The organism is uncultured Nocardioides sp., from assembly GCF_947488025.1.
In the GTDB taxonomy this organism is placed as follows: domain Bacteria; phylum Actinomycetota; class Actinomycetes; order Propionibacteriales; family Nocardioidaceae; genus Nocardioides.
In genome coordinates, this window is record NZ_CANKYS010000003.1 from 394861 (window position 1) to 449283 (window position 54423).

Consider the following 54423-nt stretch of genomic DNA (forward strand, 5'->3'; position numbering starts at 1 on the left):
GGCGCTGGAAGACGGCCTCCAGCACCTCGGAGCCGGCGGTCTCGGCGAGCAGCGCGAGCTCGGCCATCGAGTTCTCCGCGTCGGTGACGGACCCGTCGGTCCACACGCCGACGAGCACGACCTTCTCCAGGCGGAGCTGGCGGTACTCGACCTCGGTGATGTCCTCGAGCTCGGTGCGCAGGCTGGCGACCCGGCGCAGGGCGTGCCGCTCGGCGAGCTCCTGCGCGCCGACGGTCAGCTCCTCGGGGTCGTCCTCGTCGTAGTCGTCGTACGCCGCGTCATCGGCGTAGCCGGACTCGAAGTCGTCCTCGGTCTCGGCATCCTCGAGGAGCTCGTCGTCGAGCTCGATCGTGTCGTCGTCCCAGGCGCGGGTGGCGTCGAGGGCGTCACGGAGGTTGAAGTCAGGTGCGTTCGTCATATGTCGACAAGGGTAGGTCGCCCGGTCCCACCTGCGCGAACGGTTTCGCGCAGGGCGGACGGCGCCCGACCCGCAGGCCCGGGGCGCCGAGCTCAGGCGTGGGCTCAGGCGCAGGGCTCAGGCGCGGTGCCGACCGGCGGGGACCACCGGCTCCCCGACCAGGGAGCCCTCGTCGACGAACTCGTCGCACGCCGCTCGTACGTCGTGGGGCGTGTGGCCCGGGCCGACCACCACGACGCGTACGCCGGCCGCGTGCAGGCGGTGCAGCAGCGGGAGCATCGAGGTCATGTCGCCGGCCAGGACGACCTCGTCGACCGCCGCCTCGCGTGCGATGTCGACGGCGTCGATGGCCAGCGCGACCCGCGCCTGCTCGTCGTCGTCGGCGAACTGGTGGAAGGAGTGCAGGCCCTGCCGCCGCAGGTGCTCGACCCACGAGCCGAGGTCCGAGCGGCTCCAGTCGGCGTAGGCACGGCACACGGTCACCGAGCCGCGTCCGGGGAGCCGGTCGAGCAGCCCGGCGGCGGCGTCCGCGGTGATGCGCCGGGCGTCGATCAGCACCGCCACCCGCCTCGCCTGGTCCGGCTCGTCCGCGACCGGCCGGCGGGGCAGGGCGCGAGCGGTGGGCACCGGTCCGGGTGCCGGCCGCTCGGTCACGGCCTTCGCGTCCGGTGCCTTCGCTTGTGGTGCCTTCGCGTCCGACGTCTTCGCAGGCGGTGGCTTCGGCGTCGGTGCGGCGCGCAGGGCACCGCCGCGGCGCGCGCCCACCCATCGTCGTACGAGCGTGGCCAGCTCGTTGTCGTCCCCGTCAGCCGTCGCTGCGCGCGGCTCCACCACGTTGGTCATCGTGCCCCCCACAGGCGTTGATGCATGCTTCCCTCCAGCACCATCCACCCTTTCGGGCGTGCCGTGCCGGGGATCGCCCGAATCGTGGACGACGGTCTGGACCAGTCAGGAAGCGGGCAGCGAGGGGCGGACCCTCACTTGGGTGGCATCCGGATGCCCCCGTCGACGCGGATCGTCTCGCCGTTCATGTAGGAGTTGGTCAGGCACTCCACCACCATGCTGGCGAGCTCCTCCGCGTGACCGAGACGCTTGGGGAAGAGGACGTTCTGGCCGAGGTTGGCCTTGAACTCGTCAGGGTTGGGGAACGCGTCGTAGATCGGGGTGTCGATCAGGCCGGGCGCGACGGTGTTGAGCCGGATGCCCGCGGCGGACAGGTCGCGTGCGACGGGCAGGGTCATGCCGACGACGCCGCCCTTCGACGCGGAGTACGACGCCTGGCCGATCTGGCCGTCGAAGGCGGCGACCGAGGCCAGGTTGACGATCGCGCCGCGCTGGCCGTCGGTGTCGGGCTCGTTGCGGCTCATCACGGTCGCGGCCTGGCGGGTCATGTCGAAGGTGCCGATCAGGTTGATCTCGACGACCTTCCGGAAGGCGTCGAGGTCGTGGGCCTGCTCGAGCAGCCCGTCGCGGCCGATGGTGCGCTGCGCCCAGCCGATGCCGGCCGAGTTCACGCACGCGCGCAGCGGGGCGATCTCCGCGGCCGCCTCGACGGCGGCGGCGACCTGCTCGGTCCTCGTCACGTCGACGGAGGCGAAGACGCCGCCGATCTCAGCGGCCAGCGCCTCGCCCTTCTCGGCGTTCAGGTCGGCGACGACGACCACGGCGCCCTTCGCTGCGAGGGCGCGCGCGACGGCGGCGCCGATGCCGCTCGCGCCGCCGGTGACGATGGCGGTGGATCCGGTGATGTCCATGATCCGGATCCTAGGAGGACTCCGTCCACAGATCGCGACGGCCCCCTGTCGCGTGGCACAGTGGCGACCTACATTCGAGGGCATGACGATGACGCCCACCAGACGCACCGGCACGCTCGCCGGGACAGATGACTACCTGGAAGAGATCCGTGGCGTCCTGGCCTCGACCTGGGCGACCCAACAGCGTCAAGGCAACCGGCTCGACGAGCTCGACCGACGGCTCGATGCCCTCGACGCCCGGGTCGCCGCGGTCGACGGCAAGCTCGACGAGGTCCTCACCCTGTTGCGCGAGCGCTGACCGGAGCACCGCTCAGAGGTCGGTGACGCCCTCGGCCACCAGCACGGCGGGGCCGGTCATCAGCACCCGGTCGTCCTCGGTCCACACCACGTGCAGCGTGCCGCCGGGCAGGTCCACGCGGTACGTCGTCCCGCGGGGCGCGTCGTCGGCCAGCGCCGTGGCGACCGCGACCGCACAGGCGCCGGTGCCGCAGGACCGGGTCTCACCCGAGCCGCGCTCGTGCACCCGCATCGCGACGTGGTGCTCACCGCGGCGCACCACGAACTCGACGTTGACCCCCTCCGGGTAGACCCCGTCGTCGTGCTCCGGGGGCTCGAGCAGCGGGCCCGGCTCGGCCAGGTTCTCGACGTACGCCACGGCGTGGGGGTTGCCCATCGAGACGTGCACAGCGGGCCACGTGCGGCCCATCACCGACACCTCGGTCTCGCCGAGCACCTCGGGCCTGCCCATGTCGGCGGTGTAGTCCTCGCCGGTCCGGTCGAGGACCTTCACCCCGGCGCGCGTCGAGATGCGCATCGGGAAGCCCTCGCCCTCGCGCTCATGGAGGTAGCGCGCGAAGACCCGGACCCCGTTGCCGCACATCTCGCTGACCGAGCCGTCGGCGTTGCGGTAGTCCATGAACCAGCCGCCGTCCTCGCGCACCGCCCGCAGCACCCCGTCGCCGCCGATGCCGGCGCGGCGATCACACAGCGCCCGCACCCGATCCGCGGGCAGGTCGCCGTGCACCGTGCCGTCGGGGTCGGGCAGCACCACGAAGTCGTTCTCGGTGCCGTGGCCCTTGAGGAAGGGGTAGCTCACGCCTCGATTGTGGCAGGCGCGCCCGCGATCAGCGCGGGTCGACCACCTTCGCCGAACCCTTCCCGCGGCGGCTGGGCTCGGCCACCGCGGTCAGCCGCTTGCGCGGACCGATCTCGATCGCCGTCGCCGCACCGATCTCGGCGGCACTGGTGAACGCATCGCCCGCCGGGACCAGGGTGTGACCGAGCGCCGTCAGCGCCGGACCGTACGCCGCGATGAACGCCGGCTCCGCGGTCACGTTGGTGGTGTTGCGCTGGGTGGCGCGCGGCGCCGCGATGGCCTCCTCGATCGTCATGCCGAGGTCGATGCGGTTGACCAGCATCTGCAGGACGGTCGTGATGATCGTCGAGCCGCCGGGCGAGCCGAGCGCGAGGAACGGCTTGCCGTCCTTGAGCACGATCGTCGGCGACATCGAGCTGCGCGGGCGCTTGCCGGGCTGGATGCGGTTGGGGTCGGCGGCGTCGTACACCGTCGAGAAGTCGGTGAGCTCGTTGTTGAGCAGGAAGCCGTGACCGGGCACGACCATGCCCGAACCGCCGGTCTGCTCGATCGTGAGGGTGTACTCCACGACGTTGCCCCACCGGTCGGCGACCGTGAGGTTGGTGGTGGAGATGTTCTCGGTGTCGGCGTCGGTCGTGCCCTTCGCCGACGACGGCGAGCACACGCCGTCGTAGGACGTGACGTCGCCGGCCGCGACCGGCTTGGTCGCCGCCTTCGCCGGGTTGAGCGAGCAGGCCCGCTCGGCGGCGAACCGGTCGTCGAGGAGCCGCTTGACCGGCACGTCGACGAAGGCCGGGTCGCCGAGGTACTTGCCGCGGTCGGCGAAGGCCAGGGCGCTGGCCTCGAGGTAGTGGTGGAGCGCCTGCTCGGCCGTCATCGCCGACAGGTCGTAGCGCTCGAGGATGTTGAGCGCCTCGCCGACAGTCGTTCCACCCGACGAGGAGGGGGCCATGCCGTAGACGTCGTGGCCGCGGTAGCTCGTCCTCGCCGCGCGCTGCGAGCGGACCCGGTAGTCGCGCAGGTCGCGCGGGGTGAGCCAGCCGGCGGGCACCGGGAGCTCGGTGTTCTTGGTCGTGCGCGGGTCGCGCACGACCTTCGACATCAGCTTGGCCAGCTTGCCGCGGTAGAACGCCTTGGTGCCGCGCTGCGCGATCATGTCGTAGGTGTCGGCGAGCTCGGGGTTGCGGAAGACGGAGCCGACCTTGGGTGCGTCGCCCTTCGGCAGGAAGAGCTTCTTGGAGTCCTTGAAGGCCGAGAATCGCACCTCGTTGTCGAGGGTCTGCTGGCGGAAGGTCTCGTCGACCTTGAAGCCGCGACGCGCGACCTTGGTGGCCGGCGCCAGGGCGTCAGCGAGCGACAGGGTGCCCCAGTTGGCGAGCGCCTTGTCCCAGGTGGCGAGGGTGCCGGGGGTGCCGACGCTCGCGCCGCTGGTGACGAGGTCGGGGGTGAACGTGTAGGGCTTGCCCGTCGCGGGGTCGATGAACGCGTCCTGCGGCATCTTCATCGGGGCGGTCTCGCGGCCGTCGAGGGTGCGGACCTTGCCGGACTTGGCGTTGTAGACGACGAAGTAGCCTCCGCCGCCGATGCCCGCGCTGTAGGGCTCAGTGACGCCGAGCGTCGCCGCGGCGGCCACCGCGGCGTCGACCGCGTTGCCGCCCGCCTTGAGGACCTTCAGCCCGGCCGCGCTCGCCTCGGGGTCGACCGTGCTGATCGCACCGCCCTTGCCCACCGCGGTCGGGTCCTTCACGGTCGGTCGGTCCGAGGTGGTCGACGGCGCCGGAGCGGCGGCCGCGGCCTGCGTCACGGACTGGGCGGGGACCGGGGTCGCGACGAGCGCGGCGGCAACGGCGATTCCGCTGGCGGCCGAGACGCCGGCGGTGACGCGGCGGGCGAGGTGGGACATGGGGGTTCCTCCCGAGAGTCGGTGGCTCCACCCTGCCCCCGCCCCTGCGGGTTGTCCAACACCCCCGCGGGTGCGTCGTCGTACGCGCCCTCCCGTCACCGGACGACCGAGTAGCGCCCGCACATGAAGTCGCGGTTGCGGGCGGTCTCCTCGAGCCGCAGCTCGACGTGGCGAGGCAGCACCGGTGCGCCGCTGCCGACGGTCACCGGGGCGTACTGGATCCACACCTCGTCGAGCAGCCCCGCGTCGTGGAACTGACCGACGAGCTCGCCCCCGCCCACGACCCACAGGTCCTTGCCGTCGGCGGCCTCGGACATCTCGGCGTGGACGCGGCGCACGTCGTCGCGGTCGAACCGCACGCTCGGCGGCGCGTCCGGGAAGGTGCGGTGGGTCAGCACCCAGGTCGGCAGCGGCCCCCACGGGTCGTCGTCGTGGTCGAGGATCCACTGCCAGGTGGTGGCGCCCATGACGCAGGCCCCGACCTGCTCCCGGAAGGACGGGTAGGCCATCGGCCCGTCCATGTCGATGTCGCGCGAGGTGAGCCAGTCGAGCGAGTGGTCGTCGGTCGCGATGAACCCGTCGAGCGTGCAGCCGGTGTAGTAGATCGTCGCCATCGGACCACCATGGCACCACCCACCGACACCGCGCTTGATCGAGCGTCTCGGCTCCGCACCCCTACCGCACGAGCGCGTCGAGGGCGGACTCCGCCGCCTCGGGCGGGAGGTGGCCGAGGGTGATCAGCTGGGCCATCCCGTGCACCGTCGACCAGAGCGCGGCCGACAGGGCCATCGGATCGCGCCCCTCCCAGCCCGGCTCCTGCACGAGCGCACCGACCAGCGACCCGAGCAGCTCCTCGTTGCGGGCGATCAAGGGGGCCATCTCCGCGCTGGGAGCACCGGCAGCGCAGTAGTCAGGGTCGAAGACCAGCGCGAACGCCTGCGGGTGGGCGGCGGCGTAGCCGACGTAGGCCAGACCGAGCGCACGCACCTGGGCGACCGTTCCCTCGGCTGCGCGCACCGCCTCCTCCTGGGCGGCCAGCAGCGCCGCCATGCCGCGTACGCCGAGCGCGCTGAGGAGCGCGGCCCGGTCGCCGAAGTGGTGGTAGGGCGCGTTGTGGCTGACCCCGGCGCGCCGGGCGACCTCGCGCAGGCTGATCTTCGCCGCCGACGTGGTCTCGAGCAGGTCGAGCGCGGCGTCCTCGAGCGCGGCCTGCAGGTTGCCGTGGTGATAGCCGGCCGCAGATCTTGACATGAGCAACATCCTACTCCAATGTGGACGTTGTCCAGATTCTTGTCACTGTCCAGATTGGAGCCCGCCATGGGCCACGTCCTCGTCATCGACGGCCACCCCGACCCCGCCTCGCTCACCGCGCGCCTCGCCACGGCGTACGCCGCCGGCGCCGGCGCCAGCGCGCTCGTGCTGCGCGACCTCGACTTCGACCTCACCCTCCGCACCGGCTACCGGCCCCCGCAGGACCTCGAGCCCGACCTGGCCCGCGCCCAGGAGCTCTTGGAGTGGGCCGACCACGTCGCCGTGTTCACGCCCCTGTGGTGGGGCTCGGTGCCTGCGCTCCTCAAGGGCTTCTTCGACCGCACACTGGAGCGCGGCTGGGCCTTCCGCTACAAGGACAACGGCATGCCCGAAGGCCTCCTCGCCGGGCGCACCGGCCGGCTCGCGGTCACCTCCGACTCGCCGCGGTGGTACCTCCCCCTCGTCGGCGACAGCACCGTCAAGCAGGTGCGCGGCCGCACGATGGAGTTCTGCGGGATCAAGCCGACGAGGCTCACCCGCTACGCCGACGTCCGCGGCCGGACCGCCGAGCAGATCGAGACGTGGATCCGGGAGGCGGCCGACCTCGGGGCCGCCGACGCCGCCCGGCCGGGCCGTCCCACGCGCCCCGACGTTGTACGTCCGGAGCGGACCGCTGCCTGAGTCAGCCGAGCCGCTCGACCACCCCGACCGCCTTGTCCACGCGGTCGGGGTCGTCGTACGCCACCCAGACGATGCGCGGGTCCTTGCGGAACCACGAGTCCTGGCGACGCGCGAAGCGGCGGGTGGCGACGATTGTCTGCTCGATCGCCTCGGCAAGGCTGCGGTCGCCGGCGAGGAAGCCCATCACCTCGCGGTAGCCGATGGCGCGTGACGCGGTGCGCGCGTCGGCGAGGCCGCGGTCGAGCAGTGCCTCGACCTCCTCGACGAATCCCCCGGCGAACATCTCCTCGACCCGCCGGGCGATCCGCGCGTCGAGCGTCGGCCGGTCGATGTCGACCCCGATCTGCACGGTCAGCGGGTCGACGTACTCCAGGCGCGGGAGGCTGGCGCTGTACGGCCGGCCGGTGAGCGCGACGACCTCCAGCGCGCGGACGACGCGGCGCCCGTTGTCGGGCAGGATCGACGCGGCCGCCTCGGGGTCCACCCCTGCCAGCCGCGCGTGCAGCGCGTGGCCGCCGATCCGCTCGAGCTCGACCTCCAGCTCGCGGCGCAGCGAGTCGTCCGTGCCGGGGAACTCGAAGCGGTCGAGGATCGCGCGGGTGTAGAGCGCGGAGCCGCCGACCAGCACCGGGGTGGCGTCGCGGCCCCGGATGTCGGCGATCGCGTCCCGCGCCCAGCCCTGGAACAGCGCGACGGTGGCCGGGGCAGTGACATCGTGGAGGTCGAGCAGGTGGTGCGGGATCCCCCGTCGCTCCGAGACCGGCAGCTTGGCCGTCCCGACGTCCATCCCGCGGTAGACCTGCATGGCATCGGTGTTGACCACCTCTCCCCCGAGCCGCTCGGCGAGGTCGAGGCTCAGCCCGGTCTTGCCCGACGCGGTGGCGCCGACGAGGGCGACGACCGGACGGGACATGCCCCGATTGTCGCAGCGTGGCTAGTCTCGGCCGTGCCGGAGTCCCCATCCGCCGGGGTGGGCCGGCCCCCGAGGAGGACGCATGGGTTTCCTGGACAAGGCCAAGGCCAAGCTCACCGACGCGGTCGACCAGCACGGCGACAAGATCGCGCAGGGCATCGACAAGGCCGGCGACATGGTCAACGAGAAGACCGGCGGCAAGCACGCCGACAAGGTCGACCAGGCCCGCGGGAAGGCACGCGACGCGCTCGACTCCCTCGACGGCAGGAACGACGACATCCCGCCCGCCCCGCCGACCTCCCGGGCGTGACCGTCCCGCCCTTCGCCCTCGTCCCGGCGTCCTACGTCTACCTGCTGCGCGACGGGGCCGCCGGCACGGAGGTCCTCCTCCAGCGGCGCGGCCCCGTCCCCTACATGCCCGACCACTGGGCCGCCGCGGCCGCCGGGCACGTCGAGCCGGGCGAGACGGCGTACGACGCCGCGCGCCGCGAGGCCGTCGAGGAGCTCGGCATCGCCGACGTGTCGCTGGAGTTCGCCTTCACGATGCAGCGCAGCCAGTTCGGGCCGGCGGTCGAGGAACGGGTGGACTGGTTCTTCACCGCCCGGTCGTGGAGCGGTGAGCCGCGGATCGTCGAGCCCGAGAAGTGCGCGGAGCTGGGCTGGTTCGGCCTCGACGCGCTCCCCCAGCCGATGGTCCCGCACGAGGCGCACGCGCTGGCCCACCTGTTCTCCGGGGTCGGCTATCTCACCTTCGGGTGGGATGCTCGCCCGAGCGGGGGTGGCCCGAGCAGCCTGGCCGAGGCAGGATCGCCCGAGACCCAGGGAGGGAATCGATGACCAACGAAGAGCTCGGCCCGATGCCCGAGCCGTACGCCGAGGAGCCCCAGCTGGTGCCCGGCGGAGTCGACGCGCTGCACGAGGACCCCGCCGACACGGGCCTCGCGCGTGACCTCGACCCCGACGACAACCCCGCCGTCGACGACGTCCTGCCCGACGAGATCGCCGAGCCGGACGAGAAGTCGCAGGCCCCCGACGGCGAGGCGGAGGACCAGGAGTCCGACACCCCGCGCTCGTCCGACGACTCCGACTCGCCGCGCGCCGGCCAGGAGGCGGAGGACGGCTCCCCGGAGCCCCCCGCCTGACCATCTCGCACCAAGCACCAAGCACTGTGCGGTGGCTGCGGTCCGCCTGATGGACCACAGCCACCGCGCTGTCGTTCTCCACAGGCGGCAAGGGCCCTCTGGCGGGCATGAGGCCGCCCGGTCGAGGCTGGGGCGATGGATCTCGAGGCCTGTTCCGGCGTGCTCGCCCTGCAGTCGGGTGTCATCTCCAGGAGGCAGCTGACCGCCGCCGGAGCGCTCGGCCACGACGTCAAGCGGATGCTGCGACGACGCGATCTCGTACGCCTGTACGACGGCGTGTTCGTCAACCACACGGGCCAGCCCACGTGGGTCCAGCGAGCGTGGGGCGGGGTCCTGCTCGCGTGGCCGGCCGCCCTGGCCCGCGACAGCGCCCTCCGCGCCGGCGACGGACCGGGCCGCGCCGGCCGCGACGACTCGGTGATCCACCTCGCCGTCGACCGGCACCGCGCCGTGCGGGTGCCTAGCGGCTACCGGCTCCACCGGATCAGTGACTTCGACGCCAAGGTGCAGTGGAACGCCAGCCCGCCGCGCGTGCGCATCGAGGAGGCGCTGGTCGACGTGGCGGCCGCCGCCACCTGCGACTTCGACGCGATCGCCGGCCTGGCTGACGCCGTACGGGCGCGGCGCACCACGCCCGAGCGCATCCGTCAGGCGCTCGACGCACGGGCGAGGATCGCCCGTCGGACCTTCCTGCGCGGTGTGCTCACCGACCTCGGGCAGGGCACGTGCTCGGTGCTGGAGCATGGCTACCTGACGCTGGTCGAGCGTCCGCACGGGCTCCCGGTCGCCGAGCGGCAGCTCCGCGACTCGATCAACGGCCCGCTCTACCGGGACGTCGTCCATGCGGTCGGGCAGGTGGTCGAGCTCGACGGTCGCATGTGGCACGACAGCCCGCAGCAGCGCGACGCCGACCTGGACCGCGACCTCGATGCGGCCGTGGAGCGGCTCGGCACCGTGCGACTCGGATGGGGTCAGGTCTTCGGCCGCCCGTGCGCGACCGCGTCCCGCGTGGCGCGACTGCTCAACGCCCGCGGGTGGTCGGGCAGGGCCCGGACGTGTCCCGCGTGCCCGGATGCCTGGCCGACGGCCAGCTGATCACGCCCACGCCGACAGCGCGGTGACCTCGGTCCACCGGGTGGACCACAGGCACCGCACAGAGCTGCTCAGCCGCAGGCGGGCGCCGGTGGCAGCGGGGCGGGGACGCCGACGGCGGGCATGCCCAGCCCGATGGCGGCCGGCGCGGAGGGGGTCGACGTACGACGCTCCCAGGCGTCACCGGCGCGGGTGCGGCGGACGGAGCGGATGGCGCCGTCGGCGACGAGGTGGTGCGGGGCGGCGTAGGTGATCTCGACGGTCACCATGTCGCCGGGCCGGACGGAGTCGGCGTCGACGGCTGAGAAGTCGGCGGCGAAGTGGACGAGCCGGTTGTCGGGCGCGCGACCGGACAGGCGCTGCGTCTCGGCGTCCTTGCGGCCCTGGCCCTCGGCGACCATCAGCTCGACGGTGCGACCGACGAGCGCCTTGTTCTCGGTCCAGGCGATCTCGTCGACGACCTCGGCCAGGCGCAGGTAGCGGTCCTTGACGACCTCGGGCGAGACCTGGTCGTCGAGGACGGCTGCCGGGGTGCCGGGGCGCTTGGAGTACTGGAAGGTGAAGGCCGAGGAGAAGCGAGCGGCGCGGACCACGTCGAGGGTGGCCTGGAAGTCCTCCTCGGTCTCGCCCGGGAAGCCGACGATGATGTCGGTCGTGATCGCGGCGTCGGGGATGGCGGCCCGCACCCGGTCGATGATCCCCAGGTAGCGCGACTGGCGGTAGGAACGGCGCATGTCGCGCAGCACCTTGTCGGAGCCGGACTGCAGCGGCATGTGCAGCGACGGCATCACGTTGGGCGTCTCGGCCATCGCCTCGATGACGTCGTCGGTGAACTCGGCCGGGTGCGGCGAGGTGAAGCGCACCCGCTCGAGGCCCTCGACCTCACCGCACGCGCGGAGCAGCTTGGAGAAGGCCTGGCGGTCGCCGAACTCCACGCCGTAGGCGTTGACGTTCTGCCCGAGCAGGGTGATCTCGGTGACGCCCTCGGCGACCAGCGCCTCGACCTCGGCGAGGATCTCGCCGGGCCGGCGGTCCTTCTCCTTGCCACGCAGCGCCGGGACGATGCAGAAGGTGCAGGTGTTGTTGCACCCGACCGAGATCGACACCCAGGCGGCGTACGCCGACTCGCGCTTGGTGGGCAGCGTCGAGGGGAAGACCGACAGCGACTCGAGGATCTCGACCTGCGCCTCCTCCATCACCCGCGCCCGCTCCAGCAGCACCGGCAGCGACCCGATGTTGTGGGTGCCGAAGACGACGTCGACCCACGGCGCCCGCGTGGTGATCGTCTCGCGGTCCTTCTGCGCCAGGCAGCCGCCGACGGCGATCTGCATGCCCGGCGTGACGGCCTTGACCGAGGCCAGCTGGCCGAGGTTGCCGTAGAGCTTGTTGTCGGCGTTCTCCCGCACGGCGCAGGTGTTGAAGACGACCACGTCGGCCTGCTCGTCCGACGTCGCGCGGACGTAGCCCGCGTCCTCCAGCAGGCCACTGAGCCGCTCGGAGTCGTGGACGTTCATCTGGCACCCGTGGGTCTTGACCTCGTAGGTGCGTGCGGGGGTCTCTGCGACGGTGCTCATGACCGGTCAAGGGTACGGCGGCCGGCGGGGGCCGCGGCAATCGTGCCGGCCGACCTAGGCTCGCGCCATGCCCCGCATGCACGCGCTCGAGCTGCTGCCCGACGAGGCCGGCTGCGACGTCGTACGCCGTGACTGGCAGGTGCTGCGCGACGCGGGCCTGCCCTCGCAGCTGGACCACCGCGGCGCCACCAACAGCCCGCACGTCACGGTGCTGGCCGCGCCGGCGCTCGACGGCGACGACGAGCAGCGGGCGTCAGAGCTGGTGGCGTCGCTCCTGCCGACGCAGGTGCGGGCGTCGGGGATCGCGCTCCTCGGCGGCACCCGGGTCTCCGTCGTCCGCGTCCTCGACGTGCCGGACCCGCTGGTGCGCGTCGTGCTCGACCTGCGGTCGCAGGTGCGCGACGTGCAGCACGTCGGGTGGCTCCCGCACGTCACCCTGGCCCGTCGGATGGACCGCGCCGACGTGGGCCGGGCGGTCGAGGCGCTGGGGCACGAGGACGTGGTCCTCACGCTGGCGTCGCTGCGTCGCTGGGATCCCGACGCCGGAATCGTCACCACTCTGTAATGGTCCTGATGGGCCATGTGTGATGGCCCAAGCGGTCCCCCTGCCGATAGGTTGCGCCTATGACCGCGCAGGAAACGGGCACCGTCAGCGCCGGCCGGGGCGAGCCCCTCGTCGTGCTGAGCGGCGTCCAGAAGCACTTCGGGCAGCTCCACGCACTCAAGGACATCGAGCTCAGCGTCAAGCGCGGTGAGGTCGTCGTCGTGATCGGGCCGTCCGGATCGGGCAAGTCCACGCTGTGCCGCACGATCAACCGGCTCGAGACGATCGACGAGGGCACGATCACCCTCGACGGCAAGGACCTCCCTCAGGAGGGCAAGGCGCTCGCCGCGCTGCGCGCCGAGGTCGGCATGGTCTTCCAGAGCTTCAACCTCTTCGCCCACAAGACGATCCTGGAGAACGTCACGCTCGGCCCGATCAAGGTCCGCGGCATGAAGAAGGACGAGGCGGAGAAGAAGGCTCGCGAGCTGCTCGACCGGGTCGGCGTCGGCCACCAGGCCGAGAAGTACCCCGCCCAGCTCTCCGGCGGCCAGCAGCAGCGCGTGGCGATCGCCCGTGCGCTGGCGATGGAGCCGAAGGTGATGCTCTTCGACGAGCCCACCTCGGCGCTCGACCCGGAGATGATCAAGGAGGTCCTCGACGTCATGGTGGACCTCGCCCAGCAGGGCATGACGATGGTCGTCGTCACCCACGAGATGGGCTTCGCCCGCACCGCCGCCGACCGCGTCGTCTTCATGGCCGACGGCGCGATCGTCGAGGAGAACACGCCCGAGGAGTTCTTCACCAACCCACGCTCGGACCGCGCCAAGGACTTCCTCGGCAAGATCCTCAAGCACTGAGGCGCACGTCCGACCACGAGTTCCCCGCACCACAGACAAGGGAGAAGCAGATGCGATTCATCCGTACCAAGGCCGTCATCGCGACGGTCGGGCTGGCCCTCTCGCTGGCAGCCTGCGGCGACGCAGGTGACGACGGCGGCGAGGCCACCGACGTCGAGGTCCAGGAGAACGCCGCCGACGAGTTCGACGACGGCACCGCGATGAAGGAGTTCGCCGACTCGGGCGAGATCACCATCGGCGTGAAGTACGACCAGCCCGGTATCGGCTTCAAGGGCGCCACCGACGACATGCCGGTCGGCTTCGACCCCGAGATCGGCAAGATCCTCGCCGGCTCGCTCGGCATCGCCCCCGAGGACATCACCTGGAAGGAGACGATCTCCGACAACCGCGAGCCGTTCCTCCAGGAGGGCGAGGTCGACCTCGTCATCGCCTCCTACTCCATCACCGACGAGCGTCGTCAGGTCGTCGGCCAGGCCGGCCCCTACTACGTCACGGGCCAGCAGCTGCTGGTGAAGTCCGACAGCGACATCGAGAGCCTCGAGGACGTCGCGGGCACCGAGGTCTGCTCGGTGACCGGCTCCACGTCCCTGGAGAACATCAAGGCCGAGGGCGCCAAGCCGCGCGGCTTCGACACCTACTCCGAGTGCGTCGACCAGGTCCTCAGCGGCACGGTGGACGCCATGACGACCGACGGTGCGATCCTGCTCGGCTACGCCGCGGAGAACCCCGACGAGCTCAAGGTCGTCGTCGACCCGTTCTCCGAGGAGCGCTACGGCGTGGGCTACAGCCTCGACAAGCCCGAGATGTGCCAGTGGATCGTCGACACGCTGACCTCCGCGCAGGAGGAGGGCACGTGGGGCGAGGCCTTCGAGGCCACCCTGGGCCAGTCGGGCGTCGAGACGCCCGAGCCGCCGGCGATGGACGAGTGCCCGGCCGCCTGACGCCGGACCACACCACCACCCGGATCACCACCTGATCGGACGCCGGCGGGCCGCGAGGCCCGCCGGCGTCCCGCAGAGAGGAGCCCGCCGCCATGGATGCGGTGTTCTCGAACTTCGACGAGTACCTCAAGGCGTTCGGCCTGACCATCGGCCTGTTCGTGGTCTCCGGCATCGCCTCGCTGGTGCTCGGCACCATCCTGGCTGTCTTCCGGGTCGGCCCGGTGTCCGTCCTCAACAAGGCGGCGGCCGTCTACGTCACCATGTTCCGCAACACGCCGCTGCTGATGATCTTCGTCTTCATCTTCATCGCCATGCCGGTGATGGGCTACAACTTCAAGGTCGTCGAGGACATCGAGATCGCGGGCTACAACGTCTCTGCCTTCTTCTTCCGCGCCTGCCTGGCCCTGACGCTCTACACCTCCGCCTTCGTCTGCGAGGCGATGCGCTCCGGCGTCAACGCCGTACCGCTCGGGCAGGCCGAGGCGGGTCGCGCGATCGGGCTGACCTTCGCCCAGTCGATGAACCTCGTCATCCTCCCCCAGGCGGTGCGCGCCGTGATCCCGCCGATGACCAGCGTGCTGATCGCCCTCGCCAAGAACACCTCCGTGGCGGCGGCCTTCGGCCTCGCCGAGGCGACCGCCACGATGCGCGGCTTCACCAACGACAACGCCGACCAGCGGATCGGGATCTTCCTGGCCTTCGCGGTCGGCTACATCATCGTCGTCGAGGTCATCTCCCTGGTCTCGTACGGCATCGAGCGGAAGGTCAAGGTCGCCCGATGACGACATCCGTCCTCTTCGACGCCCCGGGCCCCAGGACCGTCGCCCGCCACCGTGTCTACACCGTCATCAGCCTCGTCGCCCTGACTGCGCTGATCGCCTTCGTCGTGTGGACGATGTACGACACGGGTCAGCTCGAGTACGAGCTCTGGGAGCCCTTCGTGACTCCGGAGTACGTGGAGTACATCCTGGTCGACGGTCTCCTCGAGACGCTCAGGATGGCCTTCTTCTCCATCATCTTCGCGGTGGTCTTCGGGCTCGTCTTCGGCGTCGCCAAGCTGTCGGACCGCGCGTGGGTGCGGTGGCCCGCCTGGCTCGTCGTGGAGTTCTTCCGTGCCGTGCCGGTCCTGCTCCTGATGGTCTTCGCCTTCTTCCTGCTCGCCATCGGCGACGGCCCGCTGACGTCGTTCTGGTGCGTGGTGATCGCCCTGACGCTCTACAACGGGTCCGTGCTCGCCGAGGTGTTCCGGGCCGGCATCAACGCCGTGCCGCGGGGCCAGGCCGAGGCGGCGTACGCCGTCGGCATGCGCAAGTCGCAGGTGATGACGTCGGTGCTGCTGCCCCAGGCGGTCAAGATCATGCTGCCGGCGATCATCAGCCAGATGGTCGTCGCGCTGAAGGACACCAGCCTCGGCTACTACATCCTCGCCCCCGGCCTCACCGCCGTGGGCAAGCCGATCTACCTCGAGTTCAACAACCAGGTGCAGGTCGCGATCGTGATCACGGCGCTCTACGTGGCGGTCAACCTGGTCCTGACCTGGATCGCGACCAAGGTGCAGAAGCGCCTGGTCGGCGAGAAGAGCCCGCTCGAGCTGAGCCAGGTCGGCAACCTCGACGGCGGGAGCAACACCGCCTGACCCGTCGCTACGCTCCGGTCTTCTCGAACGGATGCGCCCTCGCAGGCTCGGACGCACTCAAGACGTCGACGTCCGTCGCTACGCTCCGGTCCTCTCGGTCACCCAGAGCCGGATCTCGCCCTCGACGACGACCGTGCCGTCGGTGCGTACGCCGCGCACGCGCACCGGCAGGTCGTAGCCGTCGCCCGGGTCCGCGGTCCACTGCTCGGGGTCGGTCCCGGCGATGCAGGTGATGTCGGTCGTGGCCTTGGCGGTGTAGGCCACCTCCATGCCCTTCGGGATCCAGCGCCGGTCGCGCGGGATGGTCGCCTCGGCGAGCGCACCCATCGCCGCTTCGAGCCCGTTGCACAGCGCGATCGCGTGCACGGTCCCGAGGTGGTTGTGCACCCGCCGCCGCTTGCGGATGACGAGCTCGGCGCGGTCGGGCTCGATGACGGTGAACCGCGGGCGGATCGAGGCGAAGTACGGCGCCTTCTGGCTGAACGCGAGCGAGAAGGCCCGGGTGCCCAGCGGGAGGGCGGAGGTCTTCCGCCACAGGTCGAGGACGGCAGTCATGCCGGGATGCTACCAGTCGGTAACTTCGAGCGGACTCCCCGCTCGAGCGGGGAGTCCGTCACCTGGAGGCCGTTGCAACCCCCTCGAGGTGTCGGACTTCCCCACCGGGTCGGGGCGCGGCGGTCAGCTCCGGCGGGCGGTGATGACGCGGATGTTGCCTTCGTCGTCCGCCACCGGCTCGACGACGTCCCACCCGGGGAAGCGCGGGATCCGCTTCTGCCAGTACGACCCCTGGCCGAGGCCGATCTCGAAGCACAGCCACCCGCCGGGGCGCAGCCAGTCGGGCGCCTCCTGGACGAGCCGGCTGACGATCGACAGGCCCAGGCTGCCGCCGTCGAAGGCCATGCGGGGCTCGTGCTCGGAGATCTCGGCCGCCATCTCCCCCACCCGGGCCGAGGAGATGTAGGGCGGGTTGCAGATGAGTACGTCGACCCCGCCCCGCAGCCCGGCGGGCAGGGCGTCGAACAGGTCGCCCTCGTGCACCGCCACGCGGTCGGCGACCCCGGTGAAGACCATGTTGGCGCGGGCCAGGCCGACCGCCGCCGTCGAGAGGTCCGCGGCGTGGAGCGTGACGCGCGGGGCGGCCACCGCGACGGCTGCCGCGAGGTTGCCGGCGCCCGTGCACAGGTCGACGACGAGGGACCCCTCGGTGGCGCGGACCAGGTCGAGCGCGGTGCGGCCGAGGATCTCCGTCTCCACCCGGGGCACGAGCGCCTCCGGCCCGGCGAGGAGCTCGACACCCAGGAAGCTCTGCCTACCGGTGAGGTGGCCCAGTGGCGCCCCGGCGATGCGGCGCTCCACCAGGGCGCCGAGCAGCCGCTCGCCCTCGTCGGTCAGGGGTCGCAGCGGCGCGACGGACGCGGCCGCCACGGAGAGCGGCGTACCCGCCGCCACGGCCCACAGGGCGCGGAGGGTCGACTCGGGCGTCTCCTCGGGATGGTCCGGGAGGATCGCGGCCTCGGCGTCGAGGCGGGCGAGGTGGCGCTCGAAGAGGGGCGGCGCTGCGGCCTCGGCGGCGGTGGTGGCGGTCATGCGGGTGCTCCCTGCGTGAGAACGTCGAGGAACCGGGCGGCCAGCACGGTCGACCCGGCGGGGTTGAGGTGCTGGCGGTCGGGATCGGCCCAGCCCGGGGCGAGCGTGGCCAGCCTCGTGCCGTCGGCGGCGGTGCTCTCGACGGCGGCGATGTCGAAGAGGTCGTCGTCGGCGTAGGCCTCGCGGACGAGGTCGTTGAAGCGCTCGCGGGCGTCGTTGTCGTCGCCGCGCACGAGGACCCTGAGGTGCTGCTTGACGCCGGACGGGGCCGCGGTCAGGGGCACCGTCGCATGGATGAACCGGACGTCCGGGTGGTCGCGCTGCAGGTCGTCGAGCGTCTGGCGGTAGGCGGCGAAGAGCCGGTCGACGTCGGTCGCCGCCGTCACGTCGGTGTAGCAGAGCTTCACCATCGCCACGTCGACCTGGTCGGCCAGGCCCGAGCGCATCACCGCGTCGAAGTTCGCGAGCTTGCCCATCGGGTCGCCGTTGACGCCGATCTCGGCGTGGATCACCGCGCCCTGCCCGGCGGGGACCTCCGGGACCGGGTCGTCGACCGTCACCTGCACGACCCGCGCCTGCGCGACGTCCTTGTCGGCGTAGAGCCGGTCGAGTCCGTCGAGCAGGTTCCAGCCGATCGACATGTGGCCGATGAAGACGCGCTGGCCTGCGGCCTCGCGCAGCTGGGCGGGTGGCACCGTCCGCGCCGCGGTGTCCGGAGAGGGCTCCGGCTCGCGGGGTCCCCAGAAGCGGACCAGCACGACCGCGCTTACCGCGAGGACGACGGCAGCGCCCAGGAGCACCCGCCCGACGGCGTGTGCTCCCGACCCCCTGCGCTCCCTCAGCACCCGGACACCGTAGGGACGGATCGGCCCCCGCTGCACGCCCTGTCGCCGAGGTGCCCCCATTCTGGGGACGACCGTTCAGCGGGGCTGCAGCACCTCGACCCGGTTGCCGTGGCCGTCGTGGGTGTGGAGCCGGACGTGGCCGGGGAACGAGTCGCGCTGGCTCTCGTCCACGTCGAAGCCGAGCGCCCGGAGCCGGCCCGCCACCTCGTCGAGGTCGGCGACGACGAAGGCCGGGTGCGCCTTGCGGGCCGGCGCGAACGGTTCCTCGACGCCGACGTGCAGCTCGGCCGCGACGGCCCCCGCGTCGTCGTACGCCCGGAACCAGCACCCGCCGCGCGCCACCAGGTCGGCCGGCTTGTCGACCTCGGTCATGCCGAGCCCCTCGCCGTAGAAGCGGCGGGCGCCGTCCTCTCCCCCAGGCGGGCAGGCGACCTGCACGTGGTGGAGCCTCACGCGACCGGCACCCCCTGCGGCTTGCGCGCGACCACGAAGATCCGCCGGAAGGGCATGACCACGCGACCCGCGGTGTCGGCCGGGTAGGCATCGCGCAGCAGTGCCTTGAACTCGTCCTCGAAGAGGGGCCGCAGGTCGTCGGGCAGCGCCTGCAGCGTGGGCCTCGCGCCCGTGCCGGAGACCCAGTCGAAGACCGGGTCCTCACCGGTCAGGACGTGGAGGTACGTCGTCTCCCACGCGTCCACCTCGCAGCCGAGGTCCAGCAGGACGCGGGCGTAGTCGACCGGGTCGTGGCTCGCCGGCACGCGGGCGTCGTGCACGTGCTCGGCGTACGGCGCCCGGGCGGCCAGGTCGGTGCGGGTGGTGTGGCTGGGCTCGTCGAAGTTGCCGGGCACCTGGAAGGCGAGCCAGCCGCCGGGCTGGAGGCGGTCGAGCAGGCCGGGCAGCAGCTCGAGGTGCTCGGGGACCCACTGCAGGGTGGCGTTGGAGACGAGCACGTCGACCGGCTCGTGCAGGGCGAGCGGGTCGGGGCGCGCCCAGTCGCGCAGGTCCCCGACCTCCCACCGGATGCCGTCGACCGCGCGGGCGGCCTCGATCATCTCGGGGCTGCTGTCGACGCCCGTGACGGCGGCGCTGCGCCACCGGGCGGCCAGCAGCGCGGTGAGGTTGCCGGGCCCGCAGCCGAGGTCGACGACGACGCGCGGGTTCTCGGCGGGCACCCGGGCGAGCAGGTCGACGAACGGCCTGCCCCGCTCGTCGGCGTACGCGAGGTAGCGGTCGGGGTCCCAGGTGTGGCTCATGGTGTCCTCCACAGGCAGTCGGCGGCGGCCCTCGTCTCGTACGGAGATATCTGAGGACGTTCTGGTAGGTCAACCGGGCAATCCACCTACCAGAACGTCCTCAGGTACCTCGGATCGAGAGGAAGTGTCTTGATGTCGAGATACCTCCACCCTCGTCCGGAACAGTCTCGATGTCAAGATTCTCGACCGATCTGGCACGATGGCGGCATGCGTGACGAGGTGGACGACCTGGTCGAGGCGTGGCGCCGCGAGCGTGGCGACCTGGACCTCGCGCCCGTCGAGGTGTTCTCGCGCATCAGCCGCCTGGCCCGCCACCTCGACCTCGCCCGCCGCGACGCCTTCACCACGCACGGCATCGAGTCGTGGGAGTTCGACGTGCTCGCCGCGCTGCGGAGGGCCGGTCAGCCGTACGAGCTCTCCCCCGGCCGGCTGCTGCGCGAGACGCTCGTGACCAGCGGCACGATGACCAACCGCGTGGACCGGCTCGCCGGGCGCGGGCTCGTCGAGCGGCTGCCCGACCCCCACGACCGCCGCGGCGTGCTGGTCCGGCTGACCGCCGACGGCAAGGCCGCGGTCGACGGCGCCTTCGAGGCGCTGCTCGCGGCCGAGGCCGACCTGCTCGCCGACCTCCCGGACCGTGACCGCACCCAGCTCGCGGGGCTGCTGCGCTCGCTGCTCGCGCCCTTCAGCTGATCGGGCCCGCTACTCCACGACCTCGGAGGCCTCGAGCCACTCCAGCTCCAGCTCCTCCTTCTCCGCCGCCAGCTCGCTGAGCTGCCCGCCGACGCGCGCGAGCAGGTCGTAGTCGGTGAGGTTGGCCTCCATCTCGGCGTGCAGCTCCGCCTCGCGTGCGGCGATGCGCTCGAGCTGCTTCTCCACCCGGGCGAGGACCTTGCGGGCGGCACGGTCCTCGGCGCTTCCGGCCCGCGCCTTGGGCTGAGCCCCGGCGCTGGGGTCCGCGCTCGGCTGACCGGGTTTCGACGCGCTCGTCGCGACCTCGTCCCTCGGTCGCGGAGCTTGCTCAACCTCGTCTCGCGACGTCGTCCGCTCGTTCCTCGCGACCGCCTGCTCGCTTGACCGGCGCTCGAGGTACTCGTCGACCCCGCGCGGCAGCATCGAGACCTGCCCGTCGCCGAGCAGCGCCCACGTCGAGTCGGTGACCCGCTCGAGGAAGTAGCGGTCGTGGGAGACCACGATCAGGGTCCCGGGCCAGGAGTCGAGGAAGTCCTCGAGGACGTTGAGGGTGTCGATGTCGAGGTCGTTGGTGGGCTCGTCGAGGAGCAGCACGTTGGGCTCGGTGAGCAGGAGCTTGAGCAGCTGGAAGCGTCGCCGCTCACCACCGGACAGGTCGCCGAGCCGCACCGTCAGCCTGTCGCCGGTGAAGCCGAACCGCTCCAGCAGCGACGTGGCGGTGATCTCCTGGCCGTCCAGGGTCTTGGTGACCAGCCGGATCGACTCGACCGTCGGCAGCACCCGCGCCTCGGGGTCGATCTCGTCGAGCGCCTGGGTGAGGTGCTTCATCTCGACGGTGCGCCCGTGCTTGACCCGCCCGACGTCGGGCTCGAGGGTGCCCGCGATCAGCGACAGGAGCGACGTCTTGCCGGCCCCGTTGACGCCGACGATCCCGACACGGTCGCCCGGCCCGATGCGCCAGGTCGCGTGGTGGAGCAGCACCCGCTCACCGCGCGCCAGGTCGACGTCCTCGATGTCGACGACGTCCTTGCCGAGCCGCTGGCTGGCGAAGCGCTGCAGCTCCATCCGGTCGCGCGGCGGGGGCACGTCGTCGATGAGGGCGTTGGCCGCGTCGATGCGGAACTTCGGCTTCGACGTACGCGCCGGGGCGCCGCGCCGCAGCCAGGCGAGCTCCTTGCGGGCGAGGTTGAGCCGCCGCGTCTCGGTGGCGGCCGCCTGCCGCTGGCGCTCGGCCTTGGCCAGGACGTACGCCGCGTAGCCGCCCTCGTAGGAGTCGACGGCGCCGTCGTGCACCTCCCACGTGGTCTGGCAGACCGCGTCAAGGAACCACCGGTCGTGGGTCACCACGATGAGCGCGCTCGGCAGGCCGACGAGGTGGCCGGCGAGCCAGGCGACGGCCTCGACGTCGAGGTGGTTGGTCGGCTCGTCGAGCACGATCAGGTCGTGGCGCGAGAGCAGCAGCGCGGCGAGGGCGCAGCGACGGCGCTCGCCGCCGGACAGGCCCACGACCGCGCGGTCGAGCGTCACGCCCGCGAGCAGCTCCTCGACCACCTGCCGCATGGTCGGGTCGGCGGCCCACTCGTGGTCCTGCCGCCCGCCCAGCACCGCCTCGCGGACGGTGTGGCTGTCGACGAGCTCGTCGCCCTGGTGGAGGTAGCCGATCTCGACGCCGCGAGTGCGGGAGACGCGACCGGAGTCGGGCACCTCGAGGCCGGTCATCACCTCGAGCAGGGTGGTCTTGCCGTCGCCGTTGCGGCCCACGACGCCGACGCGCTCGCCGACGGAGATGCCGAGCGAGACGTTGTCGAGCAGGGGCCGCACGCCGTAGGACTTCGAGACGCGCTCGAGGTTGATCAGGTTCGCCATGTCCGGGCGATCCTCTCAGGTGCGGCCCAGCGGACGCGGATCGGCGTACGCCCCTCACCTGGGGCGGTGCGTGAGACAGGTTCTGCTCGCTCAGGACCTGCGTCACCCACCGCTCGACGTGGCGTCCCCGCGCGGGCGGTGCGTGAGACAGCTTTGGCGCGTCCAGAAGCTGTCTCACGCACCGCCCAGGTAGGGGCTCAGCTGGCGGGGCGCCCGTCGCCGTCGGTCGCGCCTCCGGCGAGAGAGGGCGCGGCCGTGCCGTTGGTGCCGGAGTACTTCTGGATCAGCGACTCCACGTCGAGCCCGGTGGTGGCCTTGAGCATCTCCATGGTCTGCACGAGGTTGTTGGTCACCTGCTTGGGCAGCTCGCCGGCGCCGTCGGCGGAGATCACCGTCAGCTTGTCGATGCTGCCCATCGGGCGGGCCAGCTCGGCGGCCACCTTGGGCATGACCTCGATGAGCATCTGCAGCACGGCGGCCTCGTTGTAGCCGGCGAACGCCGCGGCCTTCTTGTCCATCGCCTCCGCCTCGGCCTGTCCTGCGGCGAGGATGGCGGCACCCTGCGCCTCACCCTCGGCGCGTACGGCGTCGGCCTCGGCGACGCGGCGGGCCTTCTCGGCCTCACCGCGCTTGGCGCCCTCGATGGCCTCGGCCTCGGCCAGCGCCGAGCGGCGGGACTTCTCGCCCTCACCGGTCAGGCGGGCCTTCTCGGCCTCGGCCTGCGCGTTGGCGATCGAGGCCGCCTTGCGGGCCTCGGCCTCGAGGATCGCCGAGCTGCGGCGACCCTGCGCCTCGGTCTCGACGCGGTAGCGCTCGGCGTCGGCGGGCTTGCGGACCTCGGTGTCGAGCTGGCGCTCCTTCAGCGCCGCCTGCCGGACGGCGACCTTCTCCTGCTCGAGCAGGACGGCCTGGTCGCGGTCGGCCTGGGCGAGCGGCCCGGCGGCCGCGGCCTGGGCGTTGGCGGCGTCGGTCTCGGCCTTGATCTCGGCGTTCTTGAGGGCGAGTGCCCGCTGAGTGACGGCGATCTCCTGCTCGGCGGCGATGCGGGCCTGCTCGGCGGCCTGGCGGGCGTTGGCCTCGGCGATGGAGGCGAGCTGGTTGAGCTTGGCGGCCTCGGGGCGGCCGAGGTCGGCGAGGTAGGAGCCGTCGTCGGTGATGTCCTGGATCTGGAAGGTGTCGAGGACCAGGCCCTGGCCGGTGAGCGAGGACTCGGACTCCTCCGCGACGCGCTGGGCGAAGGCGGCGCGGTCGCGGATGATCTGCTCGACCGACATCGAGCCGACGATCGAGCGCAGGGCACCGGCGAGGACCTCCTGGGTGAAGGTCTCGATCTCCTCCTGCTGGCTGAGGAACCGCTGGCCGGCGGCACGGATGGAGTCCTCGTTGCCGCCGACCTTGACCAGCGCCACGCCGTCGAGGTTGAGCTTGATGCCCTGCCCCGACACCGCGCCGCGGATCTGCACCGAGATGCGACGCGAGGACAGGTCGAGGGTGGCGAGACGCTGCACGAACGGGATGACGAACACGCCGCCACCCATGACGACCTTCTGCCCCGACAGGTCGGTGGAGATCTCGCCGGTCTCCGGGTTGCGCACCTCGCCCTTGCCCTTGCGGCCGGTGACGATGAACGACTCGTTGGGGCCGGCCACCTTGTAGCGCGTGGTGACCAGCAGCGCCAGCAGCACGAGGAGGACGAGGAGGCCGATCACGGAGGTGACGACCGGGGACAGACCGAACATGGGCAGGTGCTCCTAGCGAGATGGCGAGATGGCGTACGTGGAACGGGTCAGGGGAGGAAGAGCGGCTCGACCTGGACGGCCGTGGGCGAGATGACCTGGGTGACGCTGACCTGGGTGCCGGCCGGCACGGCGGTGCTCGAGCGGGCGTTGAGGCGGGTGATGTGGCCGCCGACGCTGAGCGACACGACGCCGAAGCCGCCCTCGGGGATCGCGCTGACCACGGAGCCGATGCGCTCGAGCATGTCGGAGGTGCGCACGGTGTCGCCCTCCCCGTCGCCGTGGAGGAACGTCGAGGCCTTCGCGGCCAGCCAGCCGAGCAGGACGCCGAGCACCAGACCGATGACGACGGCCAGCGAGGTGGACCCGGTCGCCTCGAGCGCGATCGCGCCGCCGAAGCCGAGGGCGCCGAGGAACCCGGCGAGCGCCTCGGTCGAGAAGAAGCCGGCGCTGAGCCCCTCCAGGGCGCCGTCGAGGACGTCGCCGACGACGAGCGCCACGAGCAGCAGCAGGACGCCGACGGCGCCCACCACCAGGAACACGGTCACGATGCCTCCCCCAGGCAATCAGTGCGACGTCGTCGACGCCGCGCACAACATATCGCCGATGGTTCCCCGTCCGCGGCGGTTCCCACCGGGTCAGGACCCCGTCCCGCTACCGCAGGTCCTGGTGCGCTCCCCCGGTGCCGACGACGTGCGCCCCCGCGACGGGACCGACTGCGGAGAGCACGACGTCGTACGACGACGACAGCGCGGTGAGCACCTCCATCGAGCCCTCCTGCGAGTCGCAGAGGAAGACGCAGGTGGGGCCCGAGCCACTGACCATGCCGCGCAGTGCACCCTCGGCCTCGCCACGGCCGATCAGGTCGCCGAGCTCGGGGCGCAGGTCGATGGCCGGCTCCTGCAGGTCGTTGTGGAGGGCCCGGGCCAGCCGGACCGGCTCGCCGGTGGCGAGCGCGGCGAGGAGCTCGGTCGGCTCGGCGGGCTGCGCCGGCGCGTCGGGGTGGAGCCGGTCGAAGTGGCGGTAGACCTCCGGCGTCGACAGGCCGACGGCGGCGGGGACCACGACCCACCACCACGTGCCGTGGTCGACGATCGGCTCGACCACCTCGCCGCGGCCGCGGCCGCGCGCCGTACCTCCCACCAGGGAGAAGGGCACGTCGCTGCCGAGCCGGGCAGCCTGCGCGAGGAGGACGTCGTCGGGCTGGCGGAGGTCGTGGAGCCGGTCGTGCGCGAGCAGGGCCGCCGCACCGTCGGCCGAGCCGCCGGCCATGCCGCCGGCGACGGGGACCTGCTTGGCGATCTGCACGAGGTGCGCACCCCCGCACGGCGCCTCGGCCAGGGCACGCATGGCGATGTTGGAGGCGTCGGTGGGGACACCCGCCGCGTCGACGTGCGCGGAGCCGGTGACCGTCAGCGCGTCGTCGGGGGCGTCGGAGACGGTGACGTCGTCGTAGAGCGAGATCGCCTGGTAGACCGTGTCGAGCGGGTGGAACCCGTCCTCGCGGGGCGCGCCGACCCCGAGGTGGAGGTTGACCTTCGCGGCGGCGCGGACGGTGACGGTCACCGGGCGGCCGCCAGGCCCTCGGCGATGCGGGCGAAGTCGTGCACGTCGAGGACCTCGCCGCGGGCGGTGGGGTCGACGCCGGCGAGCTCGAGCGCGGCGGTGGCGGCGTCCGCCGAGCCGGCCAGCCCGCGCAACGCGGCGCGCACCTGCTTGCGCCGCTGCGCGAAGGCGGCGTCGACGACGGCGAAGACCTGCTCGCGGGTCGCGGTGGTCTGCGGCGGCTCGCGCCGGGTCCAGGCGACGAGGCCGGAGTCGACGTTGGGGGCCGGCCAGAAGACGTTGCGCCCGATCGCACCGGCACGGCGTACGTCGGCGAACCACGCCGCCTTCACGCTGGGCACGCCGTAGGTCTTCGACCCGGGCGGGGCGGCGAGGCGGTCGGCGACCTCCGCCTGCACCATCACCAGGCCGCGCTCGAGCGACGGCAGCAGGGTGAGGAGGTGGATGAGCACCGGCACCGAGACGTTGTAGGGCAGGTTGGCGACCAGCGCCGTGGGCGGCGGACCCGGCAGGGCGTCCACGCGCATCGCGTCGGCCAGCACGACCTCGAAGCGGTCGGCCTGTGCAGGGGCGTACGCCGCGATGGTGGCGGGCAGCCGCTCGGCCAGGAGCGGGTCCAGCTCGATCGCGATCACGCGGCGCGCGACCTCGAGCAGCGCGAGGGTCAGCGAGCCCAGCCCGGGCCCGACCTCGACGACCACGTCGTCGCCGGTGATGCCGGACTCGCGGACGATCCGGCGCACGGTGTTGGCGTCGATGACGAAGTTCTGGCCCCGCTGCTTGGTGGGGCGCAGGTCGAGCTCGGCGGCCAGCTGACGCACCTCGGCCGGCCCGAGGAGTCTCGGGCCGGCCGGGTGGGAGGTCATGGCGTCAGCCTAGTGCCGCTGTAACGCCGGGTTGATCGCTGTACCCACCCTGATGCATGTGGGTGGGTAGTTGCAGTAACCCGGCGTTACAGCGGCTCAGGCGAGGATCACTTGGGCAGGCCGAGCTTGGAGGAGCAGCTCGGCCAGGAGCCGTAACCGCCGGTGGCGTCGCGGAGGCGGGTCGCCACGGCGATCTGCGTCTCGCGGGAGGCCTGGTGCGGGTAGCCGGTGCCGCCGTAGGCCTGCCAGGTGCCGAGGTTGAACTGGAGGCCGCCGTAGTAGCCGTTGCCGGTGTTGATGGCCCAGTTGCCGCCGGACTCGCACTGCGCGAGCGCGTCCCACACGGTGTTGCCGCCGGAGAAGTCGGCGGCCGGCTCCTCGGGCTTCTCCTTGGTGCCGACCGCGACGATGCGGGCGACGGCCTTCTGGCGCACGTCGGCCTTCACGACCTTGCGCGCCGCGAGCTCGCCGTTGACGAAGCGGAGCTGGTAGGTGACGGCGCGGACGCCGTCGCGACCGGCGCGCACGACCTCCTGCTCGCCCTCGAACATCGAGGAGTCCTCGCGCTCGACGACGGGCGCGTCCAGGACCTCGCGCTTGACCTTCTTGGTGGCCACGCGGATGTCGGTGACGACGATCTTGTCGCCGTCGGCGATCTCGGTGGTCAGCGACGGGCGCACCTTGTCGTGCTTGTCGACCTCGAAGTCGGCCGACTTCAGCACGTCGGCGACCGTCATCGCGGTCAGCTTGCGCTTCTTCAGCTGCTTCGCGCCGAGCTTGAGGTGCACCACCTTGGGCGTGACGACCGCGAGTGACAGCCCGCTCCGCCCGATCGAGGAGCCGCGGCTGGCCGACAGGTCGGCGCCCTCGAAGCGCCGACCGATCTCGCCGAGGGCGCTGGCGACGTCGGTCGAGTTGACCCAGTAGGTGTGCGACGTGCCGTCGACGTCGAGCTCGAGCGGACGCCCGAACTGCACGGCGATGGCCGAGCCGTCGCTGACGGCCTCGTCGACCGCCGGGGCGACCAGGTCCTTGTCGTCGACCTCGACGCCCTCGGCCGCGAGCACGTCGGCGACGGTGTCACCGATGGCGCTGACCTGACGGGTCTCCCCGTCGAGGGTGAGGGTCACGTCCTTGGTGAGGGCTGCGTAGCCGACCGTCGTACCTCCGACGGCTGCCACCACCAGCGCCACGAGGGTCGCCAGGACTGTCTTGGACCTGCTGAGCTGCGCGAGTCGAGAGCGCACGATTCTCCGAACGTCGTACTACCCGGGCCTCGGGCGGCAGCACCCCCCGGCCGAGCGATGCACGGCGATCACGACGGGGTCGCGGGAGCCGTACGGCGTGCGAGCGGGGGCCTCGCAGGACCGGCCCGATCCGGTCCTCGTGCTGCCGGAAATCACTCCCGATCCCGGCCAACAATCACAGGACGATAACGATGACCGGCGATGACGCAAACTCTTCGGGGCAAGTTCTTGGCGAGATCCGCCTCACGCCCACCCCTCCGGAGGGGGCCCGGAACGGGGGGTGGAACACGGGTCGGGACGGCTACCAGGAGCCGCCGAAGACGCGTTCGGTGCTGGCGTCGATCGCCGCGCAGAGCGCCTCCAGGTCGGTCTGCAGCACGTCCGCCATCGCCCGCACCGTGTGCGGGACGAGGTAGGACGCGTTGGGCCGGCCGCGCCACGGCGTGGGCGTCAGGTAGGGCGCATCGGTCTCCACCAGCAGCCGGTCGTGGGGCGTGAGCGCCAGCGCGTCGCGCAGCGGCTGCGCGTTCTTGAACGTCACCGTCCCGGCGAAGCTGAGGTGGGCGCCGCGGTCCAGGCAGCGCCGCGCGAAGGCCTCGTCGCCGGAGAAGCAGTGCATCACCCAGCGCTCGGGCGCGCCCTCGGAGTCGAGGACGCGGAGCACGTCGTCGTGGGCGTCGCGGTCGTGGATGACGAGGGTCTTGTCGAGCCGCTTGGCCAGGTCGACGTGGCGCCGGAAGCTCTCCTCCTGAGCCGCCCGCCCGTCCTCGCCGGTGCGGAAGAAGTCGAGGCCGGTCTCGCCGACGGCCCGCACCTTGTCGTGGGCCTGCGCGAGCTGCTCGATCTCGGCGAGGGCGTCCTCGAGGCGACCGGCGGCGGCGAGGCGGGGCGCCTCGTTGGGGTGCAGGGCCACGCCGGCGACGAGCGCGTCGTGCTCGGCCGCCGCGGCGACGGCCCAGCGGGCACCGGGGAGGTCGCAGCCGATCTGCACGATCCGCGGCACGCCGACGGCCGCCGCGGCCGCGATGGCGTCGGCGGTGTCGAGCCAGTCCCCGTCGGCGATGTCGAGGTGGCAGTGGTTGTCGACGACGGGGTGCGGGAGCGGCTCGGGGGCCGGCGGTCGCTCCCGGTCGCGCCGGGCGCCGGAGGTCTCCTCGGTCGCCGCGCGGCTGCGGGTCGGCCCGGCCCCGCCCTCAGCGGTGGACAACGTCGTACACCTCCCGCTTGGGCAGGCCGGACCGCTTGGCGACCTCGGCGATCGCCTCCTTGCGGGTCGATCCGGCGGCCTCGAGGTCGGCGACCGCCGCGCGCAGGGTGCCGGGGTCGGTGCCGAGGGCCGGGGCGCCGCTCGACCCCTCGACGACGATCGTGACCTCGCCGCGGACGCCGTCGGCGGCCCAGGCGACGAGATCGGCCAGCGGGCCGCGGCGCACCTCCTCGTGGGTCTTGGTGAGCTCGCGGCACACCGCGGCCGGACGGTCCTCGCCCAGCGCTTCCGCCATCGCGGCCAGCGCCGCCTCGGTGCGGTGCGGCGCCTCGAAGAACACCATCGTGCGCTCCTCCGCGGCCAGGGCGGCCAGGCGTCGTCCCCGCTCGCCCGCCTTGCGGGGCAGGAAGCCCTCGAAGCAGAACCGGTCGACGGGCAGCCCGCTCACGGCCAGCGCGGTGAGAACCGCGCTGGGGCCCGGCACGGCCGTCACGCGTACGTCGTGCTCGACCGCCGCGGCGACGAGCCGGTAGCCCGGGTCGGAGACGCTCGGCATTCCCGCATCGGTCACCAGCACGACCCGCTCGCCGGCGAGCAGGGCCTCGAGGAGCACCGGGGTGCGGGCCTGCTCGTTGCCCTCGAAGTAGGACACGACCCGCCCGGACAGGGTGATGCCGAGGTCGGCGCACAGCCGCTTGAGGCGGCGGGTGTCCTCGGCCGCGACGACGGCGGCACCCGACAGCTCGGCGGCCAGCCGCGGCGGCGCGTCGCCGGCCTGCCCGATCGGGGTGCCCGCGAGGACCAGGACGCCAGTCAAGCGGGGTCCCCGCGGCGTTGTTCGGGGGAGCGAAGCGGAGGAGAAGAAGGTCGGGGGGTGCTCATGGGATCACCGTAGATGCTGGCGGGAGGGGTTCCCCTCCCGGCTCCGCAGGCCTAGCGTGTCGAGATCCCCCCATCGTCCTCGCTGCGCCCGGAGGTCACTCACATGCAGCTCAACCGCCGCACCGCCATCACGGGAGCCCTCGGTGGCGCCCTCGCCGCCGGCCCGTTCGCCGGCTTCGCCAACGCCAACGCGCTCTCCCGCACGGGCGCGCTCGCCGGTGCCGCCGCCGGCACGCTCGTCCCGGTCCCCGACGCCCGCGACGGCGTCGTACGGCTGGACCTGCCGGCAGGCTTCTCCTACCGCTCCTTCCACGACACGTCGTCGCCGGTGACCCTGCGCGACGGCACCCGGCTGCCCGGTCGGCACGACGGGATGGGGGCCTTCGCCGGCCCTGGCGGGTCGGTGCTGCTGGTGCGCAACCACGAGGTCAACAACCCGCAGCCGGCGTTCGGTCCGACCAAGCCCTACGACAAGCGCGGCGGCGCGGGCACGACCACGATCCAGGTGACGAGGTACGGCGAGGTGCAGGACGCCTACACCAGCCTGAGCGGCACGATGATGAACTGCAGCGGCGGCCAGATGCCGTGGGGCGCCTGGGTGACCTGCGAGGAGACCGTCAACGGCCCCGACGTCGGACCCGACTTCACGGGCGCGTCCAACGTGCCCCTGCAGAAGCGGCACGGCTACGTCTTCGAGGTCCCGGCCGGCGGCCTCGCCGACGCGCGACCGCTGCGCAAGGCCGGCCGCTTCGCGCACGAGGCGGTGTCGTACGACCCGGCCGACGGCGTTCTCTACCTGACCGAGGACAACTTCGCCTTCCCCTCGGGCTTCTACCGCTACGTGCCCCGGGAGCGGCGCGACCGGCACCGCAACCTCGACCACAACGGCCAGCTGCAGATGCTCGCGGTCGCCGGCCGTCCGCAGGCGCACCTCGAGGCGCACCAGGACACCACGACGGTGCACGACGTCGAGTGGGTCGACATCGACGAGCCGGACGTCGAGTTCCCCTACACACCGGGCGAGCCGGCGCCGACGAGCAACGACACCGCCATCAACTTCGTCGGCGACCAGGGCCGGGCCAAGGGCGCGGCGCACTTCTCGCGCTGCGAGGGCCAGGTCTTCCACGACGGCGTCGTCTACTTCACCGCGACCCAGGGGGGCGGCGAGGCGATGACGGGGCCCGACAACGTCGACGGCTACGGCAAGGGCTACGGCCAGGTGTGGGGCTACGACACCCGCACCCAGACGCTGCGGTGCATCTACCAGTCCGAGAGCCGCGAGGTGCTCGACTTCCCCGACAACGTCACCACCAGCCCACGCGGCACGCTGGTGCTCTGCGAGGACCACGACCAGGGCAACTACCTCCGGGGCCTGACCACCGAGGGCGACCTGTTCTCCATCGCCCGCAACGCGATGGCCGGGCGCGAGAACGACGAGTTCGCCGGGTCGACGTTCAGCCCCGACGGACACACGCTCTTCGTCAACATCCAGGCCAGCCGCGGGCTCACCTTCGCGATCTGGGGGGACTGGGCCTCGATCGGCGTCTGAGCGGGCGCCGGCCGGGCCAGCGCGTACGGGCGGACACGTCGAAGGCCCCGGAGGGGTCCGTGGCGTCTGGCTAGAGTTCCCGCGTGATCCCGACAGCCGCCGAGCGGAATCGTCCGCGCTGGCGGTCGGAGGACCCTATGCTCGGGTGGGCGGGCGCCCTGTGCCTTGCCGCCCTGGCGTTCTTCCTGCGGCGTTGGCACCTCGGCACGCCGCACGCGTTCTCCTTCGACGAGACCTACTACGCCAAGGACGCGTGGTCGCTGCTCAACCACGGCTACGTGCGCCAGTACGTCGAAGACGCCGACGAGACGATCCTCAACGGCGACCTCACCGGGCTGTTCCAGGACGGCCCGTCGATGATCGTCCACCCCGAGGTCGGCAAGTGGCTGATCGCCGGCGGGATCGAGGTCTTCGGGATGGACCCCGCCGGCTGGCGCACGGCGTCGGCGCTGGTGGGGGCGCTGATGGTCCTGCTGATGTGCCGCTTCGCCCGGCGCGTCACCGGCTCGACCGTCCTCGGGCTCGTGGCCGGCCTGCTGCTGTCCGTCGACGGCCTCCAGCTCGTGCTGTCCCGGCTGGCGCTGCTCGACATCTTCCTGGCCTTCTTCACCCTCTGCGGCGTGCACTGCGTCGTCGCCGACCGCCAGTGGCTGCGCGACCGGCTGGCCGCCGGCGCGACGCGCACGTGGTGGCGCCCGTGGCTCGTCGCCGGGGGCGTGTCCTTCGGCCTCGCGTGCGGCACCAAGTGGTCCGCGGTCTACGCGCTCGCCGTCTTCGGCCTGCTCGCGTGGCTGTGGAGCGCCGGAGCCCGCCGGGCGTTCGGCCAGCGCCGGCCGCTGCTCCGCTCGGTGGTCCTCGACGGCGTACCGGCGTTCGTCGCGCTGGTCGGCGTCGCGCTGGCGACGTACGTCGCGTCGTGGACGGGGTGGCTGCTGAACGCCGACGCCTACGAGGAGGCGTTCAGCAACACGCAGTACACGTCGTACGCCGGTGGCGAGGCATGGCCGACCGCGAGCGAGCCCGACGCCGAGGGCCTCGGGGAGGTCACCCAGTCGCTGCGGTCGCTGTGGTCCTACCACCAGGACGTCTACACCTTCCACAGCCACTTCCTCAACGACTCCACCCACATCTACGCCTCCAAGCCCTCGACGTGGCTGGTCATGGGCCGCCCGGTCGGCGTCGACGCCCAGACCGACATCCAGCCCGGTTCGCAGGCGTGCGAGGCACCCTCGGGCTCGAGCTGCATCCGCCAGGTGCTGCTCATCGGCAACCCCGTCATCTGGTGGGGCGGCTGCCTGGCCGCCATCGCCTCGCTGCTGCTGTGGATCGGGGCGCGCGACTGGCGCCACGGCGTCGTGGTCGCCGGCCTGGCCAGCACCTGGCTGCCCTGGTTCGCCTACGACGACCGTCCGATCTTCTTCTTCTACGCCATCACCTCGCTGCCCTTCCTGGTGCTCTCGATCGTGCTGGCGATGGGCCACCTCATCGGCACCTCCGACGTCCCCACGCCGAGGCGCACCTTCGGCGTGGTCGTGGCGGGCAGCTTCACCGTGCTGGCGCTGATCACCTTCGCGTGGTTCTGGCCGATCTGGACCGACGCGCTGCTGACGAAGTCGGAGTGGCAGGCCCGCATCTGGTTCCAGCGCTGGATCTGACGACGGGCGGTCTCCGCCGCTGCGCGGTCCGTGAACCAGGCAGGAACAATCGAGGTTTCCTCAAGATGGACCGCAGTTCGGCCGGCGCCCATTCTCTTTCCGGTAGGGCCCCGCGACGATGGTCCAGCCCGGCGCACACGGGGGTTTGTGCCAGGGCTCGACGCCAGGGAGGGAGCGTTGATGGACTCCATGATGATCCACGTCTGCCTGCAGACCGAGGATGCACCGACCGGTGAGGACCACGAGGTGGGCGAGCGCTGGGTCTGCACGTGCGGGGACAACTTCGTCTACCGCGAGGGCTTCAACCGGGCCGGCTACCCGAGCCTCGAGTGGTGGCCCGCCCCGGCCATCCCGCAGCCCCGCAAGGCCGCGCGCCGCGGGCTGCTCTTCGGCCCCCGCAAGGGCTGAGCGTCCCTCCGAACAGCCTCACCAGGCGCCGGGGAACCGTGCCGACCCTGCGATCGCGAGCAGCGAGACCACCAGCGACACCGCGACCGCGATCAGCACCGACTGGCCCAGCCAGCGGCGCCCCGGCAGCGCGAGGAGCACGACCCCGGCCACCGCAGCCAGGGTCGGCAGCACCCAGACCGGCACCGCGGCCGACAGCAGGCCGACCAGCACCGCGAGGGCGACGCCGGCGCCGGCCGCCCGACCCAGCGGGACCGGCCGCGGGCCGCGGGGCAGGCCGACCTCGGTGACGCGGCCCGACGCGGGCAGCTGGTCGGGTGCCAGCACCCGGAGCAGGAGGATGATCGTGGCGGGGTCTGCCACCACGACGACGTCGCGGAAGCGGTCGGCCACCGCGTGGCGACGTACGACCTCGTCGAGCCGGTGCCCGCGGTCCACGTCGGGGAAGCGCACCGGCGCCAGCAGCGTCTCGGGGTGGGCGGTGTGCCCGAGGCCCTGCACGATCCGCTTGCCGTCGGCGGTCGGTGCAGTGAGGACGACGGCGGACGACCCGATCCCGGCGCGCACCCGCGCGACCTCGGCGGCGTCGGCCTGCGTGCTGACCACGACGATCCGCTGGTAGTCGCTCACAGGACGACCGTAGCGCCGGGCACCTCCTGCGACGATGCAGGGATGAAGCTCCTGCTGACCTCCGGTGGTGTGACCAACGACAGCATCCGCGCAGCGCTGGTGGAGCTGCTCGGCAAGCCGGTCGAGGAGGCCACGGCACTGGCCATCCCCACGGCCCAGTGGGGCCACCCGATGTGCGGGCCGGAGCTGCTGCGCAGCTTCGTCACCGACCGCACGCCGCCGACGATGACCGGCCTCGGTTGGCGCTCGGTCGGCGTGCTCGACCTCACCGCGCTCCCGACGATCAGTCCGGACCGCTGGGTGCCCTGGGTGCGCGAGGCCGACATCCTCCTCGTCAACGGCGGCGAGGCGACCTACCTCGCCCACTGGGTGCGGGAGTCCGGCCTCGTGGACCTGATCCCCGAGCTGACCGACACCGTCTGGGTCGGCGTCAGCGCCGGCAGCATGGCGCTGACCCCGCGCATCGGCGACCTGTTCGTCGAGTGGCGGCCCGAGGAGGGCGACCGGACCCTCGGCCTCGTGGACTTCTCGCTCTTCCCCCACGTCGGCCTGTTCCCTGGCAACACCCTGGAGGTCGCCGAGCAGTGGGCCGCCGACCTGGGCAACCCGGCGTACGCACTCGACGAGCAGTCCGCCGTCCTCGTCGACGGAGACCGGGTCGAGGTCGTCTCGGAGGGCGAGTGGGCGCACTTCGCATAGGCCCCGGGCCACGGCAGACTGGCCCTCGTCCGCCTCGTGCACGAGCCGAGTCCCAGGAGCATCGATGCCTGTCACCCGAGGGTTCCACCGCCGCCGTCCCGAGCCGGAGCGCGGACGGCTGCCACCCGGGCAGTACGACACCGGCGCGTCGTGGCCGGTGCTGAGCGCGGAGGCCACGCCCCAGAAGCCCGAGGAGTCGTGGACCTTCAGCATCGACGGGCTCGTCGAGTCGCCGCACACCTGGACCTGGCAGGAGCTGCACGCGGTCCCCGGCTCGACCTATTTCGGCGACATCCACTGCGTCACCACGTGGTCGAAGTTCGACATGACCTTCAGCGGCGTCAGCGTCGATGACCTGCTCGACGTCGCGAAGCCGGACCCCGCGGCGGCGTACGTCCTGGCCCACTCGGTCACCGGCTACACCACCAACCTTCCGCTGGCCGACGTCACCGGCGGCAAGGCGTGGGTGGTGTGGAGCGTCGACGGCAAGCCGCTCCCCCGCCAGCACGGCGGGCCGCTGCGCCTGCTGGTGCCGCACCTCTACTTCTGGAAGTCGGCCAAGTGGCTCTCGCGCCTCGAGCTGATGACCGAGGACCGGCCGGGCTTCTGGGAGCAGAACGGCTACCACGACCGCGGCGACCCGTGGCGCGAGCAGCGCTACCAGGGCGACGACTGACGTGGCACCCGCACCCATGGCGGCCTGGAGCGACGGCCGCATCATCGAGAAGGACCAGCCCACGCCGACCACCGTCCGGTTGCGGCTGCACGTGGACGACCGGCCCCACCACCTGCCCGGGCAGCACTACATCCTCCGGCTGCGCGCCCCGGACGGCTACACCGCCCAGCGGTCCTACTCGCTGGCCTCCGACAGCGACGACCCCCTGCTCGAGCTGCTCGTCGAGCGGCAGCCCGACGGCGAGGTGTCGGAGTTCCTCGCCGACGTCGCCGAGGTGGGCGACGTGCTCGAGCTGCGCGGGCCGATCGGTCGCTGGTTCGTCTGGGACACGAAGAGCCGCGTCCTGTGCCTCGTCGGCGGCACCGGCGTGGTGCCGGCCGTCGCCATGGCCCGCACCGCGCGCCGGCTCGGTCGCACCGACCTGCTGCGCATCGCCGCGATGGGCCGCAGCCGCGACGAGCTCGCCTACGCCTCCGAGCTGGAGAGGTACGGCGCGACGCTGGCCTTCACCCGCGCCGACGTCGACGGCCGAACGGCCGGACCGTTCACTGCAGCGGAGCTCACGCCCCTGCTCGAGGGGGTCGACCTCGGCTACGTCTGCGGCTCGGCCCGCTTCGCGTCGTACGCCGAGGACCTGCTGGTCGCGTGCGGGCTCGACCCGGGCGCGATCCGGGTCGAGCGCTTCGGACCGACCGGCGACTGACCGTTGCGCCGCCGGTCGCCGGGTGCGGCCGTCACGCGCCGGCCTCCTGCTCGGGGAGGTCGAGCCACGCGTCCCACGTCAGGTCACGCCCGATGAAGCGAGGCCGGCACAGGGGCCAGGCCGACGCCACCCAGGCGGGGACGAAGGCACCGAGCCGGCTCTCGAGCTCGGTGCCCACCAGGTCGTCGACGACCCACCAGGAGACGTCGGCGTCGGCGCCGGCGCGGCCGGGGGGATCGATGTAGACACAGCCGAGCAGGGTCGTCTCCTCGGCGTCGAACAAGGCGTAGGTGAACGACTCATGCTCCTCGTGCTCCGCCGCGTGACGGACCAGGTCCTCGAGGTCCTGCTCCCGGGTGAGGTCGGACGGCGGCCAGCTCCACACGGTCCCGTAGATCGACCACAGCCGTTCCCGCGAGCCGCGGACGGCCGTGAGGTCGAGGTCGACGTCCGTCGCGCGGATCGGCCGGAGGTGGTGGTGGGGTCCCACCTGCACGACCTCCGGGTGCGTCCAGTGGTCCGGCATCCAGGCTGCGGGCAACCCGGGCTCCGAGGGCTCGACCGGCGGCGCGTCCGACAGGGAAGGCAGGTCCATGCGCCCCACGCTAGGGCCGACCCCTTCCGCGATGCTTGCGGCGCGCTTCCGCACCCCTTGCGGGCCCCTCAGGCCCGCTCCCTCAGGCCCGCTCCCTCAGGCCACTCCTTCAGGCCCACTCCCTCAGGCCACGACGTCGGTGCACCTCTGGGCGAGGTCGACGGTCTCGTCGAGCGACAGCCGTCGGCCCCGGGCGAGCACGTCGTCGTACGTCTCGCCGAGGTGCTCGCGGGCGGCGGCCCGCGTCTGGGACAGGACCTGCTCGTCCGGCTGGTAGTAGCCGTAGACGTTGCTGCCGACGGTCTCGCGGAGCTCGTCGGCCGCGCCGAGGAGGAGAGCCACGTGCCGCCAGTCGTCACTCTGGGACTCGACGACGGCGAGGCTCTCGAGGAAGTAGGCCAGGTTCGCCATGTCGCCGGTGTCGAGGCTGAGCGAGATGCCCTCCCGCAGCTGCAGGCGTGCGGACGCGAGGTCGCCCGTGGTGAGGGCGACCTGCACCGAGGTGAAGAGGGTGATGTAGATGGCGAGCGGGTCCTCACGCACCCGGGCCGCGGTCAGCGCGTCGTGGAGCAGCGGGGTCGCCTTGCCGGGATCTCCCTGCAGGAGCCGGACGGTGCCGAGCCACACGTGCGCCAGGGTCCAGAGCCACCCGCCACGGAGCCCGCACGACTCGGTCAGCGCGATCGTCGCGTCGAGGTGGGTGTCGGCGGCGGCGAGGTCGCCGCTGGCCAGCGCGACCAGTCCCTCACCCGCGACGTTGTGGGCCTGCCCCTCGATGTCGCCGATGCTCCGCCCCAGGGCCGCGCCCTCGCCCCAGCACGTGGCCGCCTGCAGGTCGCCCTGGGCGAAGGCCATCGCGCCGAGCACGGCGGTGACACGGGTCCGGGTCGGCCCGGTGAGGTCGTGCGCCAGGGTCGCCTGGGTCAGCCGGCGTCCCTCGTGCAGGTGGCCGCGCAGCCACCAGTACAGCCACATCGCCCAGCAGGCCCGACCGGCCAGCTCACCGCGCTCGGAAGCGAGTGCCCACTCGATCGCGCTCGTCAGGTTGGCGTGCTCGCGCTCGGTCACTGCGAGCGACGCGCGCGTGGCGTGACCGCGGAACCCGGCCGCGGTCCGCTCGATCAGGTCGAGGAAGTAGTGCAGGTGGGCGTCACGGGCATCGGTGGCCTCCACGCCCTCGAGCCGGCTGTCCGCGAACTGCGCGATCGGCTCGAGCATCCGGAAGCGCACCGCCTCGGGGTGGTCGAGGTCGCGCAGCACCAGCGAGTGGGACGTCAGCGACTCCAGCGCCGCCAGCGAGTCCGCGTCGTCCCGCGGGCGGAGCGCCTCGACCGCCTCGAGCGTGAAGCCGTCGGCGAAGACGGCGAGCTGACGGAACAGGCGCTGCTCGTCAGGGTTGAGGAGCTGGTAGCTCCAGTCGATCGCCGACCGCATGGTGCGTTGCCGCGCGGGGAGGTCGCGCGCTCCTGCCGTGGCCATCACGCGGTCGAGGCGCTCCAGCATGGCCGCGGGCGGCAGGAGCGGTGTCCGGGCGGCTGCGAGCTCGAGTGCCAGTGGGATGCCGGCCAGCCGCCGGCAGATGCTCGACACCGCGCCCACGTTTCCCTCGTCGAGCTCGAAGCCGGCCCGGGCGGAGCGGGCCCGTGCGACGAACAGCTCGATCGCGGTGGACGCGGCAGCGGCGTCCGGGTGGCCGACGCCCGGCCCGGGGAGGGACAGGGGTGCGAGCTGGTACTGCAGCTCGCCGCGGACCCGCAACGTGGTGCGGCTGGTGACCAGGATGCTGAGGAGCGGGCAGGTGGCCACCAGCCGCGCGAGCACGGGCGCGGCGTCGAGGACGTGCTCGAAGTTGTCCACCACGAGCAGGGTGCGGGCGCCCCGGACGTGCTGGGCGACCACGTCGAACGCGTCCTGCCCCTCGACCCCGCTGAGCCCGAGGCCGCGACCGATCGTCGGCAGCACCACGTGCTCGTCAGTCACCGCGATGAGGGAGGTGATGCAGACGCCACCGGGGAACGCGTCGCGCGACGCCTCGGCCACGGCGTACGCGAGTCGGGTCTTCCCGACCCCTCCCACCCCGGTGACGGTGACGAGTCGCTGGGGGGAGGCGGTGAGCAGGTCGACCAGGTAGTCGACGTCGCGACCACGGCCCACCAGGTCGTCGGCAGGGACGACGACGTCGGAGTGCCAGCTGAGGCCCACCACGGGCCGAGACGCCGGCACGTCCTCGGTCGGCGACGCCTCCTGCGCGGCGGGAAGCAGGTCGTCGTCGTGGGCGAGGATGCGCTGGTGGAGCTCCTGCAGCTGCGGCCCCGGGTCGATCCCCAGCTCCTCGGCCAGCAGGTGCCGCAGGTCCGCGTACACCTCGAACGCCTCCGCCTGCCTGCCGGCGCGGTAGAGCGCGAGCATCTGGTGGCGCCGGAACGCCTCTCGGAGCGGGTGCTCCGACACCAGGGACGTGAGGTGGTCGAGGGCCTCCCGGACCCGGCCCTGCGCGAGCTCGACCTCGACCAGGAGCTCGAAGGCGCTCACCCGGATGCCCTCGAGACGGGCGGCCTCGACCTCGGCGAACGGGAGCCGTACGTCGGCGTAGGCCGTGTCGCGCCACGCTGCCAGCGCCGCGTCGAGCTCTCGCCTCGTGGCGGCCAGGTCACCCCGTGCGTGGTGCTCACGCGCCCGGGCGAACCCCTCGACGAAGACGACCGCATCGACGGTGCCGTCCGCGGCCTCCAGCCGGTATCCCGGCGACACGGTGCTGATCGAGACGCCGGGCAGTCCGGCCAGGCGCGAGCGCAGTCGGGACATGACCGCGTGGAGGTTCGAGGCGCTGGCACCTCGCCCGGCACCGCCCCACACCCGCTCCAGCAGGGCGTCGACGGACACCACCCTGCCGACATCGACGACGAGCGCGGCGAGCACCTCACGGTGGCGGGCCGAGCCGACCGTGATCGGCTCGTCTCCATGACGCACCTGCAGCGGACCGAGCACCTCGATCACGCCCTGCCCCCCTTGCACCCGTCCGAGCCTGACGAATAGTAGACCGCCCCAGGCGATCGACCCGGGGGATTTCCGCTGCGCGCTCGGGTGGCGGCGGTCAAGGCGAGGGACGACAGCACGCCGCCGCGCAACGGGGTGGGGCCCGTTGCGCGGCGGTGTGGGGTGAGCCCACGGCCCACGCGAGGGGGTCGCGTGCAGGCTGCGGACTCCGGCAGGTCAGCGCAGGGTGATGGTGCGCTGACGTGAGGCGGAGGCCGCCACGTCGGGCGAGCCGAGGTAGGCGGCGACCAGCTTGTGCTTGCCGCGGCGGAGCTTCGGCAGCCTGACGGTGACCTTGCCGCGCCGGGACGGGCTCAGCGTCGCCTGGGCGACGACCTTGCCCTTGTCACGCACCACCACCGTGCCGGTGGCCGCAACGGCCGCCTTCACGGTCACGGCCACCTTGCCCCGACGGCCCGGCACCACCTTCCAGGTGGCCGACGTCGTCGAGGCCACCTTGCCTGCGCCCGGGCCCGGGTCGGGGGCCGGCGTGGTCGGCGTGGTCGGGGTCGGCGTGGTCGGGGTCGGCGTCGTCGGGATCGGCGTGGTCGGGGTCGGCGTGGTCTGGGCGTTGCTCGCGAACAGGCCCACGTAGGGAGTCACGTAGTACTTGTCTCCCCCGTGCCCGCCCACCGTGTAGGCGATCTGCATGTGGTCCCCGGCCTGGCTGATCGGGCACGGCGCGTCGCCGTCGAGCCGGGACTGGCAGTTCGGCTGCTGGGTGGCCGGACCCTTGAGCTCGCGCGTGGCGCGGACCGGGAACCGGAACTCCACGATGTCGCCCTGGCGCAGCGTGAACGCCTCGGTGCCTGCCGGTGCCATGAGGTAGCCGCCGTTCGCGCCGTGGTCGAAGTCGAGACCGCCGGAGGCGAAGGAGGGCTGCTCCCCGGTGTGGTAGACGTCCCACTGCACGTCCTCGTCGACGTACTCGACACCGGTCGGTGCGAGCAGCTCCGGCAGGATCGCGACCTTGCCGCTGCACGGCAGGCCGACCAGGCCGGCGTAGCCGCGGATGTAGAACTTCTCACCGACCTTCGGCACCTGCCCGGACGGGGAGGACCAGCCGATGTTGGCGCTCACGCCGACGGACGTCGTGCTGGTGATGCAGTCGATGATCGTGTCCTGGTCTTGGAACCCGTCGTTCCAGGCGGCGGCGGTGGCGCCGGCCGGACCGGGGGCGATCAGTCCCGCGGCGACGGCTGTCGTCGCGATGGACATGGCGAGCTTCTTCATGGTCGTGCCTTTCGTGGGTCGAGCTGGTGTGTGGGTGTGCGAGTGCGGTGGTGCGAGTGCGGTGGTGCGTGGGGTGGTGGTCACGGCGGGGCCCGGGGCTCGTGGGCGCTCAGCGGTCACGGAGGACGACGCGGGTGCCGCCGGCGAACCGGTCGTGCCAGCCGCGTCGCTCGGGGTCGCCGGCGATGCCGACGAGGATGGCGATCGCGGCGACCAGGGTCGCGAGGCTGCCCGCCAGTCCACCGACGACCGGCACCGCCGACACGACGCCGAGACCGGTCCAGGCGTTGCGTCGCAGCGCGGCGCCGATCGCGGGGGGCGCGCCGGTGGTGTCGACGACCCGTACGCCGAGCAGGCGCTTGCCGATCGTCTGTCCGTCGCGTGCCTCCAGGACGGCGAAGTAGCCGATCGTCACCGCGGCCGAGACCACCGCGGAGAAGGCTCCCGCCAGCAGGCCGGCCGGACCGCCCAGCACCGATGCCCCCAGACCGAGCGGGGCGAGCAGGACGGTGGTGCCGACAGCGAGGCCGACGTGGTCGACGAGTCGGGCAGCGAGGCGCTGCCAGACCTCCGCGGTCCGCGGGTCGGGCGTGGTCGGACGGGACGACGCGAGGTCGGATCCGCTGGTCGTGGACATGGTGTTCGCTTTCTCGAGGTCGGTGACGACCTCGAGACAACCGGTGCGGGCTTGCGCGCTCCTTGCGTCGTCCTTGTACGCCGCTGGCGGCTCGGATGCCGCGACGCAAGCGAGCCGCAAGGTGGTGCACGCACCATGGAGCCATGACAGCGCCCAGCGGACTGCCCGACGGTCTCACCACCCGCCCACTCACCCTCGCCGACGCCGAGTCGGTGCACGCCGTGATCGCAGCCGAGGAGGAGGTGGACCTCGGCGAGGCGGAGATGACCCTGGCGGACGTGGTCGCCGACTGGCAGCGGCCCAGCTACGACGTCAGCGCACGGACGATCGGGGTCTTCGACGGCGACCGTCTGGTCGCGTACGCCGACCACAGCGACGTGGACGTGGCCTACGCCGCGGTGCTCCCGTCGTACCAGGGTCGCGGCATCGGCACAGCCATCGCGCAGTGGTTGCAGGCGACCGCTCGCGCGGCCGGGTCCATCAGGATCGGCACCCAGGTCCCGCAGGACAGCGCGGCCGACCGGCTCATGCGCGACCTCGGCTACGAGGCTCGCTGGACCGCCTGGGACCTCGAGCTGCCGCCGAGCAGCGAGATCGCGGCCCGGCCGCTGCCGCCCGGCTTCGTGCTGCGCGACGCGGAGGAGGCCGACCGGAGCTCGGCGTGGACCCTCATCGAGGACTGCTTCCTCGAGTGGTCCGACCGCGACCGGATGAGCCTGGACGACTTCGGCGCACGGGTGTGGGGCCGACCCGGCTTCGAGCCCTGGAACCTGCGGCTCCTCGTCTCGCCCGACGGCGAGGTCGTCGGGGCCACCCACGTGTTCCTGGCCGGTGGCAGCGCCTACGTGGCTCGCATCGCGGTGCGACCCGACCACCGCGGCCGTGGGCTCGCGCCATCGATGCTGGTGGACGCCTTCGCCCGTGCGCGCGAGCACGGGGCCGACCGGTGCTACCTGTCGACCGACACCCGCGCCGGAGCGCGTGGTCTCTACGAGAAGGTCGGCATGGTGGTCGCATCGACCTGGGTCAACCGGGCCATCGCCCTCTGACGGCGGTGCGGCTCCCGGCTGGGACCCCGGACGCGCAGAACCGCCCGTCACCTTGCGGTGACGGGCGGTTCACGTGGTGGAGCTGAGGGGATTCGAACCCCTGACCTTCTCATTGCGAACGAGACGCGCTACCAACTGCGCCACAGCCCCATGCGCCCGGAGGCGCGACGCCAAGATACACGAGCGGTTCGGCGCCCACCCAATCGCCCTGGTGGACTTCCACGCGTGCGGGTCGAAGTCCATCCCGACCCCGGCGTACGACCCCGCGCGCGGCCTGAACCTCCACGCGTACGCGTGGAAATGCATCAGCACCTGAGCGTACGAGACCGTTTCGGGGCCTGAACTTCCACGCGTGCGGGTGGAAGTTCATCTCCAGGCGCGCGTGGAGCAACCCGGCGGACGTCAGGCGCCGCTGGCGCGGCGGGTCTCGCCGGCCTCGCGGGCGGCCTTCGCGTCCTTCGCGGACTGCTCGGCCGAGCGGGCGAGGGCGGAGTCGCCGTCGTGGTGGCCGCTCGACCAGACGCCGGTGGAGTCGAGGTCGATCGTGGAGACCGTACGCCGCTGGGCGGCCGGCTTGCTGACGTAGGTCGGCAGCGTGGTGGGCACCATGTCCCAGCCGTCGACGACCGGGACCTCGCCGGTGAGCACCGCCGGGGTGTCGGCGGCGGGCGGGGCCTGCGCGGGTGCGGACGGCTCGGACGCGGACGGCGCGGCGGGGACGCGGGGCTGCGGCGGGGTCACGGTGATCTCGCCGGTCAGCTCGGACTCGTCGGGCTCCTCCTCGACGACCGGCGGCAGGCCGATCTCGATGGCGGAGCGGGACGCACGCTGGCGACGCTCGGCGCGCACCGACACGCGGCAGGCCACCAGCCATGCGACGAGGACGGCGACCGGTGCCGCGACCCACGGCCAGGCGACGACGCGGGCGACGGCGAGGCCGACGACGACGGCGTTGGCCAGCAGGACCAGGGCGAGGACGTTGCGGCGGCGCTTCGCGGCCCGGCGGGCGGAGGCACGCTCGGCGGCCGGCGACAGCGGACGTGACACCGGGCTCGACACGGTGACCTCGCGGGTCACCTCCGTCGTGACCGACGCGGCCACGACCTCCGGCTCGGTGTGCGCCTTGGTCTCGACCGGCGGGCGGAGCGCGGCCCGGATCGGCGAGACGACCAGGCGGGCGTTGCGGCGGTCGACGGGCTCGCGCCGGGCGAGGACGCGCATCGTGTGGGAGAACTTCTCCACGGATCGGCTGCGGACGACCTCGTCGTGGTGCTTGAGGGCCTTGGGGATCAGGTAGACGGCCCACGCCACGGCAAGGGCGACGAAGATGAGAGCGCTCAGGTCCACGCTCGAAGCGTAGGAGCGGGGAGCGCGGGCGAGGCGGATGTCAAGAGGTGTGTCGCAGAACTACTGGTGTGACTGGTGTGTCTGGAGCCGGACGAGGACCCCTTCGGGTGCCTCCTCGGCCGTGACGGCGAAGATCCGGTGGTCGCGCCACGCACCGTCGATGTGCAGGAAGCGCGGCGCGTAGCCCACCTGCTCGAGGCCCAGCTTCTCCACGACGCGCAGCGAGTTGGTGTTCTCGGGACGTACGCAGATCTCGACCCGGTGCAGTCCGACGGGTCCGAGGCAGTGGTCGATCACCATCCCCACGGCCCGGGGCGCGACCCCGCGTCCGGCCACCTCGGCGGCGACCCAGTAGCCGATCGAGCCCCACTGCGCCGAGCCGCGGGCCACGTTGCTGACGGTGACCTGCCCGGCGAAGCGGCCCCCGACCTCGATGACGAAGGGCAGGCACTGGCCCAGCCTGGCCTGGTGGATCAGGGAGCGCGTGACGACCTTGTACGACGACGGGCGCGGCGCGGCGCCCGGCGGCACGGTGGCGTCCCACGGCCGCAGCCAGTCGTGGTTGCGGGCGCGCACGGCCTGCCACTCGTCGGCGTCCGAGCGGCGCAGTGCGCGGACGACGACGCCCTGCGACTCCAGGCGGGCGGGCCAGCCGGGGGCGCTCCCGGACAGGCCGCTCAGTGGTCGCTCCCGACGACCTGCTCCACGGCGTGGCGCACGACGGGCTCGAGGACGCCCAGGCCGTCCTTCACCCCGCCGCGCGAGCCGGGGAGGTTGACCACGAGGCAGTCGCCGGCGACCCCGGCGAGGCCCCGCGAGAGCATCGCGGTCGGCACGCCCTTGGCGACCCCGGCGGCGCGGATCGCCTCGGCGATGCCGGGCACCTCGCGGTCGAGCAGCGGCGCGGTGGCCTCGGGCGTCCGGTCGGTCGGGGTCAGGCCGGTGCCGCCGGTGGTGAGCACCAGCCGGGCTCCGGCCGAGACGGCCGCGGCGATGGCGTCGCGCACCGGGTCGCCGTCGGGCACGACGACCGGGTCGCCGCAGTCGAAGCCCTGGTCGCGCAGCCAGGCCGCGATCAGCGGTCCGGTCTCGTCGGCGTAGGTCCCGGCCGCGGCGCGGTTGGACGCGACGACCACTGCCGCAGGGAGGCTCATCGCTGCCACAGCGTCACCGAGTCCATGGGCCGGATCGGCCGCCGCTCTTGGCCTCGACCCGGATGTCGGTGATGGTCGCGGCCTTGTCGACCGCCTTCACCATGTCGACGACGGTGAGCGCGGCGACCGAGACGGCGGTGAGGGCCTCCATCTCGACGCCGGTGCGGTCGGTCGTGCGGACCGTCGCGGTGATGTCGACGGACGCGTCGGTGACCTCGAGGTCGACGGTGACGCCGGAGATCGACAGCGGGTGGCACAGCGGCACGAGCGCGGGGGTCTGCTTGGCGCCCATGATCCCGGCGATGCGGGCCACCGCCAGCGCGTCACCCTTCGGCACGCCCTCGCCACGCAGCAGCTCGACCACGGCCGGGCTGACGAGCACGCGGCCGGAGGCGGACGCCGTACGCGCGGTGACTGGCTTGTCGCCGACGTCGACCATGCGGGCAGCACCGGTCTCGTCGACATGGGTGAGCCGGTCGCCCCCCTCGTGCTGGGTGGCCATCAGAACTCCTCGTCGAGCTTGCGGATCGCCACCATCTCGCCGGCGGGGATCGCGGTCGTGTCCGCGGGCACCTCGATCAGGCAGTTGGACGTCGCGAGGTCGCCGAGGAGGTGCGAGCCGTGGCCGCCGACCGGCGAGACGAACGTGCCGCCGCGGTCGGTCTCGTAGTGGCCGCGCACGAGCTGGACCTTGCCCTCCGGCGACGACAGGCCGTGGGTGAGCCGGGCGCGGCCGGCGGGCCGGACGTAGGGCAGCTTGCCCATCATCCGGCGGATCGCCGGCGCCACGAACATCTCGAACGAGACGTAGGAGGAGACCGGGTTGCCGGGAAGGGTGAAGACCGGGGTGTCGTCCTCGCCGACCGTGCCGAAGCCCTGCGGCTTGCCGGGCTGCATGCCGACGCCGCCGAACCACATCGAGCCGTGGTGCGACAGCGACTCCTTGACCACGTCGAAGTCGCCCTCGCTCACGCCGCCGCTGGTGACGACGAGGTCGGCGCGGACGAGCTGGTCGCTCAGCGCCTCGGTGAAGGCGTGCGCCTCGTCGGGCACGATCCCGACGCGGTAGGCGATGGCGCCGGCGGCGCGGGCGGCGGCGGCGAGGAGGTAGGAGTTGCCGTCGTAGATCGAGTCGCGACCCAGCGGCGTGCCGGGGTCGCGCAGCTCGGAGCCGGTGGAGATCACCACGACGCGCGGCCGCGGCCGGGTGCGTACGGTCGCGCGACCCACCGCGGCGAGCAGGCCGAGGTGGCGTGGCCCGAGGACCGTGCCCTCCTCGAGCAGCATGTCGCCCTCGGTGATGTCGTCACCGGTGGGCCGGATGTGCTGGCCGGCCGTGGCGGCGCGGCTGATCCGGACGCTGGCGACGCCGCGGTCGGTCCACTCGTAGGGCACCACCGTCGTCGCTCCCGCGGGCACCGGCGCCCCGGTCATGATCTTGACGGCGCTCCCCGGCGAGATCGCCAGGATCGACGACTGCCCGGCACCGATCTCACCGACGACGGGGAGCGTGACGGGGTCGTCCTCGGTCGCCCCGGCGACGTCCTCGGCGACCACGGCGTAGCCGTCCATCGCGGAGTTGTCGAAGCTCGGCAGCGAGATCGGCGCGACGACGTCCTCGGCCAGGGCCAGCCCGAGCGCCTCCATCAGGGGCTGCGGGAAGGCCGGCAGCGGGGAGACGGTGGCGAGGATGCGCTCGACGTAGTCGGCAACGGGCAGCAGGTCAGCCATCGGTGCCCTGGGCCGGGTCCTCGCTCAGCACGGTGCCGCCCTCGACGCGCTGGGCCGACGACGCCTCGAGCGCGACGGGGCCGACCACCCGGACGCCGGGTCCGAAGGTCCAGTCGCCGGCGACGGTGAACGACTCGGCCTCGCGCAGCGACGGCGCGCCCTCGGGGAAGCGCTTGTCGAAGTCGCCGACCAGCTTGTAGAAGTCGCCGTCGAGCGACACGAACGGCACCTCGTCACCGGCCTGGTCGAGCACGAAGTCGCGGCCCAGGTCGTAGACGTCGGAGCGCAGGACGAGCAGGTCGTCGGTCGTCTTCACCGGGACGAACCGGTCGCGGCCGACCTCGATCGTCAGCGCGCCCTCGAAGACCTCGATCGCGGCGCCCATCGCCGTCTCGATCTGGATGACCTCCGGGGTGGACCTGTCGGCGGGGTCGAGGTGCTTGACGTTCTTGATCAGCGGCAGGCCGAGGATGCCCCCGCGGGCGTCGAGCGCGTCGACCATCGCCTGCAGGTCGAACCACAGGTTGTTGGTCGAGGCGTACTTGTGGCGGGTGAGGTCGGCCAGCGCCTCCTTGTCGGCGTCGAGCGTCTGCGCCGACTCGCGCAGCACGATGCGGCCGTCGGCCTTGCGGCGGGCGAAGTGCCCGCCCTTGCGGTCCGACGGCGTACGACGCACGGCCTCGATCGCGAACGGCGCGCCGCTCTGCGCGAACCAGCCGGCCACGCGCGCGTCCGGCACCGCGCCGAGGTTGTCGGAGTTGGAGACGAAGACGTAGCGGTAGCCGGCGTCGAGCAGCTGGGCGAGCAGCCCGGTGCCGCGCAGCGCGGTGTATATGTCGCCGTGGCCGGGCGGGCACCACTCGAGGTCGGGGTTCTTCGGGTACGCCGCGGGCATGAGGTCGGCGGCGAGGAGCTTGGGCTCCTTGTTCTGCAGGAACTCCAGCGGCAGCCCCTCGACCGGGAGCTGGTCGTAGCGCGCGAGCGCGGCCATCGTGTCGGACGAGGTGCGGAAGGAGTTCATGAACAGCAGCGGCAGCGTGGCGTCGTACTCCTTGCGGAGGTGCAGCACCTGCCGGGCGATGATGTCGAGGAAGCTCAGGCCGCGACGCACGCACAGCAGCGACTTCGCGCGCTCCATGCCCATCGACGTGCCGAGGCCGCCGTTGAGCTTGATGACCGCTGTCTTGCGGATCGCCTCGGCGGCGGCCTCCTCGGGGACCTCGACGTCGGCCAGCGACTCCATGTCGAGGGGCTCGATGGAGTCCTCGGCGATCATGCCGGTCTCCCCGTGCTCGAGGAGCCGGTAGTAGTGCGCGAACGTGTCGATCGCGACCTCGTCGACGCCTGCCTGGCGCATCTTCTCGCGCGCGAGAACGAGACCCTGCGGATTGCCCTTGCCTGCCATGGTTCGATCGTAGGCTGCCTGTGTGGGAGCAGGACACTCGGCGGCCAAGACCGCGCTGCGCGACCAGGTGCTGGCCGCGCGCAAACGCCGCCCGCTGGAGGCGGCAGCCGCCTTCTCGGCCGACGTGGTCGACGCCGCGCTGGCGTGGCAACCGGTGCGCAGCGCGGCCACCGTGGCGGCCTACGTCTCGGTCGGGAGCGAGCCCGGCACGGGCCTGCTCCTCGACGCGCTCGCGCACGCCGGGAAGCGGGTGCTGCTGCCGGTGGTGCTGCCGGGGCTCGACCTCGACTGGGCCGCGTACACCGGTCGTGACGGCCTCGCCCCGGCGGTGCGCGGCCTCCTCGAGCCGACCGCCCCGCGCCTCGGACGCGAGGCGATCGCCCGGGCCGACGTCGTGCTCGTGCCGGGCACCGGCGTCTCGCTCGACGGCACGCGGCTCGGCCAGGGTGGTGGCTGCTACGACCGTGCCCTGCCCCGCGTCCTCGCCGGCACCCCCGTCGCCGTGGTGCTGTACGACGACGAGGTCGGGCTCGACGTGCCGGCCGACCCCCACGACGTGCCGGTCGGCTTCGCCCTCACGAGCAGCGGGGTGACGGCGTTGGCGGCTACTCCGCGGGCGTGAGGACCAGCCGGTCCCCGGCTGCCGCCTCGACGGCGTCGCGGGAGAAGGCCCAGGGCAGGGTCTCACCGTCGACGTAGAGCTCGGTCTGGTCGGAGTAGTGCGACGAGGTCGGGTGCCCGGAGACGCCGGTGAGGTTGATCCACCGGGAGTCGTCCCAGTCGGCGAGCGAGGCCACCATCCGCATCGACGGCGCGGCCGTGACCTCGAAGCCCTCGACCGCGTCCCACGACGTGGCGTCGACGACGGACGAGCCGCCGCCCACCTCCCAGCCGTTGCGGTTGAAGAAGCGCTCGACCGGCGCCACGCCCGAGTCACCGAGCGTGGCGTTGCGCAGGTCCATCCGGTGCAGCCGGCCCCACTCCCACAGGCGCGGGTCGCGGGACTGGCGGCGCGTCATCTCGTCGCGCGCGTCGATGAGCGCGGCCCGCAGGATGTCGTCGCGGGTCTCCACCACGTCGTCGGTGCGCACGTCGTCCCACCACGGCCCGGCGGGCTCGGAGAGCATCTGCCCGACCACGCGGAACCACCGGTCACCGCCGTCGGGCCAGGTGCGCTGGCGCAGGTCGTCGTGGAAGGTCTTCTCCAGGATCATGCGCCACACGACGTTGAAGTAGGCCGCGGCGGGGCTGTCGGCGGGCGAGGAGAAGTCCCACTGCCGGAGCAGGTCGAGCGCGTTGCGGTAGTAGGGCGACGGCAGCGCCTCGACGTCGAGGAGGTAGGGCACGAGGGTCTCGGCCATCGGGTTCGCCGAGTCGAGCTGGAGCGCGGCCATCTCCGGGACCGACAGCTCCCCCTCGGCCTCGAGCAGCTCGCGGATGCGCGTCGAGCGGTAGCCGTAGTCCCAGTCCTGGGTGAGCAGGTAGGGGTAGCGCTCGTCGATGACGGCCTGGTTGGCCGTCGCGATGAAGCCCTCCTCCGGGTCGAGCACGCTGGGCAGCCCGTCGAAGGGGATGTAGTCGCCGGTCCAGTCGTTGGCGCTGATCCACCCCTCCACCGGCATGGTGCCGTCGTTGCCGCCGCGCCGGATCGGGATCCGCCCGGGCGACTGGTAGCCGATGTGGCCCTCGCGGTCGGCGTAGACGAGGTTCTGCGCCGGCACGCTGAAGTCGGCGGCGGCGGCGCGGAAGGAGTCCCAGTCCGAGGCCCGGTTGAGGGCGAGGATCGCGTCGGCGGTGGGTGCCGGCTCGAGGGCGGTCCACGCCAGCGCGACGGCGTACCCGCTCCCCCGCTCGCCGGGCTCGTCGGTCGGTGCGTTGGCGCCGACGGTCGCGAACTCCGACGAGACGTCGCTGATCAGCGGTCCGTGCACGGTCTCGCGCACGCGCAGCTCGACGTCTTCCTCACCACGCACCTTGATGGTCTCGGTGCGCACCTCCATCGCCTCGGTGGCGCCGTCGCGGACGTAGCGGTCGTCGCCCTCGGTCTGCTCGAGGAAGAGGTCGGTCACGTCAGGGCCGAGGTTGGTCATGCCCCAGGCGATGTCGGCGTTGTGGCCGATGATGACGCCGGGGACGCCGGAGAACGTGAAGCCCGAGGTGTCGAGCGTGCAGTCGGGCGTCTGCTCGCGGCAGTGCAGGCCCATCTGCATCCAGATCCCCGGCTGGCTGGTGCCGAGGTGCGGGTCGTTGGCCAGGATCGGCGCGCCGGTCGCGCTGTGCTCGCCGTCGACGACCCACGAGTTGCTGCCGATGCCGCGGCCCTTGCCGAGGAGCGCGGGCATCGCGTCGAGCCGGTCGCGCACCCGCTCGAGCGCCGCGACCGCCCCGGGTGCGTACGCCGGCCGGCGCGGGTTGCGGGTCGCGTTGCCTGTCGCGTTCTGCTCGAAGACGCCGTCGACGACCCCGCCGCCGCTCACGATCGTCGGGTGCTCGTCGAAGGGGTACTCCGGCCACAGCGACGCGACCTCGTCCTCGGTGTGGTCGAGCGAGAGCAGCACCCGGTCGACCTCCGCCTCCATGTTGCCGCGCAGGTCCCACGCCATCGCCTTGAGCCAGGCGAGCGAGTCGACGGGCCCCCACTCCTCCGGTGTGTAGTCGAGCCCGGTGAGCCCGAGGATGCTGTACTCCGCCGCCAGCTGCGAGGGGCTGCGGTCGGCGATGTAGGCGTTGACGCCGGCGGCGTAGGACGTCAGGGCGTCGCGGGTCGCGGGCTCCAGCAGCGCCAGCTCGCGCTCGGCGACCCGTCGCCAGCCCATCGTCCGGATGAAGCGGTCGGTCTCGAGGGTGTCGGGGCCGAAGAGCTCCGAGAGCCGGCCCGCCGTCACGTGGCGACGGAAGTCCATCTCGAAGAAGCGCTCCTGCGCGTGCACGAACCCCTGCGCGTACATCAGGTCGGCGTCGGTGTCGGCGTAGACCTGCGCGATGCCGTAGTCGTCGCGCACCACCTCCACCGACGCGGACAGGCCCGGCACCTCGATCTCGCCGTCGGTCTGCGGCAGCGGACGGCGTACGACGACCACGACCGCCACGGCCAGCACGAGGAGCAGCAGCACCAGGCCGAGGGCGATCCAGGCCGTCCAGCGCACCGCCCGGGGCGCACGCCGGAAGGCCTGCCAGGCAGAGCCGCGGGCGGGCTCGGCCTCCTGGTCGGTCGCGGCGGAATCGGTGGCGGAGTTGGTGGTGTCGGCAGGCTCGGTCATCGCTCGACCATTGTGCCGTACCATTGGCAGTCGAAGGGCTCGAGTGCCAGCGCGTCGCGCCGGCCCGGCCGATCCCGTCAGTCGCTCTCCAGTCGCTTTCCGAGGACCCACATGCCGACCTACCAGTACGCCTGCACCGAGTGCGGCCACTCCTTCGAGCAGTTCCAGAGCTTCAGCGAGGACGCGCTGACCGTCTGCCCGGAGTGCGACGGCCGGCTGCGCAAGCTCTACAACGCCGTCGGCGTGGTGTTCAAGGGCTCCGGGTTCTACCGCACCGACAGCCGTTCGGACGCGTCCTCCTCGGCCCCCGCCTCGACGTCCGCGTCCACCTCGAAGTCGTCCTCGTCCTCCTCGTCCTCGTCCTCCTCCGACGGCGGCTCGTCGTCGTCGTCGTCGACCGCAGCGTCCAGCAGCTCGTCCTCCTCGACGTCCTCCTCGTCGTCGTCCTCCGACTGACCTCCTCCGGCTGACCTCCTCCGGCTGACCTCCCCTGTGGAGAGGCCGAGCGGGGGAACGCCCGTCCGGCCTAGCGTCGGTGCATGTTCCCGGGACTCCCGCCGGCGCGGCGTCGGCTGCGCGCTCTCCGCCACCAGCTGCGGCGCCGTCGTCGGCTGATCGCCGCCGCCCTCACCGCCGTCGCCGCCCTCGCCGCGCTGCGCACGCTCGCGCCGCCACCGGCCGAGACCGTCGAGGTGCTGGTCGCGGCGCGCGACCTGCCCTCGGGCTCGCTCCTCGAGGAGGACGACCTGGTCGCCCGCGAGTGGCCGGTCGACCTCGCCCCGAGCGACGCCCTGCCCGACGCCGCGGTCGGCGCGGCGGGTCGCGTGCTGGCGGCACCGATCGGCCGCGGCGAGGTGCTGACCGACGTACGCCTCGTCGGTCCGGGGCTGGCGCTGGCCCACCCCGGCGAGACGGTCGTGCCGGTCCGGCTGCCCGACGCGGGCATGGCCGCGCTGCTGCACGCGGGCGACGAGGTCGACCTGCTGGCGACCGACCCGGGCACCGGCGAGGCCGTCCTGGTGGCGCGCGACGTCACCGTCCTCGCGACCCCGACGGGCGTCCCCGAGGGGCCGGCCGGCGGATCGGGCGGAGCACTCGTCGTGGTCGGGGCGAGCGCCGACGAGGCGGTCACGATCGCAGGCGCCGCGCTGACGAAGTTCCTGACCGTGTCGTGGAACCGCTAGGGTGAGGCGCAATCACCGTCCGCGGCTCCTCTCGGGGCCCCGTCAGAGGGAGAACCCAGCATGAGCGGCTTCAAGGCCTTCATCCTCAAGGGCAACCTGATCGAGATCGCCACCGGCCTGATCATGGCGCTGGCGTTCGCAGCGGTGGTGAGCACGTTCACCGAGTGGCTCACCGGCCTGCTGCCCGTCTCCGACGACTTCTTCAGCGGCGAGGTCGGCAGCTTCGGCGCCTTCCTCAACGCCCTGATCTCGTTCCTGATCATGGGCACCGTCGTCTACTTCTTCATCGTGCTGCCCTACACGAAGGCGCGCGAGCGCTTCTTCCCCACCGAGGAGGCCGGCGCGGCCCCCGACGTCGCCCTGCTCGAGGAGATCCGCGACCTGCTCCGCGCTCGCGGCGGCGCGGTCTGAGCCACCCCGTCGTACGACCGCCGGCGCCCCCGCTTGCGCCGCCCCCGCTCGGGTAACTGGTCGAAATCATCACTCCCGCCCCCACCAGTGGGGGCGGGAGTGTCATTTTCAAGGCGTTACCCGCGTACGGCGGCGCGGCGTGGCCCTCAGCCGTGGTGGCCCTCAGCCGTGGTGGCGGTCAGCCGTGGTGGGGCGGGACCTGGTCGCGGTACCAGTCGTCGCCCTTGCCCGAGCGGTCCTCGCGTGGGTCGCGGTCGTCGCTCGTCTGCTCGGGCGCGCCGTCCCCGAACACCGCCGCCAGTCGACGGCGGCGCTTCCACTCCGGCTCGCGCTCGGCCGCCGGGGCCGCCGGGACCACCGGGTCGGCGGGACCATTGGGGTCGGTGGCGTCGTCGGGGGCCACGAGCAGGTCAGCCGCAGATGCCGGGGACGGGCTCGGGCTCGGTCGTGGCCGGGGCGTCCGGAGTGGCGGTCTCGCTCGGCGTGGGCGTCTCGGTCGGCGTGGGCGTCTCGGAGGGCGTCTCGGAGGGCGTCTCGGAGGGCGTCTCGGACGGTGACGGCGTCTCCCCGCCAGCGGTCGGCGACGGGGTCTCCGTGGCTCCGGGCGGGCCCTCGGCGCTGACGGCGTCGCCGCCGAGCAGCCGCGGCGGGATCGCCTTGTCCTCGTTGATGAGCTTCCAGATCTGCTCGGCCTCGGGCGTCCAGTAGACCTTGCCCCAGAACTCGGAGTCGCGCGGGTAGTACTCGGTGGGCAGCGTGACGAACTGGACCTTGTCGAGGCCGATGTTCTGCAGCTGCATCGCGACCTTGCCCAGGCGGGTCACCGAGGCGAACTCCTCGTCGGTGGTCAGCGACCTGGTCGCCGCGTCGAGGAACTTCACGACCTTGTCGAGGCGCGTCAGCGTCCCGGCCGACTGCACCTCGCGGACCAGCGCGCCGATGAACTCCTGCTGGCGCCGGATCCGGGAGATGTCGTTCTGCTGGATCTGCTCACCGACGTAGCGCGCGCGGACGTAGTCGAGGGCCTGGTCGCCGGAGAGGACCGACGGGTTGCCCTTGGGGACGAAGATCTGGTGCTCGCGGTCCACGATGTCCTCGGGCACGCACACCGGCACACCGTCGACGGCGTCGACCATGTCGCCGAAGCTGGCGAAGTCGACGACGACGAAGTGGTCGACGTAGATGCCCGTGGTCGTCTCGAGCTGGTCGAGGGTGCAGACCGGGCCGCCCTCGGTGTAGGCGGCGTTCCACATCACGTCGGTCGCGGCGGCCGACTCGCCGTCGTTGCACTCGGGCCGGTCGATGATCGAGTCGCGCGGGATCGAGACGGCGTACGCCCGGCTGCGATCCGCGGAGAGGTGCACGAGGATGGTGGTGTCCGAGCCACCGCCGCCCTCCTCGTCGATGTCGCAGCCCTCGCAGTCGCGCGAGTCGGAGCCCATCACGAGGATGTTGAGCGGCTCGCCGTTGCCGGTGTAGACCTTCTCGGGTCGCTCCTCGTCACCGAGCGC

At 72.5% G+C, this 54423-nt stretch carries 59 protein-coding genes and 1 tRNA gene (2 of these 60 cut by a window edge); 23 read left to right on the forward strand and 37 right to left on the reverse strand.

All coding sequences use genetic code 11. The annotated features are described in order from the left end of the window. From hflX to Q1B24_RS08410, 3 genes are all read right to left on the reverse strand, one after another. Positions 1-418: the start of a GTPase HflX gene (gene hflX / locus Q1B24_RS08400; protein WP_299926213.1), read on the reverse strand. Its footprint begins 1127 nt before the window's first position; the window shows 418 of its 1545 coding nt (coding positions 1-418); its start codon is at positions 416-418; its stop codon lies off the left edge, out of view. Between the two features lie 117 nt (positions 419-535). Continuing rightward, a complete protein-coding gene (locus Q1B24_RS08405; protein ID WP_299926215.1) occupies positions 536-1261 on the reverse strand; it encodes an NYN domain-containing protein in 726 nt (241 codons plus the stop codon). 134 nt (positions 1262-1395) lie between these two features. Continuing rightward, positions 1396-2172, reverse strand: a complete 777-nt coding sequence (locus Q1B24_RS08410) for an SDR family oxidoreductase (RefSeq protein WP_299926217.1) — start codon at positions 2170-2172, stop codon at positions 1396-1398. Between the two features lie 82 nt (positions 2173-2254). Between Q1B24_RS08410 and Q1B24_RS08415 the strand changes: the two genes are divergently transcribed. Then, on the forward strand, positions 2255-2470 hold the full coding sequence (locus tag Q1B24_RS08415) for a hypothetical protein (RefSeq protein WP_299926220.1): 216 nt from the start codon (positions 2255-2257) through the stop codon (positions 2468-2470). Between the two features lie 12 nt (positions 2471-2482). Here the strand turns inward: Q1B24_RS08415 and dapF are convergent, their stop codons facing one another. The 4 genes from dapF to Q1B24_RS08435 form a co-directional block, all read right to left on the reverse strand. Further along, positions 2483-3268, reverse strand: a complete 786-nt coding sequence (gene dapF, locus Q1B24_RS08420) for a diaminopimelate epimerase (protein WP_299926223.1) — start codon at positions 3266-3268, stop codon at positions 2483-2485. 28 nt (positions 3269-3296) lie between these two features. Then, complete coding sequence (ggt, locus tag Q1B24_RS08425; protein WP_299926227.1) at positions 3297-5171, reverse strand: gamma-glutamyltransferase; 1875 nt, start codon at positions 5169-5171, stop codon at positions 3297-3299. Between the two features lie 95 nt (positions 5172-5266). Then, positions 5267-5785, reverse strand: a complete 519-nt coding sequence (locus Q1B24_RS08430) for a dihydrofolate reductase family protein (protein WP_299926230.1) — start codon at positions 5783-5785, stop codon at positions 5267-5269. Between the two features lie 61 nt (positions 5786-5846). Further along, positions 5847-6422: a TetR/AcrR family transcriptional regulator gene (locus tag Q1B24_RS08435; protein WP_299926234.1), complete on the reverse strand. Its 576-nt coding sequence runs from the start codon at positions 6420-6422 to the stop codon at positions 5847-5849. A 66-nt stretch (positions 6423-6488) separates the two neighbouring features. On the opposite strand from Q1B24_RS08435, the gene Q1B24_RS08440 reads away from it, so the two are divergent. Further along, complete coding sequence (locus Q1B24_RS08440; RefSeq protein ID WP_299926237.1) at positions 6489-7103, forward strand: NAD(P)H-dependent oxidoreductase; 615 nt, start codon at positions 6489-6491, stop codon at positions 7101-7103. Between the two features lies 1 nt (position 7104). On the opposite strand, the gene miaA is transcribed toward Q1B24_RS08440, so the two are convergent. After that, positions 7105-8016: a tRNA (adenosine(37)-N6)-dimethylallyltransferase MiaA gene (gene miaA, locus Q1B24_RS08445; RefSeq protein ID WP_299926240.1), complete on the reverse strand. Its 912-nt coding sequence runs from the start codon at positions 8014-8016 to the stop codon at positions 7105-7107. An 82-nt stretch (positions 8017-8098) separates the two neighbouring features. On the opposite strand from miaA, the gene Q1B24_RS08450 reads away from it, so the two are divergent. From Q1B24_RS08450 to Q1B24_RS08465, 4 genes are all read left to right on the forward strand, one after another. Continuing rightward, positions 8099-8326, forward strand: coding sequence for an antitoxin (locus Q1B24_RS08450; RefSeq protein ID WP_299926243.1), 228 nt, complete (start codon positions 8099-8101; stop codon positions 8324-8326). Beyond that, the gene (locus Q1B24_RS08455; RefSeq protein ID WP_299926246.1) at positions 8323-8853 is read left to right on the forward strand and encodes an NUDIX domain-containing protein; all 531 of its coding nucleotides are present in this window, start codon (positions 8323-8325) and stop codon (positions 8851-8853) included. The genes Q1B24_RS08450 and Q1B24_RS08455 overlap by 4 nt, the downstream gene beginning before the upstream one ends. Then, complete coding sequence (locus Q1B24_RS08460) at positions 8850-9158, forward strand: hypothetical protein (protein WP_299926249.1); 309 nt, start codon at positions 8850-8852, stop codon at positions 9156-9158. The genes Q1B24_RS08455 and Q1B24_RS08460 overlap by 4 nt, the downstream gene beginning before the upstream one ends. A gap of 135 nt (positions 9159-9293) precedes the next feature. Continuing rightward, positions 9294-10253: a hypothetical protein gene (locus tag Q1B24_RS08465; protein WP_299926252.1), complete on the forward strand. Its 960-nt coding sequence runs from the start codon at positions 9294-9296 to the stop codon at positions 10251-10253. 68 nt (positions 10254-10321) lie between these two features. Here Q1B24_RS08465 and miaB read toward each other — a convergent pair whose 3' ends face one another. Continuing rightward, positions 10322-11824 carry a tRNA (N6-isopentenyl adenosine(37)-C2)-methylthiotransferase MiaB gene (gene miaB / locus Q1B24_RS08470; protein ID WP_299926255.1) on the reverse strand — a complete coding sequence of 501 codons (1503 nt, stop codon included), beginning with the start codon at positions 11822-11824 and terminating at the stop codon, positions 10322-10324. Between the two features lie 67 nt (positions 11825-11891). Between miaB and Q1B24_RS08475 the strand changes: the two genes are divergently transcribed. From Q1B24_RS08475 to Q1B24_RS08495, 5 genes are all read left to right on the forward strand, one after another. Beyond that, positions 11892-12389, forward strand: a complete 498-nt coding sequence (locus tag Q1B24_RS08475; RefSeq protein ID WP_299926258.1) for a 2'-5' RNA ligase family protein — start codon at positions 11892-11894, stop codon at positions 12387-12389. Between the two features lie 59 nt (positions 12390-12448). Then, on the forward strand, positions 12449-13225 hold the full coding sequence (locus tag Q1B24_RS08480; protein ID WP_299926261.1) for an amino acid ABC transporter ATP-binding protein: 777 nt from the start codon (positions 12449-12451) through the stop codon (positions 13223-13225). Between the two features lie 50 nt (positions 13226-13275). Continuing rightward, positions 13276-14166 carry a glutamate ABC transporter substrate-binding protein gene (locus Q1B24_RS08485; RefSeq protein WP_299926264.1) on the forward strand — a complete coding sequence of 297 codons (891 nt, stop codon included), beginning with the start codon at positions 13276-13278 and terminating at the stop codon, positions 14164-14166. A 92-nt stretch (positions 14167-14258) separates the two neighbouring features. After that, complete coding sequence (locus Q1B24_RS08490) at positions 14259-14948, forward strand: amino acid ABC transporter permease (protein ID WP_299926267.1); 690 nt, start codon at positions 14259-14261, stop codon at positions 14946-14948. Beyond that, positions 14945-15802 (forward strand): amino acid ABC transporter permease, encoded by an 858-nt coding sequence (locus tag Q1B24_RS08495; protein WP_299926270.1) that lies wholly within the window; start codon positions 14945-14947, stop codon positions 15800-15802. The genes Q1B24_RS08490 and Q1B24_RS08495 overlap by 4 nt, the downstream gene beginning before the upstream one ends. Positions 15803-15880: 78 nt before the next feature. Here Q1B24_RS08495 and Q1B24_RS08500 read toward each other — a convergent pair whose 3' ends face one another. From Q1B24_RS08500 to Q1B24_RS08520, 5 genes are all read right to left on the reverse strand, one after another. Next, complete coding sequence (locus Q1B24_RS08500; RefSeq protein WP_299926273.1) at positions 15881-16357, reverse strand: hotdog fold domain-containing protein; 477 nt, start codon at positions 16355-16357, stop codon at positions 15881-15883. A 123-nt stretch (positions 16358-16480) separates the two neighbouring features. Beyond that, complete coding sequence (locus Q1B24_RS08505) at positions 16481-17389, reverse strand: HemK/PrmC family methyltransferase (protein ID WP_299926276.1); 909 nt, start codon at positions 17387-17389, stop codon at positions 16481-16483. Further along, entirely contained in the window at positions 17386-18234 is an 849-nt protein-coding gene (locus tag Q1B24_RS08510) for an SGNH/GDSL hydrolase family protein (RefSeq protein WP_299926279.1), read from the reverse strand. The genes Q1B24_RS08505 and Q1B24_RS08510 overlap by 4 nt, the downstream gene beginning before the upstream one ends. Before the next feature lie 75 nt (positions 18235-18309). Continuing rightward, positions 18310-18687, reverse strand: coding sequence for a VOC family protein (locus Q1B24_RS08515; protein ID WP_299926282.1), 378 nt, complete (start codon positions 18685-18687; stop codon positions 18310-18312). Beyond that, positions 18684-19487 carry a trans-aconitate 2-methyltransferase gene (locus tag Q1B24_RS08520; RefSeq protein ID WP_299926284.1) on the reverse strand — a complete coding sequence of 268 codons (804 nt, stop codon included), beginning with the start codon at positions 19485-19487 and terminating at the stop codon, positions 18684-18686. The genes Q1B24_RS08515 and Q1B24_RS08520 overlap by 4 nt, the downstream gene beginning before the upstream one ends. A 207-nt stretch (positions 19488-19694) precedes the next feature. Between Q1B24_RS08520 and Q1B24_RS08525 the strand changes: the two genes are divergently transcribed. Beyond that, on the forward strand, positions 19695-20180 hold the full coding sequence (locus tag Q1B24_RS08525) for a MarR family transcriptional regulator (protein ID WP_299926287.1): 486 nt from the start codon (positions 19695-19697) through the stop codon (positions 20178-20180). Positions 20181-20189: 9 nt separating this feature from the next. Here Q1B24_RS08525 and Q1B24_RS08530 read toward each other — a convergent pair whose 3' ends face one another. The 8 genes from Q1B24_RS08530 to rsmI form a co-directional block, all read right to left on the reverse strand. Next, positions 20190-22046 (reverse strand): ABC-F family ATP-binding cassette domain-containing protein, encoded by a 1857-nt coding sequence (locus tag Q1B24_RS08530; protein WP_299926294.1) that lies wholly within the window; start codon positions 22044-22046, stop codon positions 20190-20192. A 197-nt stretch (positions 22047-22243) separates the two neighbouring features. Then, positions 22244-23785, reverse strand: coding sequence for an SPFH domain-containing protein (locus tag Q1B24_RS08535; RefSeq protein ID WP_299926296.1), 1542 nt, complete (start codon positions 23783-23785; stop codon positions 22244-22246). Between the two features lie 47 nt (positions 23786-23832). Continuing rightward, positions 23833-24330, reverse strand: coding sequence for a hypothetical protein (locus Q1B24_RS08540; RefSeq protein WP_299926298.1), 498 nt, complete (start codon positions 24328-24330; stop codon positions 23833-23835). A 106-nt stretch (positions 24331-24436) separates the two neighbouring features. Further along, positions 24437-25348 (reverse strand): 4-(cytidine 5'-diphospho)-2-C-methyl-D-erythritol kinase, encoded by a 912-nt coding sequence (locus tag Q1B24_RS08545; protein WP_299926300.1) that lies wholly within the window; start codon positions 25346-25348, stop codon positions 24437-24439. Then, positions 25345-26214 carry a 16S rRNA (adenine(1518)-N(6)/adenine(1519)-N(6))-dimethyltransferase RsmA gene (gene rsmA, locus Q1B24_RS08550; protein ID WP_299926302.1) on the reverse strand — a complete coding sequence of 290 codons (870 nt, stop codon included), beginning with the start codon at positions 26212-26214 and terminating at the stop codon, positions 25345-25347. The genes Q1B24_RS08545 and rsmA overlap by 4 nt, the downstream gene beginning before the upstream one ends. 107 nt (positions 26215-26321) lie before the next feature. Beyond that, entirely contained in the window at positions 26322-27461 is a 1140-nt protein-coding gene (locus Q1B24_RS08555; RefSeq protein WP_299926304.1) for a resuscitation-promoting factor, read from the reverse strand. A 301-nt stretch (positions 27462-27762) separates the two neighbouring features. After that, positions 27763-28668 (reverse strand): TatD family hydrolase, encoded by a 906-nt coding sequence (locus Q1B24_RS08560; RefSeq protein WP_299926306.1) that lies wholly within the window; start codon positions 28666-28668, stop codon positions 27763-27765. Next, positions 28655-29485 (reverse strand): 16S rRNA (cytidine(1402)-2'-O)-methyltransferase, encoded by an 831-nt coding sequence (rsmI, locus tag Q1B24_RS08565; protein ID WP_299926308.1) that lies wholly within the window; start codon positions 29483-29485, stop codon positions 28655-28657. Before rsmI ends, Q1B24_RS08560 begins: the two co-directional genes overlap by 14 nt. A 168-nt stretch (positions 29486-29653) precedes the next feature. On the opposite strand from rsmI, the gene Q1B24_RS08570 reads away from it, so the two are divergent. The 3 genes from Q1B24_RS08570 (at position 29654) to Q1B24_RS08580 (ending at position 33162) form a co-directional block, all read left to right on the forward strand. Next, positions 29654-31099, forward strand: coding sequence for an alkaline phosphatase PhoX (locus Q1B24_RS08570; protein WP_299926310.1), 1446 nt, complete (start codon positions 29654-29656; stop codon positions 31097-31099). Positions 31100-31182: 83 nt separating this feature from the next. Further along, complete coding sequence (locus Q1B24_RS08575; protein WP_299926312.1) at positions 31183-32754, forward strand: phospholipid carrier-dependent glycosyltransferase; 1572 nt, start codon at positions 31183-31185, stop codon at positions 32752-32754. Between the two features lie 180 nt (positions 32755-32934). Beyond that, entirely contained in the window at positions 32935-33162 is a 228-nt protein-coding gene (locus Q1B24_RS08580) for a hypothetical protein (RefSeq protein ID WP_299926314.1), read from the forward strand. Between the two features lie 18 nt (positions 33163-33180). On the opposite strand, the gene Q1B24_RS08585 is transcribed toward Q1B24_RS08580, so the two are convergent. Beyond that, positions 33181-33792, reverse strand: a complete 612-nt coding sequence (locus Q1B24_RS08585; protein ID WP_299926317.1) for a hypothetical protein — start codon at positions 33790-33792, stop codon at positions 33181-33183. A 42-nt stretch (positions 33793-33834) separates the two neighbouring features. On the opposite strand from Q1B24_RS08585, the gene Q1B24_RS08590 reads away from it, so the two are divergent. The 3 genes from Q1B24_RS08590 to Q1B24_RS08600 all read left to right on the forward strand — a co-directional run bounded on the left by Q1B24_RS08590 (position 33835) and on the right by Q1B24_RS08600 (position 35870). Further along, the gene (locus tag Q1B24_RS08590; protein WP_299926320.1) at positions 33835-34491 is read left to right on the forward strand and encodes a Type 1 glutamine amidotransferase-like domain-containing protein; all 657 of its coding nucleotides are present in this window, start codon (positions 33835-33837) and stop codon (positions 34489-34491) included. A gap of 64 nt (positions 34492-34555) precedes the next feature. Further along, positions 34556-35167: a sulfite oxidase-like oxidoreductase gene (locus Q1B24_RS08595; protein ID WP_299926322.1), complete on the forward strand. Its 612-nt coding sequence runs from the start codon at positions 34556-34558 to the stop codon at positions 35165-35167. Between the two features lies 1 nt (position 35168). Further along, entirely contained in the window at positions 35169-35870 is a 702-nt protein-coding gene (locus tag Q1B24_RS08600; protein ID WP_299926325.1) for an FAD-binding oxidoreductase, read from the forward strand. Positions 35871-35901: 31 nt separating this feature from the next. On the opposite strand, the gene Q1B24_RS08605 is transcribed toward Q1B24_RS08600, so the two are convergent. From Q1B24_RS08605 to Q1B24_RS08620, 4 genes are all read right to left on the reverse strand, one after another. Continuing rightward, positions 35902-36465 (reverse strand): hypothetical protein, encoded by a 564-nt coding sequence (locus Q1B24_RS08605; RefSeq protein ID WP_299926327.1) that lies wholly within the window; start codon positions 36463-36465, stop codon positions 35902-35904. 123 nt (positions 36466-36588) lie between these two features. Further along, positions 36589-39480: a BTAD domain-containing putative transcriptional regulator gene (locus Q1B24_RS08610; RefSeq protein WP_299926330.1), complete on the reverse strand. Its 2892-nt coding sequence runs from the start codon at positions 39478-39480 to the stop codon at positions 36589-36591. A 198-nt stretch (positions 39481-39678) separates the two neighbouring features. Continuing rightward, positions 39679-40734, reverse strand: a complete 1056-nt coding sequence (locus Q1B24_RS08615) for an Ig-like domain-containing protein (RefSeq protein ID WP_299926333.1) — start codon at positions 40732-40734, stop codon at positions 39679-39681. A gap of 109 nt (positions 40735-40843) precedes the next feature. Further along, positions 40844-41371, reverse strand: coding sequence for an RDD family protein (locus Q1B24_RS08620; RefSeq protein WP_299926336.1), 528 nt, complete (start codon positions 41369-41371; stop codon positions 40844-40846). Between the two features lie 143 nt (positions 41372-41514). Between Q1B24_RS08620 and Q1B24_RS08625 the strand changes: the two genes are divergently transcribed. Continuing rightward, positions 41515-42420, forward strand: a complete 906-nt coding sequence (locus Q1B24_RS08625) for a GNAT family N-acetyltransferase (protein ID WP_299926339.1) — start codon at positions 41515-41517, stop codon at positions 42418-42420. A 74-nt stretch (positions 42421-42494) separates the two neighbouring features. Here the strand turns inward: Q1B24_RS08625 and Q1B24_RS08630 are convergent. From Q1B24_RS08630 to Q1B24_RS08660, 7 genes are all read right to left on the reverse strand, one after another. Then, positions 42495-42570: transfer RNA gene (locus Q1B24_RS08630), tRNA-Ala, on the reverse strand. Positions 42571-42822: 252 nt separating this feature from the next. After that, entirely contained in the window at positions 42823-43767 is a 945-nt protein-coding gene (locus tag Q1B24_RS08635; protein WP_299926341.1) for a hypothetical protein, read from the reverse strand. Between the two features lie 60 nt (positions 43768-43827). Further along, the gene (locus Q1B24_RS08640) at positions 43828-44448 is read right to left on the reverse strand and encodes a GNAT family protein (protein WP_366916451.1); all 621 of its coding nucleotides are present in this window, start codon (positions 44446-44448) and stop codon (positions 43828-43830) included. Beyond that, entirely contained in the window at positions 44445-44921 is a 477-nt protein-coding gene (locus Q1B24_RS08645) for a MogA/MoaB family molybdenum cofactor biosynthesis protein (protein ID WP_299926343.1), read from the reverse strand. The genes Q1B24_RS08640 and Q1B24_RS08645 overlap by 4 nt, the downstream gene beginning before the upstream one ends. 13 nt (positions 44922-44934) lie before the next feature. Further along, positions 44935-45423: a cyclic pyranopterin monophosphate synthase MoaC gene (moaC, locus tag Q1B24_RS08650; protein WP_299926346.1), complete on the reverse strand. Its 489-nt coding sequence runs from the start codon at positions 45421-45423 to the stop codon at positions 44935-44937. After that, positions 45423-46652, reverse strand: coding sequence for a gephyrin-like molybdotransferase Glp (gene glp, locus Q1B24_RS08655; protein WP_299926349.1), 1230 nt, complete (start codon positions 46650-46652; stop codon positions 45423-45425). Before glp ends, moaC begins: the two co-directional genes overlap by 1 nt. Next, a complete protein-coding gene (locus tag Q1B24_RS08660) occupies positions 46645-48057 on the reverse strand; it encodes a UTP--glucose-1-phosphate uridylyltransferase (RefSeq protein WP_299926352.1) in 1413 nt (470 codons plus the stop codon). Before Q1B24_RS08660 ends, glp begins: the two co-directional genes overlap by 8 nt. A gap of 22 nt (positions 48058-48079) precedes the next feature. On the opposite strand from Q1B24_RS08660, the gene Q1B24_RS08665 reads away from it, so the two are divergent. After that, positions 48080-48679: a 5-formyltetrahydrofolate cyclo-ligase gene (locus Q1B24_RS08665; protein WP_299926355.1), complete on the forward strand. Its 600-nt coding sequence runs from the start codon at positions 48080-48082 to the stop codon at positions 48677-48679. Here the strand turns inward: Q1B24_RS08665 and Q1B24_RS08670 are convergent. After that, positions 48663-51317, reverse strand: coding sequence for a penicillin acylase family protein (locus Q1B24_RS08670; RefSeq protein ID WP_299926358.1), 2655 nt, complete (start codon positions 51315-51317; stop codon positions 48663-48665). The two genes, Q1B24_RS08665 and Q1B24_RS08670, sit on opposite strands and share 17 nt — an antisense overlap. 111 nt (positions 51318-51428) lie before the next feature. Between Q1B24_RS08670 and Q1B24_RS08675 the strand changes: the two genes are divergently transcribed. The 3 genes from Q1B24_RS08675 to Q1B24_RS08685 all read left to right on the forward strand — a co-directional run bounded on the left by Q1B24_RS08675 (position 51429) and on the right by Q1B24_RS08685 (position 52912). Continuing rightward, positions 51429-51773, forward strand: coding sequence for an FmdB family zinc ribbon protein (locus Q1B24_RS08675; RefSeq protein WP_299926361.1), 345 nt, complete (start codon positions 51429-51431; stop codon positions 51771-51773). An 83-nt stretch (positions 51774-51856) separates the two neighbouring features. Next, positions 51857-52501 (forward strand): SAF domain-containing protein, encoded by a 645-nt coding sequence (locus Q1B24_RS08680; protein WP_299926363.1) that lies wholly within the window; start codon positions 51857-51859, stop codon positions 52499-52501. A gap of 60 nt (positions 52502-52561) precedes the next feature. Next, positions 52562-52912 (forward strand): MscL family protein, encoded by a 351-nt coding sequence (locus Q1B24_RS08685; RefSeq protein ID WP_299926367.1) that lies wholly within the window; start codon positions 52562-52564, stop codon positions 52910-52912. A 178-nt stretch (positions 52913-53090) separates the two neighbouring features. Here the strand turns inward: Q1B24_RS08685 and Q1B24_RS08690 are convergent, their stop codons facing one another. Continuing rightward, positions 53091-53315 carry a hypothetical protein gene (locus Q1B24_RS08690; RefSeq protein WP_299926371.1) on the reverse strand — a complete coding sequence of 75 codons (225 nt, stop codon included), beginning with the start codon at positions 53313-53315 and terminating at the stop codon, positions 53091-53093. A 7-nt stretch (positions 53316-53322) separates the two neighbouring features. Beyond that, positions 53323-54423, reverse strand: partial view of an LCP family protein gene (locus Q1B24_RS08695; protein WP_299926374.1) — the 3' portion only. It continues 186 nt past the right edge of the window; 1101 of the gene's 1287 nt are visible here — the last part of the coding sequence; the start codon falls outside the window, past its right edge; the stop codon is at positions 53323-53325.

Excerpts from the sequence above, each read along its gene's own strand:
- Q1B24_RS08520 (WP_299926284.1), bottom strand. The coding sequence starts at position 19,487 with ATGAGCCACACCTGGGACCCCGACCGCTACCTCGCGTACGCCGACGAG.
- Q1B24_RS08480 (WP_299926261.1), top strand. The coding sequence starts at position 12,449 with ATGACCGCGCAGGAAACGGGCACCGTCAGCGCCGGCCGGGGCGAGCCC.
- Q1B24_RS08615 (WP_299926333.1), bottom strand. The coding sequence starts at position 40,734 with ATGAAGAAGCTCGCCATGTCCATCGCGACGACAGCCGTCGCCGCGGGA.
- Q1B24_RS08500 (WP_299926273.1), bottom strand. The coding sequence starts at position 16,357 with ATGACTGCCGTCCTCGACCTGTGGCGGAAGACCTCCGCCCTCCCGCTG.
- rsmA (WP_299926302.1), bottom strand. The coding sequence starts at position 26,214 with ATGACCTCCCACCCGGCCGGCCCGAGACTCCTCGGGCCGGCCGAGGTG.
- Q1B24_RS08435 (WP_299926234.1), bottom strand. The coding sequence starts at position 6,422 with ATGTCAAGATCTGCGGCCGGCTATCACCACGGCAACCTGCAGGCCGCG.
- Q1B24_RS08680 (WP_299926363.1), top strand. The coding sequence starts at position 51,857 with ATGTTCCCGGGACTCCCGCCGGCGCGGCGTCGGCTGCGCGCTCTCCGC.
- Q1B24_RS08440 (WP_299926237.1), top strand. The coding sequence starts at position 6,489 with ATGGGCCACGTCCTCGTCATCGACGGCCACCCCGACCCCGCCTCGCTC.
- Q1B24_RS08460 (WP_299926249.1), top strand. The coding sequence starts at position 8,850 with ATGACCAACGAAGAGCTCGGCCCGATGCCCGAGCCGTACGCCGAGGAG.
- Q1B24_RS08625 (WP_299926339.1), top strand. The coding sequence starts at position 41,515 with ATGACAGCGCCCAGCGGACTGCCCGACGGTCTCACCACCCGCCCACTC.
- glp (WP_299926349.1), bottom strand. The coding sequence starts at position 46,652 with ATGGCTGACCTGCTGCCCGTTGCCGACTACGTCGAGCGCATCCTCGCC.
- ggt (WP_299926227.1), bottom strand. The coding sequence starts at position 5,171 with ATGTCCCACCTCGCCCGCCGCGTCACCGCCGGCGTCTCGGCCGCCAGC.
- Q1B24_RS08465 (WP_299926252.1), top strand. The coding sequence starts at position 9,294 with ATGGATCTCGAGGCCTGTTCCGGCGTGCTCGCCCTGCAGTCGGGTGTC.
- Q1B24_RS08495 (WP_299926270.1), top strand. The coding sequence starts at position 14,945 with ATGACGACATCCGTCCTCTTCGACGCCCCGGGCCCCAGGACCGTCGCC.
- Q1B24_RS08675 (WP_299926361.1), top strand. The coding sequence starts at position 51,429 with ATGCCGACCTACCAGTACGCCTGCACCGAGTGCGGCCACTCCTTCGAG.
- moaC (WP_299926346.1), bottom strand. The coding sequence starts at position 45,423 with ATGGCCACCCAGCACGAGGGGGGCGACCGGCTCACCCATGTCGACGAG.
- Q1B24_RS08475 (WP_299926258.1), top strand. The coding sequence starts at position 11,892 with ATGCCCCGCATGCACGCGCTCGAGCTGCTGCCCGACGAGGCCGGCTGC.
- Q1B24_RS08660 (WP_299926352.1), bottom strand. The coding sequence starts at position 48,057 with ATGGCAGGCAAGGGCAATCCGCAGGGTCTCGTTCTCGCGCGCGAGAAG.
- Q1B24_RS08670 (WP_299926358.1), bottom strand. The coding sequence starts at position 51,317 with ATGACCGAGCCTGCCGACACCACCAACTCCGCCACCGATTCCGCCGCG.
- Q1B24_RS08620 (WP_299926336.1), bottom strand. The coding sequence starts at position 41,371 with ATGTCCACGACCAGCGGATCCGACCTCGCGTCGTCCCGTCCGACCACG.
- Q1B24_RS08505 (WP_299926276.1), bottom strand. The coding sequence starts at position 17,389 with ATGACCGCCACCACCGCCGCCGAGGCCGCAGCGCCGCCCCTCTTCGAG.
- miaB (WP_299926255.1), bottom strand. The coding sequence starts at position 11,824 with ATGAGCACCGTCGCAGAGACCCCCGCACGCACCTACGAGGTCAAGACC.
- Q1B24_RS08490 (WP_299926267.1), top strand. The coding sequence starts at position 14,259 with ATGGATGCGGTGTTCTCGAACTTCGACGAGTACCTCAAGGCGTTCGGC.
- Q1B24_RS08450 (WP_299926243.1), top strand. The coding sequence starts at position 8,099 with ATGGGTTTCCTGGACAAGGCCAAGGCCAAGCTCACCGACGCGGTCGAC.
- Q1B24_RS08485 (WP_299926264.1), top strand. The coding sequence starts at position 13,276 with ATGCGATTCATCCGTACCAAGGCCGTCATCGCGACGGTCGGGCTGGCC.
- miaA (WP_299926240.1), bottom strand. The coding sequence starts at position 8,016 with ATGTCCCGTCCGGTCGTCGCCCTCGTCGGCGCCACCGCGTCGGGCAAG.
- Q1B24_RS08525 (WP_299926287.1), top strand. The coding sequence starts at position 19,695 with ATGCGTGACGAGGTGGACGACCTGGTCGAGGCGTGGCGCCGCGAGCGT.
- Q1B24_RS08410 (WP_299926217.1), bottom strand. The coding sequence starts at position 2,172 with ATGGACATCACCGGATCCACCGCCATCGTCACCGGCGGCGCGAGCGGC.
- Q1B24_RS08570 (WP_299926310.1), top strand. The coding sequence starts at position 29,654 with ATGCAGCTCAACCGCCGCACCGCCATCACGGGAGCCCTCGGTGGCGCC.
- Q1B24_RS08605 (WP_299926327.1), bottom strand. The coding sequence starts at position 36,465 with ATGGACCTGCCTTCCCTGTCGGACGCGCCGCCGGTCGAGCCCTCGGAG.
- Q1B24_RS08430 (WP_299926230.1), bottom strand. The coding sequence starts at position 5,785 with ATGGCGACGATCTACTACACCGGCTGCACGCTCGACGGGTTCATCGCG.
- Q1B24_RS08580 (WP_299926314.1), top strand. The coding sequence starts at position 32,935 with ATGGACTCCATGATGATCCACGTCTGCCTGCAGACCGAGGATGCACCG.
- Q1B24_RS08685 (WP_299926367.1), top strand. The coding sequence starts at position 52,562 with ATGAGCGGCTTCAAGGCCTTCATCCTCAAGGGCAACCTGATCGAGATC.
- Q1B24_RS08590 (WP_299926320.1), top strand. The coding sequence starts at position 33,835 with ATGAAGCTCCTGCTGACCTCCGGTGGTGTGACCAACGACAGCATCCGC.
- Q1B24_RS08405 (WP_299926215.1), bottom strand. The coding sequence starts at position 1,261 with ATGACCAACGTGGTGGAGCCGCGCGCAGCGACGGCTGACGGGGACGAC.
- Q1B24_RS08645 (WP_299926343.1), bottom strand. The coding sequence starts at position 44,921 with ATGAGCCTCCCTGCGGCAGTGGTCGTCGCGTCCAACCGCGCCGCGGCC.
- Q1B24_RS08535 (WP_299926296.1), bottom strand. The coding sequence starts at position 23,785 with ATGTTCGGTCTGTCCCCGGTCGTCACCTCCGTGATCGGCCTCCTCGTC.
- Q1B24_RS08595 (WP_299926322.1), top strand. The coding sequence starts at position 34,556 with ATGCCTGTCACCCGAGGGTTCCACCGCCGCCGTCCCGAGCCGGAGCGC.
- Q1B24_RS08415 (WP_299926220.1), top strand. The coding sequence starts at position 2,255 with ATGACGATGACGCCCACCAGACGCACCGGCACGCTCGCCGGGACAGAT.
- Q1B24_RS08530 (WP_299926294.1), bottom strand. The coding sequence starts at position 22,046 with ATGGCGAACCTGATCAACCTCGAGCGCGTCTCGAAGTCCTACGGCGTG.